This window comes from Pseudomonas sp. R84, from assembly GCF_009834515.1.
Lineage (GTDB): Bacteria > Pseudomonadota > Gammaproteobacteria > Pseudomonadales > Pseudomonadaceae > Aquipseudomonas.
Genome location: NZ_CP019426.1, coordinates 4464420 through 4522090, shown reverse-complemented (window position 1 = coordinate 4522090; position 57671 = coordinate 4464420). Strand labels below are relative to the sequence as shown.

The window sequence follows — 57671 nt, the reverse complement described above, 5'->3', positions numbered from 1 at the left end:
GATGATCACTTCGATCGAGCCGGGCACTTACCGTCCGGGTCGTTGGGGCGTGCGCATCGAGAACCTGGCGATGAACCGCGAGGCGGGCAGCAGCGAATTCGGTGAATTCCTCAAGTTTGAAACCTTGACACTGTGCCCGATCGACACGCGTTGCCTGCTGCCGGCCCTGCTGTCGGAAGAAGATAAACAGTGGTTTAACGACTACCACGCGCAAGTGCGTGAGCGCTTGAGTCCTTTGCTTGAGGGTGCTGCGCTGGAATGGCTGAACACCCGCACTGCGGCCATCTGATCCGTTGCAATTCAGGCGCTGTTATCAGCGCCTGAATGATCGCTTAGCCTTGGCGCAAGGACTCCTCAACGAAGTCGAGCCGATCCTGGCCGAAGAACAGTTGATTGCCGATGAACATACTGGGTGCCCCGAACACGCCGCGTTTAACTGCGGTTTCGGTGTTGTCCTTGAGCTTTGTTTTGACGGATTCGTCATTGGTCAGCGCTAACACTTCCTGCGGATCGAAGCCGTGTTGGCTCAGCACGGTGGCGACGGTAGCGGGTTCGTCGAGGCTGCGTCCGTCAATCCATAGCGCTGTGAACAGGCAATCGATAAACGCCTGAAAGCGTTCTGGCTGACGCAACTGGATGCCGGTAACCGCACGCATCAACATCAGGGTGTTGATCGGGAAATGCGGATTGAATTTCAGCGGCACCCCGTAGCGTTTCGCGTAGCGGTCCAGATCCTCAAACATATACCGACCCTTCGCCGGAATCATCGCCGGTGACGCGTTGCCGGTTGCCTTGAATACACCACCGAGCAACATTGGAACGTAGATCAACTCACTGTTCGTCGCGGCGCAGATCTTTGGTAATTGGGTGTAGGCCAAGTAGGTGGCAGGGCTGCCGAGGTCGAAATAGAACTCCACGGTTTTCGTCATTATCGTTTCTCTCTATTTATTGTTATGGCGTGGGCTTACCAGCGTTCGTTCCAAGGGCGCAGATCCAGCTCGAACGTCCAGGCATCCCGTGGCTGACTGTGCAGATACCAGTAGTTCTCGGCGATGTGCTCGGGATTGAGGATGCCATCCTGATCTTTGGTGGCGTACTTCTCGGGGAAACTGTTGCGAATGAAATCGGTGTCGATTGCACCGTCGACTACTACGTGGGCGACGTGGATGTTCATCGGCCCCAGTTCCCGCGCCATGCTTTGCGCCAGTGCGCGGATGCCGTGTTTGGCACCGGCGAAAGCGGCGAATCCGGATGCGCCGCGAAGTCCGGCGGTGGCACCGGTGAAGAGAATCGTGCCGCGATTGCGCGTGACCATGCGTTTAGCCACTTCTCGGGCATTGAGGAAACCGGAGAAACAGGCCATCTCCCAGATCTTGAAATATTTGCGAGCGGTTTCCTCAAGGATGCTGCACGGCACATTGGCGCCGATATTGAACACAAAGGCTTCGATCGGACCGACGCGGGTTTCAATGTCTTCAATCAGCGCGATGACATCTTCTTCCTTGCGCGCATCGCAGGCAAAGCCATGAGCTTCGCCGCCTTCAGCCTTGATCGCGTCCACCAGCGGTTGCAATTTATCGGCGCTGCGCCGGGTGACGCAGGCGATGAAACCTTCTCTGGCAAAACGCTTGGCAATCGCTCCGCCCGTGGCATCGCCAGCGCCAACTACCAACACGACCTTCTTGTTATTCATGGGTGAGTCCCTTTATTAAACGATCGTTAAGTGAACGAACGTTATGCTAGGATCCAGGCAACGTCAAGGCAGTCGATTCGAGGGCAAACACATGCGTTACTCCGCCAGTCACAAGCTGGAAACCCGGGAAAAGCTACTGCAGAGCAGCGCGCTGTCAGCAAAGCGCTCCGGGTTTTCCACGGTGGGCGTGGATGGTTTGATGAAGGCTATCGGATTGAGTGGTGCGGCGTTCTACAGCCACTTCTCGTCCAAAGATGCGTTGTTCACCGCCATTGTCGAGCGCGAGTTGGGTCAAAGCCTTGAGCGATTGGGCGGCGAGGGCACGCAGGATCGTGAGCGACTGGAGCGCTGTCTCAAACACTATCTGAGCATGGCTCACGTAGAACAACCTGAGGCCGGTTGCGCGTTGCCGGCGCTGGGGGCAGAAATTGCCCGATCGGATGTGCAGGTGCGCGAACAGGCCGAGCTGTGGATTTGTCGCCTTCAGGCGCGTTGGGCGCAGATACTGGAAAGCGAGGCCCTGGCGTGGTCGGTATTGTCACAATGCGTCGGCGCATTGGTGGTGGCGCGCATGTTGGCTACGCCGGACGTTCAGCAAGCGGTGCTGAAGTCCAGTCAGGAAGAGATCGGCCGGCAGATTGCCGGGCAGCGCTGATCTATTTACAGATGACAATCATGCTGCGGCTGGTGTAGCCCGCAGGATTGAGACCGAACGGGTAGTCGCCGGGTTCTTCCACGGCGTCACCGGATTTGGCGATGACCTTGTAGCCTTTCGGCAAGCAGGCACTGGCGGCACTGGCGTAGCACTTGTCCCAGGAGGACGATAGCCCGGAGCAGTTGATGTGCAGCCCTTTTTTTCCGCGTTTTACCTGAGTTTCCGAAGTCGCCGCACAACCCGCAACAGCCAGTATGGCGATCAGTATCAAAATTCGTTTCATTACCGTCCTTATAGCGGCCACGAGTCTGACGCTCGGGTTTGCCTGTGTTCGCTTGCGCTTTAAGCGTTTTGAAATCCCTGTCCGAAAAAATCCATGTCTGGCATTGGGTTACGGGTCTAAACATGGCCTAAATGCGCGCCAATTGCCAGACCTTCGTAAAAACCTCTTTCAATCAGCCGCGATGGCGGGTTTCGCAGCGCTACCCATGGTCATGGTGGCGCCGACGGATGCCAGAATAATGCACAGGATCGCCATCCATTGTGACAGCGTGAGGAATTCATGCAGAAACAGAAGGCCCGATAACGCTCCGAAGGCCGGTTCGATACTCATCAATGTGCCGAAAGTGCGTGCCGGGAGGCGGGTGAGGGCGACCATCTCCAGTGTGTAGGGCAGGGCGGTGGACAGGATGGCGACGCCAATGGCAATCGGGATCAGCGAAGGGGTCAAAAGGGCTGCACCTGCATGCACGATGCCGATAGGGGCGACGAACAGTGCCGCGATCATTACCCCTAGCGCCGCAGTCGTCACACCGTTATCGGCCCCGGCCTTCTGACCGAACAGAATGTATAGCGCCCAGCAGATACCTGCTCCCAGTGCATACCCGGCGCCTACCAGATCGATTCCGGCGCTGGTTGCACCTGTTGGAATCAGCAACATCAAGCCGGCGGCGGCCAGGGCTATCCAGAGAAAGTCGATGGCACGGCGGGAGGCATAGATGGCTACGGCCAGTGGCCCGGTAAATTCGAGGGCGACGGCAATTCCCAATGGCACCGTGCGCAATGACATATAGAAGAGGAAGTTCATGCCGCCCAATGCCATGCCGTAGACGAGGACTGTGCGCAGTGATTTGGCGGTCAGCCTCGCACGCCATGGACGCAGTATTAGCAGCATGATCATGCTGGCGAAGATCAGGCGCAGCGTGGTGGTTCCCTGGGCGCCAACGATGGGGAACATGCTTTTGGCCAGAGAGGCGCCGGACTGGATCGACGCCATGGCTATTAATAGCAGGCCAACCGGGAACAGCATTGAGGCAAGGGAGCGTGGCTGGTCATTCATTACGTGGCATCGTCCAAGGTGAGAGCAAGGCTTTATTGTTGGTGTTGGGCAATATACTGCGCACTCAATCGAGTTGCGTCTATATAGAAGAGGCCTTTTTCAACTGATCGATAGAAAAGCACAATTAACAGTTGACGGCAGATTTCAGATGTCTATAATTCGCCCCACTTCCGGCGCAGTCGAAACGGAAAACTCCTTGAGATTCAATGAGTTATGTAGGTTTCGGCGGCAGGTTGCTTCAGTTCATCGAAGCCAAAAGGAAGTTGAAAAAGAGGTGTTGACAGCAGCGTGTAACGCTGTAGAATTCGCCTCCCGCTGACGAGAGATCGGAGGCGCAAGTGGTTGAAGTTGTTGAAGAAATCTTCGAAAACTTCTGAAAATAATCACTTGACAGCAAATGAGGCTGCTGTAGAATGCGCGCCTCGGTTGAGACGAAAGATCTTAACCAACCGCTCTTTAACAACTGAATCAAGCAATTCGTGTGGGTGCTTGTGGAGTCAGACTGATAGTCAACAAGATTATCAGCATCACAAGTTACTCCGCGAGAAATCAAAGATGTAACCAACGATTGCTGAGCCAAGTTTAGGGTTTCTTAAAAACCCAAAGATGTTTGAACTGAAGAGTTTGATCATGGCTCAGATTGAACGCTGGCGGCAGGCCTAACACATGCAAGTCGAGCGGATGAGAGGAGCTTGCTCCTGGATTCAGCGGCGGACGGGTGAGTAATGCCTAGGAATCTGCCTGGTAGTGGGGGACAACGTTTCGAAAGGAACGCTAATACCGCATACGTCCTACGGGAGAAAGCAGGGGACCTTCGGGCCTTGCGCTATCAGATGAGCCTAGGTCGGATTAGCTAGTTGGTGAGGTAATGGCTCACCAAGGCGACGATCCGTAACTGGTCTGAGAGGATGATCAGTCACACTGGAACTGAGACACGGTCCAGACTCCTACGGGAGGCAGCAGTGGGGAATATTGGACAATGGGCGAAAGCCTGATCCAGCCATGCCGCGTGTGTGAAGAAGGTCTTCGGATTGTAAAGCACTTTAAGTTGGGAGGAAGGGTTGTAGATTAATACTCTGCAATTTTGACGTTACCGACAGAATAAGCACCGGCTAACTCTGTGCCAGCAGCCGCGGTAATACAGAGGGTGCAAGCGTTAATCGGAATTACTGGGCGTAAAGCGCGCGTAGGTGGTTCGTTAAGTTGGATGTGAAATCCCCGGGCTCAACCTGGGAACTGCATTCAAAACTGTCGAGCTAGAGTATGGTAGAGGGTGGTGGAATTTCCTGTGTAGCGGTGAAATGCGTAGATATAGGAAGGAACACCAGTGGCGAAGGCGACCACCTGGACTGATACTGACACTGAGGTGCGAAAGCGTGGGGAGCAAACAGGATTAGATACCCTGGTAGTCCACGCCGTAAACGATGTCAACTAGCCGTTGGGAGCCTTGAGCTCTTAGTGGCGCAGCTAACGCATTAAGTTGACCGCCTGGGGAGTACGGCCGCAAGGTTAAAACTCAAATGAATTGACGGGGGCCCGCACAAGCGGTGGAGCATGTGGTTTAATTCGAAGCAACGCGAAGAACCTTACCAGGCCTTGACATCCAATGAACTTTCCAGAGATGGATTGGTGCCTTCGGGAACATTGAGACAGGTGCTGCATGGCTGTCGTCAGCTCGTGTCGTGAGATGTTGGGTTAAGTCCCGTAACGAGCGCAACCCTTGTCCTTAGTTACCAGCACGTTATGGTGGGCACTCTAAGGAGACTGCCGGTGACAAACCGGAGGAAGGTGGGGATGACGTCAAGTCATCATGGCCCTTACGGCCTGGGCTACACACGTGCTACAATGGTCGGTACAAAGGGTTGCCAAGCCGCGAGGTGGAGCTAATCCCATAAAACCGATCGTAGTCCGGATCGCAGTCTGCAACTCGACTGCGTGAAGTCGGAATCGCTAGTAATCGTGAATCAGAATGTCACGGTGAATACGTTCCCGGGCCTTGTACACACCGCCCGTCACACCATGGGAGTGGGTTGCACCAGAAGTAGCTAGTCTAACCTTCGGGAGGACGGTTACCACGGTGTGATTCATGACTGGGGTGAAGTCGTAACAAGGTAGCCGTAGGGGAACCTGCGGCTGGATCACCTCCTTAATCGACGACATCAGCTGCTCCATAAGTTCCCACACGAATTGCTTGATTCATTGAAGAAGACGAAAGAAGCAGCCCGAAATTGGGTCTGTAGCTCAGTTGGTTAGAGCGCACCCCTGATAAGGGTGAGGTCGGCAGTTCGAATCTGCCCAGACCCACCAATTTTGTGTGGGAAACGCCTGTAGAAATACGGGGCCATAGCTCAGCTGGGAGAGCGCCTGCCTTGCACGCAGGAGGTCAACGGTTCGATCCCGTTTGGCTCCACCACTACTGCTTCTAAAGTTTGAAAGCTTAGAAATGAGCATTCCATCGTTGTGATGATGAATGTTGATTTCTAGTCTTTGACTAGTTCGTTCTTTAAAAATTTGGGTATGTGATAGAAAGATAGACTGAACGTTACTTTCACTGGTAACGGATCAGGCTAAGGTAAAATTTGTGAGTTCTCTTAGTTGAGAAATTCGAATTTTCGGCGAATGTCGTCTTCACAGTATAACCAGATTGCTTGGGGTTATATGGTCAAGTGAAGAAGCGCATACGGTGGATGCCTTGGCAGTCAGAGGCGATGAAAGACGTGGTAGCCTGCGAAAAGCTTCGGGGAGTCGGCAAACAGACTTTGATCCGGAGATGTCTGAATGGGGGAACCCAGCCATCATAAGATGGTTATCTTGTACTGAATACATAGGTGCAAGAGGCGAACCAGGGGAACTGAAACATCTAAGTACCCTGAGGAAAAGAAATCAACCGAGATTCCCTTAGTAGTGGCGAGCGAACGGGGACTAGCCCTTAAGTGGCTTTGAGATTAGCGGAACGCTCTGGAAAGTGCGGCCATAGTGGGTGATAGCCCTGTACGCGAAAATCTCTTAGTCATGAAATCGAGTAGGACGGAGCACGAGAAACTTTGTCTGAATATGGGGGGACCATCCTCCAAGGCTAAATACTACTGACTGACCGATAGTGAACTAGTACCGTGAGGGAAAGGCGAAAAGAACCCCGGAGAGGGGAGTGAAATAGATCCTGAAACCGTATGCGTACAAGCAGTGGGAGCCCACTTTGTTGGGTGACTGCGTACCTTTTGTATAATGGGTCAGCGACTTATTTTCAGTGGCGAGCTTAACCGAATAGGGGAGGCGTAGCGAAAGCGAGTCTTAATAGGGCGTCTAGTCGCTGGGAATAGACCCGAAACCGGGCGATCTATCCATGGGCAGGTTGAAGGTTGGGTAACACTAACTGGAGGACCGAACCGACTACCGTTGAAAAGTTAGCGGATGACCTGTGGATCGGAGTGAAAGGCTAATCAAGCTCGGAGATAGCTGGTTCTCCTCGAAAGCTATTTAGGTAGCGCCTCATGTATCACTGTAGGGGGTAGAGCACTGTTTCGGCTAGGGGGTCATCCCGACTTACCAAACCGATGCAAACTCCGAATACCTACAAGTGCCGAGCATGGGAGACACACGGCGGGTGCTAACGTCCGTCGTGAAAAGGGAAACAACCCAGACCGTCAGCTAAGGTCCCAAAGTTATGGTTAAGTGGGAAACGATGTGGGAAGGCTTAGACAGCTAGGAGGTTGGCTTAGAAGCAGCCACCCTTTAAAGAAAGCGTAATAGCTCACTAGTCGAGTCGGCCTGCGCGGAAGATGTAACGGGGCTCAAACCATACACCGAAGCTACGGGTATCATCTTCGGATGATGCGGTAGAGGAGCGTTCTGTAAGCCTGTGAAGGTGAGTTGAGAAGCTTGCTGGAGGTATCAGAAGTGCGAATGCTGACATGAGTAACGACAATGGGTGTGAAAAACACCCACGCCGAAAGACCAAGGTTTCCTGCGCAACGTTAATCGACGCAGGGTTAGTCGGTCCCTAAGGCGAGGCTGAAAAGCGTAGTCGATGGAAAACAGGTTAATATTCCTGTACTTCTGGTTATTGCGATGGAGGGACGGAGAAGGCTAGGCCAGCTTGGCGTTGGTTGTCCAAGTTTAAGGTGGTAGGCTGAGATCTTAGGTAAATCCGGGATCTTAAGGCCGAGAGCTGATGACGAGTGTTCTTTTAGAACACGAAGTGGTTGATGCCATGCTTCCAAGAAAAGCTTCTAAGCTTCAGGTAACCAGGAACCGTACCCCAAACCGACACAGGTGGTTGGGTAGAGAATACCAAGGCGCTTGAGAGAACTCGGGTGAAGGAACTAGGCAAAATGGCACCGTAACTTCGGGAGAAGGTGCGCCGGTGAGGGTGAAGGACTTGCTCCGTAAGCTCATGCCGGTCGAAGATACCAGGCCGCTGCGACTGTTTATTAAAAACACAGCACTCTGCAAACACGAAAGTGGACGTATAGGGTGTGACGCCTGCCCGGTGCCGGAAGGTTAATTGATGGGGTTAGCTAACGCGAAGCTCTTGATCGAAGCCCCGGTAAACGGCGGCCGTAACTATAACGGTCCTAAGGTAGCGAAATTCCTTGTCGGGTAAGTTCCGACCTGCACGAATGGCGTAACGATGGCGGCGCTGTCTCCACCCGAGACTCAGTGAAATTGAAATCGCTGTGAAGATGCAGTGTATCCGCGGCTAGACGGAAAGACCCCGTGAACCTTTACTATAGCTTTGCACTGGACTTTGAATTTGCTTGTGTAGGATAGGTGGGAGGCTTTGAAGCGTGGACGCCAGTTCGCGTGGAGCCATCCTTGAAATACCACCCTGGCAACTTTGAGGTTCTAACTCAGGTCCGTTATCCGGATCGAGGACAGTGTATGGTGGGTAGTTTGACTGGGGCGGTCTCCTCCTAAAGAGTAACGGAGGAGTACGAAGGTGCGCTCAGACCGGTCGGAAATCGGTCGTAGAGTATAAAGGCAAAAGCGCGCTTGACTGCGAGACAGACACGTCGAGCAGGTACGAAAGTAGGTCTTAGTGATCCGGTGGTTCTGTATGGAAGGGCCATCGCTCAACGGATAAAAGGTACTCCGGGGATAACAGGCTGATACCGCCCAAGAGTTCATATCGACGGCGGTGTTTGGCACCTCGATGTCGGCTCATCACATCCTGGGGCTGAAGCCGGTCCCAAGGGTATGGCTGTTCGCCATTTAAAGTGGTACGCGAGCTGGGTTTAGAACGTCGTGAGACAGTTCGGTCCCTATCTGCCGTGGACGTTTGAGATTTGAGAGGGGCTGCTCCTAGTACGAGAGGACCGGAGTGGACGAACCTCTGGTGTTCCGGTTGTCACGCCAGTGGCATTGCCGGGTAGCTATGTTCGGGAAAGATAACCGCTGAAAGCATCTAAGCGGGAAACTTGCCTCAAGATGAGATCTCACTGGAACCTTGAGTTCCCTGAAGGGCCGTCGAAGACTACGACGTTGATAGGTTGGGTGTGTAAGCGCTGTGAGGCGTTGAGCTAACCAATACTAATTGCCCGTGAGGCTTGACCATATAACACCCAAGCAATTTGCGAACTCGAGAGAGACCAGATTGCGGTGTGTGAAGACGAAACGAACCGAAAGTTTGATGTTCACAAAACACCGAAAGCTGTCACATACCCAATTTGCTGAAGCGAGGCCCTCTGGTCACGACTCAGTACCCGAATTTCTTGACGACCATAGAGCGTTGGAACCACCTGATCCCATGCCGAACTCAGCAGTGAAACGATGCATCGCCGATGGTAGTGTGGGGTTTCCCCATGTGAGAGTAGGTCATCGTCAAGATTAAATTCCGAAACCCCAATTGCGAAAGCAGTTGGGGTTTTGTTTTGCCTGCAGAAAAGTTTTCCAACGCACTGAGCCGCCCCAACCGTCGCAAGAGTGGCCATTGGGGAAATTCCTTCTGAAGTGACCGGACAGTTTTTGGTATGGTGCAGCTCGTTTTTTAACGGACTGATGTCATGCCCACGGATCGGCACTCATTTATGTCAAAGAGTTGCTGTAGAAATGCCTGAACCCATCCCGATCAAGGATCACGAAAAAGAGACGCGCCTGGTCAACAAACGGTTGATCGCCTGCGCCTTGTTTGTCTTTGCCATCAGCTGCGCCTTGGTCGTGCGCCTGTACATTCTGCAAGTGGTGGAGTTCGACTACCACTCGACCATCTCCGAAAACAACCGCGTCCACGTCTTGCCGATCCCGCCGACGCGCGGTTTGATCTACGACCGCAATGGCGTGCTGCTTGCCGATAACCGCCCTAGTTTCAACCTGACCATCACCCGCGAACGCGCCAATGACGTCAATCAAGAACTGGACGAGGTCATCAATCTTCTGCACCTGCCAGCAGAAGATCGCACCGTCTTCGACAAGGCCATGAAGCAGTCCCGCCACCCGTTCACGCCGGTGACGCTGTTCTATGAGCTGACGGAAGAGCAAATTGCCGTACTGGCCGTCAACGAGTTCCGTCTTCCCGGCCTCGATGTCGAGCCGCAGTTTGTCCGCCACTACCCACTCGGCGCACATTTCGCCCACTCGATCGGTTACGTTGGCCGGATCAACGAAAAAGAATCCAAAAGCCTCGACTCGGTTGAATACCGTGGTACCCAATCCATTGGCAAAACGGGTATCGAGCGTTTCTACGAAGCGCAGTTGCACGGCCATGTCGGTTATGAAGAGGTGGAAACCAACGCCCAGGGGCGCGTACTCCGTGTGCTCAAACACACCGACCCGGTTCCCGGCCAGAACATCGTCCTGAGCCTCGACATCAAACTTCAGGAAGCTGCCGAAGCCGCGCTGGGTGATCGTCGTGGTTCCGTGGTAGCGCTCGATCCGTCGACCGGCGAAGTGTTGGCCATGGTCAGCAATCCCAGCTTCGATCCGAATCTGTTCGTCACCGGTATCAGTTCCAAGGAATACTCGGCGCTGCGAGATTCGATCGACCGTCCGCTGTTCAACCGCGTACTGCGCGGGCTCTACGCGCCGGGCTCGACGATCAAGCCAGAGGTGGCCATCGCCGGACTTGACGCTGGTGTTGTGACGCCGCAGACCCGCGTCTTCGACCCCGGTTATTACCAACTCCCGGACTTCGATCACAAGTACCGCAACTGGAACCACAGCGGCGACGGCTGGGTGGACATGGACGCGGCGATCATGCGTTCCAATGACACCTATTTCTACGACCTCGCGCATAAGCTCGGCATCGATCGTCTGCACGATTACATGGCCATGTTCGGCCTCGGTGAGAAAGTCTCGCTGGACATGTTTGAAGAGTCGCCCGGTTTGATGCCGTCGCAGGCCTGGAAGCGCGCGACCCGCCGGCAAGCCTGGTTCCCTGGCGAAACCGTCATCCTTGGCATTGGCCAGGGCTACATGCAGGTGACGCCGCTACAGCTGGCTCAAGCCACGGCGTTGATCGCCAACAAAGGGGTATGGAATCGTCCGCACCTGGCCAAGACCGTCGATGGTGTCGCTCCGGTCGACGAGCATCCGATGCCGAACATCCTGCTAAAGGATCCGCGTGACTGGGAACAGGTCAACCACGGTATGCAGATGGTGATGCATGATGCCCGCGGAATCGCGCGTGCGGCGGCGGCAGGCGCGCAATACCGCATCGCTGGCAAGAGTGGTACGGCGCAAGTGGTGGCTATCAAGCAGGGCGAACGCTACAACCGTGAGAAAACCCTCGAACGCCACCGCGACAACGCCTTGTTCGTTGGCTTCGCCCCGGCCGAGCATCCGAAGATCGCGATTTCGGTGATGATCGAAAACGGCGAGGCCGGTGGTCGTGTCGCAGGCCCTGTAGTGCGGCAGATCATGGACGCCTGGTTACTCGATCAGGACGGCCATCTCAAGCCGCAATACGCCGCGCCGACGAAAGCGCCGGGTGACCCGCACGTTTAACCTTCAACAGCTCACAGCACCGGCTCACGCAAGCTGAGCCGATGTTGTGAGCGTCCCCCTGCAAAGCCTATTTGCAGCGGTAACCCTCGGGCATCGTGACGGTGTAGTTGCGCTGCACACGGTCCTCGAAGTTCAGGTTCTGCAAGCCTTGCTCCACTAGAAAGTCTTCGACCTTGGAGGATTGGCAGTCTTCGTTGTAAGACGAAGCGCGAAGCAGGTAGACCGGTCGCTTACTGACTTCATCGCGTGCGGTGGCAATAAAGGTACTAAGCGTGGTGTAACCGGTGCGCTCAGAAGTACCTATCGGGCCGTAGGTGGTGTTTGGTTTACTCGTGCAGGTCATTCGGTCGTCTTTTTTCTTGCTGTTCTTGCACACGGTAGAGGTGCTGGTCGGCACTTGCCCATAGTCGGTGGCGGTATAGCGGTAAGTCACCTGTCGACTGCCAATATCGAGGCTGACAGTCATTTTTATCGGCGCGTGGTTCTTTGGCAGACTGGCGTCGGTATAGACCTCCTGAAAACCCCTGTCTTTCAGCGCGTTAACCATGTCGCGAAGATAATAGCGGGCATTAAGAGCGTTTTCGTCGCTGCCACTCGCAGACGTCACCAGCACAGTCGCCTTTCGGTCAAAATGATACTCCGGATCAGGTGTGGCATTTAGCGCTACGTCCATTTGCGTGGCGCAGCCGCTGATCAACGCTGTCAGTAAAAACAGCGCGCAAAGTAAAAACCGGATCATGACAAAGCCGCCTTACAAACTAAGGATTGAATAAGAGTTAAACGGTGTGGACTGGCGAAAATTAACTGGCGCGCCTGCGCAAGGCTCAGTCTTTCTGGTATTCCAGCAAGTCGCCTGGCTGGCAATCGAGTGCTGCGCACAGCTTGTCCAGGGTGGCCATCTTCACGCCCTTGACCTTGCCATTCTTCAGTAATGACAGATTGGCCTCGGTGATGCCCAGCAGGCTGGCCAACTCTTTCGAGCGAATTTTTTGCGTGGCCATGACAACGTCAAGGCGGACGATAATGGTCATTGTATTGTTCTATATGTATTGACTTTGCTCATCGCTGAGTACTTTTGCATCGCGCATGATAATTGAAAATAAACAGAGCAATACGCCTTTGACAATCTCATAGGCAGAAGAGGAAGACAGGCCAATCGAGAATTGAAAGATGCGATCCCCAGGAGGCAGATCAATAGACAGTGCCAAACCTTGCAAGGTCTCTATCAGCGGGTAGGCGGCCGGAGAAATGATGCACAGAATCCCCACTCGCCACAGCACCTTGATATTACGCTCGGTCCAGGTTTCGCCGCGGGACAAGCGCAGGAAAAACAACCCTGTCAGCCAGAGCACGTAAGTTGAAAGCAGAACGGGCAGAAAATCCAAAACGACGAGCAGCGCCGTAACCAATGGTGAGAGCCATGTGTCGGGGGCAAGCAACGCACCTTCGACAAATGGATCAAGTAATTGCGGCGAGTTTTCGGCGAAGGCGTAGAGCAAAGCCGCGAGCATTTCATCTGTTTTAAACAACCAGATCGAAGCGTTGCCACCGACCTCGGTCATCCCTAAAACCCAGACAAGAATCGCTGCCAGTAGTCCGACCCAATGCATACGCTGCAGTGCCAATCCGTTGTTACGATTACTCATGAAAAATCCTTGCGGTGTCATTGGGAATGACTAATTCTCGATGTTAAATTATCGAATGGCAATAATAAATTGTTCTTGTTTTGTTAAGAGCGCTTTTGAAACGGGATGCCAGACCACGGCATCATCTTCATTTCATTCGCTTTTGGGGGGATTTCAATGTCGATAGGCTCTCGAATTCGAATCAAGTCGAGAGCAGGGGAGGGACGCGATCCACTCGGTGGCCGCTGGTATCGATGATGGGGGCAGGGATTGATTAGAGCGGGGACACACGCCACAGGCATGCTCAGTCGCCCGCTCCTGTAGCGCTTACTTGATCTCGGTAACGAAGTTTTCCCGCGATCGGCGAACCTTTTTCAAGTTAACCAACCAGTCTCCCTCAGCAGCTCGATGGCCCAACGGCAGAATCACCACACTGCGCAAGTTGCGAGCCGAGAGTCCGAGGATTTCATCGATGGCTGCCGGGTCGAAACCTTCCATCGGTGTCGCGTCGACTTCTTCAAATGCCGCAGCGATCAGAGCCGAGCCAAGACCAATATAAGCCTGCCGTGCGGCCGCTTGATAATTAGCCTCTTTGCCACGTCCAGCAACGATGCCCAAGAGCATCTGGCGGTAATTTTCCCATCCTTCGTTAACGGTCCCGCGAACTTCGTTGGTCAGGTCGAACATCATGTTGACCCGCTCCGCAGTGATGTCGTCCCATGCGGCGAACACCAACAAGTGAGAGCAGTCGGTAACCTGCTGCTGGTTCCAACTGACGGCTTTGATCTTTTCGCGAATCTCTGCATTGGTCACTACGAGCAATTCGAAAGGCTGCAGTCCGCTTGATGTCGGCGTTAAACGCACCGCTTCCAGAATGCGCTCGATTTTTTCATCGGGCACCGTCCGGGAAGGGTCGTACTTTTTCGTTGCATAGCGCCATTTCAGCAGGTCTGTCAGTGTGCTCATCTCAAATTCCATAAAGGTGAAAGATGTTCAGGTCGGTCATAACGACTGGCTGTCGTGCTGAACCTGGGCTTATGCTAACGATTAAAGCCAACTTGAAGGTCAAGCAGTTTTTATGAAGATTGGAGAGGTTTCCAAGCGCACTGGTGTTGCCGCTTCGGCCATTCGCTATTACGAGGAGCAAGGGTTACTGGAGCCTTCTACCCGTGACGCCAATGGATATCGCCACTACGCCGAGGCGGCTGTTGCGCGATTGATACTGGTGCGCGATGCGCAACGGCTTGGTTTTTCTCTTGAGACCATTCGCGGTCTGTTCTTGCAGGATGGCAGTTGTTCGAAATCGCTGACCATCGAGCAAATCGATATCCGTATGGATGAGATACGCCAGATCGAGGCCAGCCTGGCGATGCAACGTGAGGGATTGTTGCGGCTGCGGCATGTGCTTGAGGAAAGTTTGCGCAGTGGTGCTCCTGTCGTGTGCGCGAGTGTGCACAGGGCCGAGTCGTATCGGCCTGAGCAGAACATGATCACGCGCAACGCATTGCACGGGCGTTGACCCACATTTGAAATGCGTTCCAATGTGGGAGCGAGCCTGCTCGCGAAAGATCCCTCAAAACCGCCGGAAAAAAATCAGGCCCCGGGCACCGGGCAGCTCATGTCACCTTCTTCACACTTCAAATACTGTTTCAGCGCCTCAACCCGGACCTTGGTCACGCCGGTCAGGCAACTGCTGTAAACCCACGGATAAACGCTCCCGCCAGTTACCCCGGACGATGAAAACTTGCACTCGGCATCCCGAAACCCGAGCCACGCCCGTTGCGCACTGACCAACAGCTTCTTGCCATCCGGGTTGTCCTTCAAACGCCCGGTGATCTGCTGGTACACCGTGTTCAGTTCTTTGTCCGCCGCTTTGAAGTCCTGCCCGGCGCACTGATTCATCGTCGCCTGATCGCTGGCGTTGGCGCAGTCGACCGCAGCGTGAGCGAGGGGGGTGAACAGGAAGGGCGTCAAGGCCAGAAGCAGGCGTGGGGACATAGTCAAATCTCGCTGTATCAAAGTAAGTGCCGAGCAGTGTAGCGGCTGCGTCGCGCTTATTCAGGTGCGCGCATTCGGGAAGCCGCGAGCAAACGGTCGGCGGTCGCCGCAATCTCTTCACCGTCGTGCAGCTTTTCCAGCCAGTGTTCAGGAATCCCCCGCACGCCGTAATAGGCGCCGGCCAATTGGCCGGTGATCGCGGCAGTGGTATCGGCGTCATCGCCCAGGTTGGCCGCCCGCAAAATGGCCGCTTCGAAGCTGTCCGTGTGGTGAAAGCACCACAACGCCGCTTCCAGCGACTGCACGCTGTAGCCACTACCTTTGATGTCTGCCTCGGACAGACCGAGGAAATCGCCACGCCCAATGGAAGCAACCTTGGGTTGCGAGAAGCTGGCGAGTGGCAGCTGACGCAGTTCGGCTTTGCTCGCGCCTTCAAGCGCGCAGGCGATCAACCCGGCCAGCAATTGGCAGCATTCGATGGCTTCAGGTGCTGCGTGGGTGGTTCGGGAACTGTCGGCGGCGAAGCTCTGGATTTTCCGGGCGTCGGGAAAGTAGAACAGCACCACTGGCACCAGACGCATCAGCGAACCGTTGCCGGCGCTGTACGGGTCGGTCGAGCCGGCGAAGGGATCAGCGGTTTGTTGATATTGCGCCAGCGCCTGACTGACGGTCATGCCTATATCGAAACACTCACCGGTCGAGCTGAGATAGCCCCATTGCCACCAGTTGAGGTAGCGGCCCATCTGATCAGCGGCATTGAATCCATTTTTGTTCAGCAAGCTTTCCGCCAGACACAGCGCCATCGAGGTGTCATCGGTCCATTGCCCGGGCTTGAGGTGGAATGGGCCAGCACCAACCATATCGGTCAACGGTTGGAATGATCCCCGTGGTTTGAACTCAACCGTAGTACCGACAGCGTCGCCGCACGCCAGACCGAGCAGGGCACCGCGGTAACGCTCAGCGAGGGATGGCGGCATGATTCGTCCTTGTAGATTCACATTCGCTGGAAAAGGTAACAGTTTCATTGGGCGGAGGGTGCCTGGATCCATCACAGCGCCGGTCAAAAAGTGCAGCTTGATGTGTCCTTGCTGATGAACGACTGCACTGCCCTGATACAACTTCACATTGGACATGTGGTCATACAAGCCTAGTGTTCAGAACAGGAGGTGACGTATGAAACCAGTACCCAATAGTTTCGAACGCAAAATCACGCTCAAGGCGCCGCGTTCGCATGTCTGGCGTGCCTTGGTCGATGCCGAGGCGTTTGGCCAGTGGTTTGGGGTGGCGCTTGAGGGCCGGCGGTTTATTGCCGGTGAGTGGACGCAAGGGCAGGTCACGTATCCGGGTTATGAACACGTGTTGTGGAATGTGCTGATCGAACGGGTCGAGCCGCAGCAGTTGTTTTCGTTTCGCTGGCATCCGTATGCGGTCAATCCGAAGATCGACTATTCCCAGGAGCCGACAACGCTGGTCAGGTTCGAGCTGGAAGACTTCGAGAGTGGCACGTTGCTGAAAGTGTCCGAATCGGGCTTCGCGCACATTCCCGACATTCGCCAGAAAGAGGCGTATTACATGGACAGCCGTGGCTGGGAGGAGCAGTTGAGCCGCCTCGAACAGTTTCTTGCCGAGAGCGCCAAGGCCCGCGAGCGTGACAGTGGCTGATATTTTCCAACCTTGGCTCAAGCGCTGGGGATTGGTCACGGACGGCGTGCCGATCATCACGCAAGGCAGCCGTTTGTTGCCGGTACGCCTGAACGACATTCCGGCCATGCTCAAGGTAGCGCTGGATGTCGACGAGAAGTACGGCAATCGGCTGATGACCTGGTGGGACGGTGACGGCGCTGCGCAAGTCTTGGCGCATCACGAGGATGGCCTGTTGATGGAGCGCGCCATGGGCAGCCGCTCGCTGATGCACATGGCAATGAATGGCGAAGACGACGAGGCGAGCCGGATTCTCTGTTCGGCGCTGGCGCGATTGCATGCACCGCGTGAAACGCCGTCTCCGCCGCTGGTGGAGTTAGGGCCATGGTTTGCTTCGCTGCGCATCGCGGCTGCACAACATGGCGGGCCCTGAGCCTGCAAACCGCCGAAGCCCTGCTCGCCGACCCACAGGAAGTGGTGGTGCTGCACGGCGACATGCATCACGACAATGTGCTGGATTTCCAATCGCGTGGCTGGCTGGCAATCGATCCGAAACGGGTCAGAGGCGAGCGTGGTTTTGATTACGCCAACCTGATTTGCAACCCGGACTTGCCAACGGCCACCGATCGCCAGCGCTTTCGCCGGCAGCTGGATGTGATTGTCCAAGCTGCCATGCTTGATCGCCGCAGGCTGCTGCAGTGGGTGCTGGCGTTCGCCGGTTTGTCGGCTGCGTGGTTTCTTGAGGATGACGCGTTGGGGCAAGCCTCTGGGCAGCTGAAAGTCGCGCAGATCGCGGCTTCCATGCTTGATGCCTGACACGGCTAGGGGTTTTCGGAAGGGTTGCTATGGCGAATGTCTTACACGCACTGGTAGCTTTTACGACTATTGCTGATTGGATCCACTGCGTAATCTACACACATCAACTGAGACACAGGGAGTGTTTCAGGATCACGGATGATCGACCATTTGCAAGGATCGCTGCCGACAGCGAGTCGATAATGGTCTTGGGAAAAACCCGCTTCGGCGGGTTTTTTTTCGCCTGTATGTAGGAGCTGCCGCAGGCTGCGATCTTTTGACTTTGGCTTTTAAAAGCAAGATCAAAAGATCGCAGCCTGCGGCAGCTCCTACTTTGGTTTGTGCGTTACGAGGCGATCAATTGGCGCAGGACGTAATGCAAAATCCCGCCCGATTTGAAGTATTCCACCTCATTCAACGTATCGATCCGGCACAACACCTCGATCTTCTCTTGGCGCCCGTCCTCACGGGTAATCACCAGCGGCAGATTCATTCGCGGTGTCAGCTCGACGCCGGTGAGGCCCAGAATCTCGAAGGTTTCCTTGCCGGTCAGGTTTAGGCTCTTGCGGTTCTGATCAAGCTTGAACTGCAGCGGCAGCACACCCATGCCCACCAGATTGGAACGGTGGATCCGCTCGAAGCTTTCCGCGATCACCGCTTTCACGCCGAGCAAATTGGTGCCCTTGGCCGCCCAGTCACGGCTGGAACCGGTGCCGTACTCTTGCCCGGCAATCACCACCAGCGGTGTGCCCGAAGCCTGGTACTTCATCGCCGCATCGTAGATCGCCAGTTTCTCGCCGGTCGGAATGTAGATCGTGTTGCCACCTTCTTCACCGCCGAGCATTTCATTGCGAATACGGATGTTGGCGAAGGTGCCGCGCATCATCACTTCATGATTGCCGCGCCGTGAGCCGTAAGAGTTGAAGTCCCGTGGCTCCACGCCTTTTTCGCGCAGATAACGCCCGGCAGGGCTGTCAGCCTTGATGTTGCCGGCGGGGGAAATATGATCGGTGGTTACCGAGTCGCCGAGCAGGGCCAATACTCGTGCACCTTTGACGTCCTTGATGTCCGGCAGTGGGCCGGAGATATCGTCGAAGAAAGGCGGGTGCTGGATGTAGGTCGAATCGTCCTGCCACACGTAAGTCGCCGCTTGCGGAACCTCGATGGCCTGCCACTGCTCATCACCGGCAAACACTTCGGCGTATTCCTTATGGAACATCGCCGTGTTGACCTGATTGACCGCATCGGCGATCTCTTTACTCGATGGCCAGATATCGCGCAGGTACACCGGATTGCCTTGCTGGTCCTCGCCCAGCGGTTCGCTGCTGATATCGCTGCGCACACTGCCGGCCAAGGCATAGGCGACCACCAGCGGTGGCGAGGCCAGCCAGTTGGTTTTTACCAGTGGATGCACGCGGCCTTCGAAGTTGCGGTTACCGGACAGCACGGATGCCACGGTGAGGTCGGCTTTCTGGATGGCATTCTCGATCGGTTCCGGCAGCGGTCCGGAGTTGCCGATGCAGGTGGTGCAGCCATAGCCGACCAGGGAAAACCCGAGCCGGTCGAGATACTGCGTTAGCCCCGCCGCCTTGTAGTAGTCGGTGACCACTTTCGAACCCGGCGCCAGCGAACTCTTCACCCACGGTTTGCGGGTCAGGCCTTTCTCCACGGCTTTCTTCGCCAACAACCCGGCGGCCATCATCACGCTCGGGTTGGAGGTGTTGGTGCAGGAGGTAATTGCGGCGATGACCACCGCACCGTTTTTCAGGCGATAGGTGTGGCCTTCGTATTCGTAATCGGTTTCGCCGACCAGATCTGCATTGCCCACGGCGACGCCACCACCGCCCTCACTCTCCAGACGTCCTTCTTCCTTGCTGGTGGGTTTGAATTGCAGGTCGATGAAGTCGCTGAAGGCTTGCGGTACATTCGGCAGCGAGACGCGATCCTGTGGACGTTTCGGTCCGGCCAGGCTCGCTTCGACGCTGCCCATGTCCAGCGCCAAGCTGTCGGTGAACACCGGCTCCTGACCGGGCAGACGCCACAACCCCTGAGCCTTGGTGTACGCCTCGACCAGTTTCACCGTTTCTGGCGGCCGACCCGACAGGCGCAGGTATTCAAGCGTCACGTCGTCGACAGGGAAAAAACCGCACGTCGCGCCGTATTCCGGGGCCATGTTGGCGATGGTCGCGCGGTCGGCGAGCGGCAGATCAACGAGGCCGTCACCGTAGAACTCGACGAACTTGCCCACTACACCTTTCTTGCGCAGCATCTGCGTCACCGTCAGCACCAGGTCGGTGGCCGTGATGCCTTCCTTGAGTTTGCCGGTCAGTTTGAAACCGATCACTTCCGGAATCAGCATCGACACCGGTTGCCCGAGCATCGCCGCTTCCGCTTCGATCCCGCCGACGCCCCAGCCGAGTACGCCGAGGCCGTTGATCATGGTGGTGTGCGAGTCGGTACCGACCAGCGTGTCGGGGAACGCGTAGGTGCGGCCGTCTTCATCCTTGGTCCACACGGTGCGGCCGAGGTATTCGAGATTGACCTGATGGCAGATGCCGGTGCCCGGCGGCACCACGCTGAAGTTGTCAAAAGCGCTCTGGCCCCAACGCAGGAAGGCATAACGTTCGCCGTTGCGCTGCATTTCGATGTCGACGTTCTGCTCGAACGCGCTAGGCGTGGCGAATTTGTCGACCATCACCGAGTGGTCGATCACCAGATCCACCGGCGACAGCGGATTGATTCGCTGTGGATCGCCACCGGCCTTGGCCATCGCCGCACGCATCGCGGCGAGATCAACCACGGCGGGTACGCCGGTAAAATCCTGCATCAAGACGCGGGCCGGGCGGTACTGGATTTCAAGATCGGAGCGACGCTCCTTGAGCCACGCCGCAATCGCCTTGAGGTCGGCGCCGGTGACAGTTTTTTCATCTTCCCAGCGCAGCAGGTTTTCCAGCAGGACTTTCAGTGACATCGGTAACTTGTCGAGATCGCCCAGGCTTTTGGCGGCATCCGGCAAGCTGAAATAGTGGTAGGTCTTGTCGTCGATTTGCAGTGTTTTAAGGGTCTTCAGGCTATCGAGGGACGGCATTACGATCACTCCTTTGAATCCGCACGGCTACGGATTGAGGGGACGGGCAGAGCTATCAACGTAGCCCTGTTTTCATTAGCTGGCTAATAACTGGACTCTATGAGCGGAACCAAGGTTCCGACATCGGCTATCATGCGCCGGTTTTCGTGACAGGCTTTGCTGCAACGCAAGGTCTGGACATCGCGCAGTGGCCGAATGAACGCCCACTGCCCAGGAGTAAGAATGAACACCCTATTCATGCATTGCCGGCCAGGCTTCGAAGGCGAAGTCTGTTCGGAGATTTCCGACCTCGCCGCGCAACTCAACGTGGCCGGCTACGCTAAGGCCAAAGCGGCCACCGCCTTCGCCGAGTTTGTCTGCACCGAAGAAGACGGCGCCGAGCGCCTGATGCGCGGCCAGCGTTTCGCCGAATTGATCTTCCCGCGCCAATGGGCGCGCGGGGTATTCATCGATCTGCCGGAAACCGACCGCATCAGCGTGATTCTCGCGCACGTGGCCGAATTCCCGGTTTGCGGCAGCCTGTGGCTGGAAGTCGTCGACACCAACGACGGCAAGGAACTGTCGAACTTTTGCAAAAAATTTGAAGGCCCGTTGCGCAAGGCGCTGACCGGCGCCGGCAAACTGGTGGAGGACGCCAGCAAGCCGCGTCTGTTGCTGACCTTCAAGAGCGGTCGTGAAGTGTTTCTGGGGATGGCCGATGCCGGTAACTCGGCGATGTGGCCGATGGGTATTCCGCGCCTGAAGTTCCCGCGTGAGGCGCCAAGCCGTTCGACGCTGAAGCTGGAAGAGGCCTGGCACCACTTCATCCCGCGTGATCAGTGGGAAGATCGTCTGCACAGCGATATGACCGGCGTCGACCTCGGTGCCGCGCCAGGCGGCTGGACCTGGCAACTGGTCAATCGCGGCATGTTGGTGACTGCCATCGACAACGGCCCGATGGCTGAGAGCCTGATGGACACCGGTCTGGTCCAGCATTTGATGGCCGACGGTTTCACCTTCAAGCCCAAGCAACCGGTGGACTGGATGGTCTGCGACATCGTCGAGAAACCGGCGCGCAACGCCGCGATGCTTGAAGAGTGGATCGGCGAAGGGCATTGCCGCGAGGCGGTGGTCAACCTGAAGTTGCCGATGAAGCAGCGTTACGCCGAAGTGAAGCGCTTGCTCGAACGCATTGCCGATGGTTTCAAGGCGCGCGGGATCAAGGTCGATATCGGCTGCAAACAGCTGTATCACGACCGCGAAGAAGTGACCTGCCACCTGCGCAGGCATGACGTGAAGAAAACCAAAGCTCGCTGAAACACCGCAAAACCCCTGTAGGAGCTGCCGCAGGCTGCGATCTTTTGATCTTAAAAAGCAAAGATCGCAGCCTTCGGCAGCGCCTACATAGGGTGTGGCGTAACACCACAGATGACCGAATACCCGGCAATGCGCGACAATGCCGGCCAGTTTCAGGAGTGAATCATGAGTGAAATGATCGATACCCCGGTCGACGGCACCCTTGACGCCACCGGCCTCAATTGCCCGGAACCGGTGATGATGCTGCATCAACACATCCGTGACCTGGTACCTGGCGGCCTGCTCAAGGTGATCGCCACCGATCCGTCAACCAAACGCGATATCCCCAAATTCTGCGTGTTTCTCGACCACGAACTGGTGGGCCAGCACGAAGAGGCCGGTACCTATTTGTACTGGATCCGTAAGAAACACGCCTGAATCCCAGGCGAACGCAAAACCAAATGTGGGAGCGAGCCTGCTCGCGAAAGCGGTATCTCAGTCACTATTAATGGCGACTGATACACCGCATTCGCGAGCAGGCTCGCTCCCACATTTTTGTCTGGCGTAACGGATTTAACCCGCCGAACGACTGATCCGAATCCGCTTGCGCGCGCTACGCGTCAACCGAATCGACAGCATCAAAGCTGCACAGCTCAAGCCAACGATCAAACCTTGCCACAAGCCGCTAGGGCCGCGTGGCTCGCCGAGCCAGTCGGTCAGGCCGAGGGCATAGCCCACCGGCAAGCCAATGCCCCAATAGGCGAACAGGGTCAGGATCATCGTCACCCGCGTGTCCTGATAACCGCGCAGTGCGCCGGCAGCGGTCACCTGGATCGCGTCGGAAAACTGGAACAGCGCCGAATACACAATCAGCATCGCTGCAATGTGAATCACCGTCGGGTCAGCGGTGTAGATCGCCGCAATCGGCTCGCGCAGCAACAGCATCATGCTCGCCGACAGACAGGCGTAGGCCAGCGCGGTGCCCATACCGACGCCGGCAGCAAAACGTGCCTCGCGAGGTTCTTCTCGGCCCAGCGCCTGACCGACACGCACGGTTACAGCCATGCCCAGCGAATACGGAATCATGAACACCAGCGAACTGACGTTCAGCGCAATCTGGTGCCCGGCGACCACGGTGGCACCGAGGCTGCCGATCAACAGCGCAATCACGGCAAAAATGCTCGACTCGGCAAACACCGCGATACCGATCGGCAGACCAATCGCCAGCAGGCGTTTGATCACCACCCATTGCGGCCAGTCGAAACGGCTGAAAATTTCACTGGAACGATAAGCCGGCGCCCAGCGCTCATACCCGGCCAGCCCCAATGCCATCACCCACATCACAATCGCCGTGGCCCAGCCGCAACCAACGCCACCCATGGCCGGCACGCCGAAGTGGCCATAAATGAAGATGTAGTTCAGCGGAATGTTCAACGCCAGACCGCACAGACCCAGCACCATCGCCGGACGGGTACGGCCGATGCCGTCACTGGTGCAACGCAGTACGTGATAGAACGCCACCGCCGGCAGACCGCTGGCGATGCCGTGCAGGTATTGCATGCACGGGCCGATCAACTCGGGATCGACTTTCATCAGGTGCAGTACCGGCTCGGCGGCAACCAGCATCGCGGTCGCGATCAGTCCGACCACCAGCGCCAGCCACAGCGCCTGACGCACGAGCGGGCCGATTTCGCTATGGGTGCCAGCCCCAAAACGCTGGGCGACTTTCGGCGTGGTTGCCAGCAGAGTGCCGGTCATCAGCAGAAACACCGGCACCCAGATCGAGTTGCCCAGCGCCACCGCCGCCAGATCTTTCGGCCCGACGCGCCCGGCCATCACTGCATCGACGAAGCCCATGGCTGTGGTCGCCAGTTGCGCGATGATGATCGGCAACGCGAGGGCGAGAAGGTTCTTGAACTCCAGGCGAATCCGCGCGGGGCGGGTCAGGGAGACGGCGACAGGTTGGTCAGTTACAGAATTCACAGGCAAAGCGTCCACAGGTGTTGATGCGCAAGGCGCCGCATTCTACGCCGCTGACGCCTTGGTCAGGAAAAATCCTCTGTTGCGGATTTGTAAGCGCAAAGCCTGCTGGCCCGGCGACCGATCTGCACCTAAACTGCCGATCCGCCAAAGGAGCCCGCCATGCTGATTGTTGCCGACGAAAATATCCCGCTGCTCGATGCCTTTTTTGCCGGTTTCGGCGAGATCCGCCGGGTGCCGGGCCGTTCCATCGACCGTGCGACGGTCGAGCAGGCCGACGTGTTGCTCGTACGTTCGGTGACCAACGTCAACCGTGCGTTGCTTGAAGGCAGCAAGGTACGTTTTGTCGGCACTTGCACCATCGGTACGGATCATCTGGATCTCGATTACTTCAATGAGGTCGGCATCACCTGGTCGAGTGCGCCTGGCTGCAATGCCCGTGGCGTGGTTGATTACGTGCTGGGTAGCCTGATGACGCTTGCCGAAATCGAAGGCGTCGATCTTGCTCAACGGACCTATGGTGTCGTCGGTGCCGGTGAAGTGGGCGGGCGTCTGATCAAGGTCCTGAAGGGCTTTGGCTGGAATGTCAAAGTCTGCGATCCGCCGCGTCAGGCTGCCGAGGGCGGCGATTACGTCAGCCTTGAAGCGATCATCGAACAGTGCGACGTGATCAGTCTGCACACGCCGTTGACCCGCAGCGGTGACGGCGCGACCTGGCATCTGTTCGATCAGCAACGTTTGCAGCAGCTCAAGCCCGGCGCATGGCTGATCAACGCGGCCCGTGGTCCCGTGGTGGATAACCTTGCCCTGCGCGAAGTGTTGCTGGAGCGTGAAGACCTGCAAGCCGTTCTCGACGTCTGGGAGGCCGAACCGGAGGTTGATGTGGCGTTGGCCGAACTCTGCGTGCTGGCGACCCCGCACATTGCCGGTTACAGCCTCGACGGCAAACAGCGCGGAACGGCGCAGATTTATCAGGCGTATTGCGCATTCAGCGGCCAACCGGCAATTATTCAACTCAGTGATCTTTTGCCCGCACCGTGGTTGTCTGAAGTGACCCTGAATGCTGACAGCGATCCGGCTTGGGCGCTGGCGATGTTATGCCGTGGGGTGTACGACCCGCGCCGCGATGACGCGGATTTTCGCCGCAGCCTGGTAGGCAATGTCGGCGAGCAGCGTGCGGCGTTCGATGTGTTGCGCAAGCAGTATCCGGTGCGGCGCGAGATTGAAGGGCTGAAGGTGCGGATTGAAGGGGTATCGCCGGCGTTGGCGAAGATCGTCGCGGCGCTGGGGGCGGTGGCTGTCTAGAAGCCGAGTCGGCCCTTTCGCGAGCAGGCTCGCTCCCACAGGAGATCTTCAGCGAATAGAGGTCCATGTGGGAGCGAGCCTGCTCGCGAAGGGGGCGCCACAAATGCCGGATCTGCAGACAGAAAAAACCCGGTCAAAAGGACCGGGTCATGAAGACGGTGGCTATATCACTCTTGTTCGGCAGGCTTGACCAATCGCTTGTCCAGTTCGCGGCACGCGTCCTGGATCATGTCTTCAGTGATCGGTACTTCACGCCCATCCTTATCGATAATCGAGCAACCCAGAGTCTGGCCGGGCTTGGTGCGGATCACTTCAATTTTGTCTTCGCTGCTGTGTTGCAAGGACATGGCCTGTCTCCTCATCAGGTTGTGTGCCTAGGGTAAAACCGCCACGTGACCGGGCTGTGACAACTCCCTGCGGTCTGTCAGTGGGGGCATCTCCACTCAAACAGAAACGACCGCTCGTCTCAACCGGGACTTTAGACCAATAGTAACTATGGCCTAGTCTTTGGGGGCATATTTAACCTGACTCATTGTGATTTACAGAGTTCCGCCCCAAGAAGGTTTAGGCTAGCCCTTTCATCAACACGGATGTGTACCTGAATGACCCCGAAGCTTTCTTCCCGGCACCGGCGCGCCCTGCGTCTGACCAGCCGATTTCTGGCCCCTTATCGCTGGCAGGTCATCGGTGCGCTGCTGGCGTTGATCGTTACCGCTGCCGTCACGCTGTCGATGGGGCAGGGAATCAAACTGTTGGTCGACCGCGGCTTCATGACCCAGTCGCCGCATCAGCTCAACCAGAGCATCGGCATCTTCATGCTGATGGTACTGGGGCTGGCTGTCGGCACGTTCGCGCGGTTTTACTGGGTGTCGTGGATCGGCGAGCGTTGCGTGGCCGATATTCGCCGCGAGGTGTTCAACCATCTGGTTTATCTGCACCCCGGCTTCTATGAGAACAACCGCAGTTCGGAGATCCAGTCGCGGCTGACCGCCGATACAACGCTGCTGCAGTCGGTGATCGGCTCATCGCTGTCGATGTTCCTGCGTAACCTGCTGATGGTCATCGGCGGTGTCATTCTGTTGTTCGTGACCAACGCGAAACTCACCAGCATCGTGGTGATTGCCTTGCCGTTCGTGGTGGCACCGATCCTGATCTTCGGCCGGCGCGTGCGCAATCTGTCGCGATTGAGCCAGGACCGGGTGGCCGATATCGGCAGCTATGTGTCGGAAACCCTCGGCCAGATCAAAACCGTGCAGGCCTACAACCATCAGGTGCAGGATGAGCGCCGTTTTGCGACAACCGTCGAGGACGCGTTCGACACGGCGCGCAAACGCATCTTTCAGCGCTCATGGATGATCACCATGGTGATCGTGCTGGTGCTCGGCGCGGTGGCGGTGATGTTGTGGGTCGGCGGCATGGACGTGATTGCCGGGCGCATCACCGGTGGTGAACTGGCGGCGTTTGTTTTCTACAGTCTGATTGTCGGCAGCGCGATCGGCACCCTGAGTGAGGTGATTGGCGAATTGCAACGCGCGGCAGGTGCCGCCGAGCGCATCGCCGAACTGCTGGGGTCAGAAAACATCATCCAGCCGCCCACCACCGGGCTGGTGACCTTGCCGCAGCGCGTGCGCGGCGAGCTGCAATTGCAGGAAGTGCGTTTTTCCTACCCTTCACGTCCTGAAAGCTACGCCGTCAACGGCTTGAATCTGACCATCCGGGCCGGAGAGACACTGGCGCTGGTGGGGCCGTCCGGCGCCGGCAAGTCCACGGTATACGATTTGCTATTGCGCTTTTATGACCCTGTGGAAGGTCGGATCCTGATTGATGGCGTACCGCTGACCAGCCTCGATCCGCTGGACCTGCGCCGCCACTTCGCCTTGGTCTCGCAGTCGCCGGCGCTGTTTTTCGGCAGCGTTGAAGAGAATATTCGTTATGGCAATCCGGGGGCGACGCTGGAGCAGGTGAAGGAAGCGGCGAAAATCGCACACGCCCACGACTTCATCGAGAAAATGCCCAACGGTTACCAGACACATCTCGGCGATGGTGGCCTCGGCCTCTCCGGTGGCCAGCGTCAGCGTCTGGCGATCGCCCGGGCGTTATTGGTCGACGCGCCAATCCTGCTGCTGGACGAAGCCACCAGCGCCCTCGATGCGCAGAGCGAACACCTGATTCAGGAAGCCCTGCCGAGTCTGATGCAGAACCGCACCACGCTGGTGATTGCGCATCGACTGGCCACGGTGAAAAACGCTGACCGGATTGCAGTGATGGATCAGGGCAAACTTGTGGCTATTGGTACTCATCAGGAGCTGATTGCCAGCAATCCGCTGTATGCGCGGTTGGCAGCGTTGCAGTTCAATGATGGCAAGAGCGCGTCAACGAATCCTGTCACCGATCCTGCCATTCACTAAATAGCCGCTCAGGTTGTGCCCATAAAAAATGCCCGTATCTCGCGATACGGGCATTTTTCGTTAGTCGGCGTCAGTCAGGTGATCACTGATCGTCGAAGTAGCGCTCATGCCAATCCACCAGCGGCTGCGGTGAGTTGAGCTTCTGGCCGTAGATCACCGAGTACGACAGCACGTTCTGCACGTATTGACGGGTTTCGTCGAACGGGATGCTTTCGACCCAGACGTCGAAACTCAAGTGATCGGCGCCGCGCAGCCATTGGCGTACGCGACCCGGTCCGGCGTTGTAGGCGGCGGAGGCGAGGACGCGGTTGCCGTTGAACTGGCTGTGCACCTGGCTCAGGTAAGCGGCGCCGAGCTGGATGTTTTTGTCCGGATCCAGCACCTGCTGCGGAGAGGCCAGCGGGATGCTGAACTTGCGCGCGGTTTCCTTGGCGGTGCCGGGCATCAGTTGCATCAGGCCGCTGGCGCCGACGCCGGAGCGCGCGTCGTCCATGAAGGCGCTTTCCTGGCGGGTGATGGCAAACACCCAGCTCGAATGCAGACCACGCACCTTGGCTTCACGCACGAGCGTTTCGCGGTGGGCCATCGGGAAGCGGATATCCAGATCGTCCCAGTACTGCGCCTGACTGATGGTGCGGATCGCCGGAAAGTACCATTTCAGGTCGTAAGCCAGTTTCGCTTGGGCAACCATCTCATCGCGGTTGAAATGGCGGCTGACGTGATACCACTCGCGACGACCGTCGACGATCTGACCACGAGCATGGAATTCCAGCGCGCGGCGTACGCCCGGGGTGTTGCGCACCTTGTTGATCAGCGCCTGGCTAAGCACCAGTGGCTTGTTGTTCAGCGAGTAGGGCGATTGCGAGCGGTCGGCGGCGAGGAAACCATAAAAGTCACGTTCGCGCGCAAGGTTTTTGTACAGCGTTTGCGCTTCCGGGTTCTGCGGCTGGGCCAGTTCCAGACTGCGCGCCTGCCAGTAGCGCCAGCGGTTGGTGGTGGCCAGATCCTGCGGCAGACGGCGGGTCAACTGATAGGCGTCGTCCCAACGAGCCAGACGCAACAGCAGGCGCAAACGCCATTCGGAAACGGTGTTGTCGCGCAGTTCGGGGTCGTACTTGGTCATCACATCCAGCGCGCGGCTGTCGAAACGTCGAGCGAGGGTCAGGCCGATTTCCCGGGCGATCGCGACTTTTTCATCGCGGGAGAAATGCATGCTGCTGGCGTAGCCGTCGAGCAGGGCCATGGCCTTGTCTGGATCCTGACGCGCCAAGCGGCGCAGACCGAGGCTGACCACATCGGACATCGGCTCATCGGCCGGGGTGAAACGCGAAGTCTGATTGAGCAGCTCGGGTTTCTGCGCGACGTCGACCAGTAATCGGCCGCGCGGGGCGAGGGTGGTCAGGCCGTTGACCAGGCTGTTGGCCAGCGGATAGTTGCGAGCCTGAGCGGCGAGCTTGGTGCGCTCCCAGCGCTTCTGCTCGGTGAGCTGGCCGTCGGCAGCCCAGATGCCGAACAGTCCGTCACAGGCGGCAGGCTGCGATTTGCCGGTCAGCCACAGTTTGTCGGCGTTGGCATAGCCTTCGGCTTTTTTGTCGTGGGTGATCTGGTACTGCGCGTTGAGGCAGTCCAGTTCGGTGAAGTTGAGTTTCGGATCGTAATACTTGACGAAGGTCGCCCAGTCGCCACGGTCGGCGAGCCAGCGCAACCAGCGCAGTTTCATCCAGTTGGCCTGGGGCAGATCGCCGTGTTCGGCGAGGAATTTTTCGATTTCCGCATTGCTCGCGGTTTTCAGGCGCGCGGTCAGTTCGTCGTAGGCCAGGTACGGTTCCAGCGGGTAATCGGCCAGTGCCTGGCTGTAACGGAAATACGGGCCGGTATCGCCCTTGGCCAAAGCGCGCTTGGCTTCATCGTAATACTGGCGTTGGGTGGACAGGTCCACCGCCTGGGCGGATTGAGCGGCAGCGGCGGTAAGTAGCAAGCAGGACAAGACACTGAAAAGGCGACTGCGCATGAGACATCCGGGCAGAGAAATCATGACAAGTGCCGACACGAATCAGCACTGAATTGTCTGTAGCTTAGCCTTTTGCCAGCAAGCGGCGAAAGCTTTGCGGGCCTCGCAGCACAAGTTCGCAACAAATGTTGTGCAGAGTGCTTCGACAGACAAATTGCCGGCCTGCTGAGGTCCTAACTCAGGTAGAATGCGCGCCCGGTTTTTGGAGAAGCTCATGACCCTGCTCAAATTCAGCGATGTGTCCCTTGCGTTCGGCGCTATGCCGTTGTTGGACAAGGTGTCCTGGCAGATCGCCCGTGGTGAGCGGGTGTGCATCATCGGCCGCAACGGCACTGGCAAGTCCAGCATGATGAAACTGGTCAAGGGCGACCAGAAGCCCGATGAAGGCTCGGTGTGGCGTGCCCCCGGTCTGAAAATCGGCGAATTGCCGCAAGAACTTCCGGTGGCCGACGATCGGACGGTGTTCGACGTGGTCGCTGAAGGCCTTGATGGCGTGGGTGCGTTGCTCGCCGAGTACCATCACCTCGCGCAGAACTGCGTCACTGAAGATGACCTGAACAAGCTGATGCACGTTCAGCAGGACCTCGAAGCCCGTGATGGCTGGCGTTTGCAGACTCTGGTCGAAAGCACCTTGAGCCGTCTGCAACTGCCGGCCGACAAGACCCTCGCCCAGTTGTCCGGCGGCTGGCGTCGTCGCGTGCTGCTGGCGCAGGCGCTGGTGTCCGAGCCGGATCTGCTGCTGCTCGACGAACCGACCAACCACCTGGACATCGGTGCTATTGCCTGGCTCGAAGAAGCGCTGAAAGATTTCCAGGGCGCCGTGCTGTTCATCACGCACGACCGTTCCTTCCTGCAAAACCTCGCCACGCGCATCCTCGAACTGGATCGCGGCGGCCTGATCGACTGGAACGGCGACTACGCCAGTTTCCTCGTGCACAAAGAAGCCGCGCTGGCCGCTGAAGAGACCGCCAACGCGCTGTTCGACAAGAAACTGGCCCAGGAAGAGGTCTGGATCCGTCAGGGCATCAAGGCGCGCCGCACCCGTAACGAAGGCCGCGTCCGCGCCCTGAAAGCCCTGCGCGTTGAGCGCAGCGAGCGTCGCGAGCGCACTGGCAAGGCCAACATTCAGCTGGACACTGCCGACAAGTCCGGCAAGCAGGTGATGGTCCTCGAGAACGTGAGTTTCGCTCACCCGGGCGGCCCGTTCCTGATCAAGGACTTCTCGATGGTGCTGACGCGCGGCGACCGTATCGGTCTGCTCGGCGCCAACGGTACCGGCAAGACCACTCTGCTGAAACTGATGCTCAGTGGTCTGCAGCCGACCAGCGGCAAAGTGGAAGAGGGCACGCGGATCGACGTGGCCTACTTCGACCAGTTGCGTCATCAGCTGGATCTGGAAAAGACCGTGATCGACAACGTCGCCGAAGGTCGCGACTTCATCGATATCGACGGCCAGAGCCGTCACGTGCTGAGCTACCTCGGCGACTTCCTGTTCAGCCCGCAGCGTGCCCGCACGCCGGTCAAGGCGTTGTCGGGTGGTGAGCGTGCGCGTCTGTTGCTGGCCAAACTGTTCAGTAAACCGGCGAACCTGCTGGTGCTCGACGAACCGACCAACGACCTTGATGTGGAAACCCTCGAGCTGCTCGAAGAAGTGCTGCTGACTTTCAACGGCACCGTGCTGATGGTCAGCCACGACCGGGCATTCCTCGACAACGTGGTCACCAGTACCTTGGTCTTCGAAGGTGAAGGCAAGGTGCGTGAATACGTCGGCGGCTATCAGGACTGGATCCGTCAGGGTGGTTCGCCGCGTCTGTTGGGCGTGACTGAAAGCAAGTCGGGTAAGGCTGATCTGAATTCGGCGGTGGTTACTGCAGAGCCCGCAGTGGTCGCAGCGCCTGCGGCAGCTGCTCCGGCGGCGAAGAAAAAGCTGAGCTACAAACTGCAGCGTGAGCTGGAAGCGTTGCCGGGCGATATCGACGCCAAGGAACAGCAGATTGCCGCAGTGGAGGCCGAGATGGCTGACGGCGGTTTCTATCAGCGTCCACCGGCTGAAACAGCCAAGGTGATTGCTTCGCTGGAGCAGTTGCAGGCTGAGCTGGATGCGTTGATGGAACGTTGGGCCGAGCTGGATGCCTGATTGATCCGGATGTGAAAAAGCCCGGCGTTCAGTGATGAACGCCGGGCTTTTCATATTCGGGTGGAGACCCAATGTGGGAGCGAGCCTGCTCGCGAATGCGGTGTGTCAGGCGGCATTAATGCTGTGTGCCGACGCCTTCGCGAGCAGGCTCGCTCCCACAATGATCAGTGTTTCAGCGTTTGACCAGGTGGACGGCGAGGACGTCGCATGGCGCGCCGTGCAGCACGTCATTCGCGGTCGAGCCGAGCAACAGCGCCAGACCATGTCGGCCATGGCTGCCGACCACGATCAGATCGCACGTTTGTTCTTTGGCGAAATGATGGATTTCCTGGCGTGGCTGGCCGTAGGTCAGGTGGCAGTTTGCGCCTTCAAGCTCAGTGTACTTTTGTTTCAAACGCTCAAGGCGTTCCTTGGCCTGATCGAACTGCTGTTGTTGCAGTTGTGACAGATCCATCGGTACGTCGCCGCCGAACGCCATGGCCATAGGTTCGACGATATGCACCAGCGAAAGCTTGGCGCCATTGCTCACCGACAGCTCTCGGGCGCGGTGAATCACAGGGTCGCACTCTTCGGTCAGATCTACGGCGACCAGGATATGGTGGTAGGGCATGAGGTGCTCCTCGTGAGGTTTCAATATTGTTAAGTATGGCTGGTTTCAAGCGCATTGGTTCCAAAGTGACACAATGCGCTCACCGAGAATTGAGAATAGAGATATGACGGTCTGGTTGGTGGTGTCAATCCTGCTGGTGGTTTTAAGTCCGCTGGCGTGGTTGCGCCCATCGCGCGCGCAAAGCGGTCGCATCGCCCTGCGCATGGAGGCGCGGCGCATTGGCCTGGCCATGCAACTGGCGCCTCAGGAATGGCCGCACTGGCTGGCGCAAGAGCCACCAAACCCGTGCGCGCAGTATCATCGGCCGCGCCGTGGCAAGTCGCCTGCCTGCTGGACTTACTGGCAGAAAACGCCGGGTATCTGGGTTAATCAGTGGCAGGAAGTCTGCGAAGATCGCGCGCTGCTCAATCATTTCGAAAAGTTGCCGGGCAATGTTTTCAAAGTCGAGGCAGACAAGCAGATGATCGCCTTGTATTGGGGCGAGAAGGGCGACGCCACGGTTTTGCTGGATATCGATGCCACTCTGAAAGCGCTGGCGTGACGCGCGGACTTTTCCCACTGCAACGGTGGGGAGCGTCCGGCAGACGAGCAATAAAAAGCCCGACATGATTCATCGGGCGGGGTTGGCCAGGCAGGCCGGAAACTCTTTTGATGTTGACTCGGTCAGCGACATCTCCGTGCAGTCACTCCAGCGTAGCCCTTTAAACAATGGCTGCGGCGAATTAGGGCGACTTTTCTAACTATTGATTCTATGAATGACTTCACATGCAGATGCGTGTTGCGGGTCTTCGTCTTACAGAAATGACCGCAAAGTCGCTTTTCAACCCGTATTTTGGGCGATTGACAATTGTCGGAAATTCCGTGAAGGTGACGTACCCAAATCAAACGGGCGTATGAATTGAGCGTTTGTCTTACAGACTGCTCCTACAGAATCCCGACTATCGCGTTGGCGGGTGTGCCGGGTGGATTGGCGTTAGCATCGACGAAAAAGCGTCCTGCCGAGCCATTCGCCTGCGTCCGACGTGTACTGTTCAGCTTCCATATCGTGGAGATCAGTTGATGATTTACGAAGGTAAAGCCATCACGGTTAAAGCTCTTGAAAGTGGCATCGTCGAATTGAAATTCGACCTCAAGGGTGAGTCCGTCAACAAGTTCAACCGTCTAACCCTGAACGAACTGCGTCAGGCGGTGGACACCATCAAGGCAGATGCTTCGATCAAGGGCGTGATCGTCAGCAGTGGCAAGGACGTGTTCATCGTCGGCGCCGACATCACCGAATTTGTCGACAACTTCAAGCTGCCGGATGCCGAGCTGGTTGCTGGCAATCTCGAAGCCAACAAGATCTTCAGCGATTTCGAAGACCTCAACGTCCCAACCGTAGTGGCCATTAATGGCATCGCACTGGGCGGCGGTCTGGAAATGTGCCTGGCGGCTGACTATCGCGTCATGTCGACCAAGGCCAAGATCGGTCTGCCGGAAGTCAAGCTGGGCATCTACCCGGGCTTCGGCGGTACCGTGCGTCTGCCGCGCCTGATCGGTGTCGACAACGCCATCGAATGGATTGCCTCCGGTAAGGAAAACCGTCCTGAAGACGCCCTGAAAGTCAGCGCCGTCGACGCCGTGGTTGCACCGGAGAAGCTGCAGGAAGCGGCTCTTGAACTGATCAAGCGCGCCATTTCCGGCGAGTTCGACTTCAAGGCCAAGCGTCAGCCGAAACTTGAAAAACTCAAGCTGAACGCCATTGAACAAATGATGGCTTTCGAAACCGCCAAGGGTTTCGTGGCAGGCCAGGCTGGCCCGAACTACCCGGCGCCGGTTGAAGCAATCAAAACCATCCAGAAAGCCGCGAACTTCGGTCGTGACAAAGCGCTGGAAGTCGAAGCCGCCGGTTTCGTCAAACTGGCCAAGACCTCTGCCGCGCAGAGCTTGATCGGTCTGTTCCTGAACGATCAGGAACTCAAGAAAAAGGCCAAGGCCTACGACGAAATCGCCAAAGACGTGAAGCAGGCCGCTGTACTCGGCGCCGGCATCATGGGTGGCGGTATCGCTTATCAATCGGCCTCCAAAGGTACGCCGATCCTGATGAAGGACATCAACGAGCACGGCATCGAGCAAGGTCTGGCTGAAGCCGCCAAGCTGCTGGTTGGCCGCGTTGATAAAGGTCGCATGACGGCTGCGAAAATGGCTGAAGTGCTCAACGCCATTCGTCCGACCCTGTCCTACGGCGACTTCGGTCATGTCGATCTGGTCGTCGAAGCTGTGGTCGAGAACCCGAAGGTCAAGCAAGCCGTACTGGCTGAAGTCGAAGGCCAGGTCAAAGAGGACACCATCCTCGCGTCCAACACCTCGACCATTTCCATCAGCCTGCTGGCCAAGGCCCTCAAGCGTCCGGAAAACTTCGTCGGCATGCACTTCTTCAACCCGGTGCACATGATGCCGCTAGTGGAAGTCATCCGTGGCGAGAAGTCGAGTGAGCTGGCGGTTGCCACCACCGTTGCCTACGCCAAGAAAATGGGCAAGAACCCGATCGTCGTCAACGACTGCCCGGGCTTCCTGGTCAACCGCGTGCTGTTCCCGTACTTCGGCGGTTTCGCCAAGCTGGTCAGTGCCGGTGTGGACTTCGTCCGTATCGACAAGGTCATGGAAAAATTCGGCTGGCCGATGGGCCCGGCGTACCTGATGGACGTGGTCGGCATCGACACCGGTCACCACGGTCGTGACGTCATGGCTGAAGGTTTCCCGGATCGCATGAAGGATGACCGTCGTTCGGCCATCGACGTGCTGTACGAAGCCAAGCGCCTGGGTCAGAAAAACGGCAAGGGCTTCTACGCCTACGAGGCCGACAAGAAAGGCAAGCAGAAGAAAGTCGCCGATCCATCGGTACTGGAAGTGCTCAAGCCGATCGTTTACGAGCAGCGCGAAGTCACTGACGAAGACATCATCAACTGGATGATGATCCCGCTTTGCCTGGAAACCGTGCGTTGCCTGGAAGACGGCATCGTTGAAACTGCCGCCGAAGCCGACATGGGTCTGGTCTACGGTATCGGTTTCCCTCCATTCCGTGGCGGTGCGCTGCGCTACATCGATTCGATCGGTGTTGCCGAGTTCGTTGCCCTGGCTGACCAGTACGCTGATTTGGGCGCGCTGTACCACCCGACCGCGAAACTGCGTGAAATGGCCAAAACCGGCCAACGGTTCTTCGGTTAAGCGTCCCAACTTTTGAGCGAGAGTGAAATTTTATGAGCTTGAATCCAAGAGACGTCGTGATTGTCGACTTCGGTCGTACTCCGATGGGCCGCTCCAAGGGCGGCATGCACCGCAACACCCGCGCCGAAGACATGTCGGCGCACCTGATCAGCAAACTGCTGGAACGCAACGCCAAGGTCGATCCTGCTGAAGTCGAGGACGTGATCTGGGGCTGCGTCAACCAGACCCTGGAGCAGGGCTGGAACATCGCGCGCATGGCGTCGCTGATGACCCAGATCCCGCACACCTCGGCCGGCCAGACTGTCAGCCGTCTGTGTGGCTCGTCGATGAGCGCGCTGCACACCGCTGCGCAAGCGATCATGACCGGCAACGGTGACGTGTTCGTGGTTGGCGGCGTCGAGCATATGGGCCACGTGAGCATGATGCACGGTGTCGATCCGAACCCGCACATGTCGCTGTACGCGGCGAAAGCCTCGGGCATGATGGGCCTGACCGCGGAAATGCTCGGCAAAATGCACGGCATCACTCGCGAGCAGCAAGACGCCTTCGGCGTGCGTTCCCACCAGTTGGCCCACAAGGCAACCGTGGAAGGCAAGTTCAAAGACGAAATCATCCCGATGCAGGGCTACGACGAGAACGGTTTCCTGAAGCTGTTCGACTATGACGAAACCATTCGTCCGGAAACCACCCTGGAAAGTCTGGCGGCCCTCAAGCCTGCCTTCAATCCAAAGGGCGGCACCGTGACTGCCGGTACTTCGTCGCAGATCACCGATGGTGCTTCGTGCATGATCGTGATGTCGGCGCAACGTGCACAGGACCTGGGTATCCAGCCAATGGCGGTTATCCGTTCGATGGCAGTGGCGGGTGTGGATCCGGCAATCATGGGCTATGGTCCAGTTCCGGCGACACAAAAAGCCTTGAAGCGCGCGGGCCTTGGCATCAACGATATCGACTTCTTCGAGCTCAACGAAGCTTTCGCCGCACAGGCCTTGCCAGTGCTGAAAGATCTGAAAGTGCTCGACAAGATGAACGAGAAGGTTAACCTGCACGGCGGCGCGATCGCCTTGGGTCACCCGTTCGGTTGCTCCGGTGCCCGTATTTCCGGCACCTTGCTGAACGTGATGAAGCAGAATAGCGGCACCTTCGGGGTGGCCACTATGTGCATTGGTCTCGGCCAAGGCATCTCCACCGTCTTCGAACGCGTTTAAGCGTCTCGTCGATGGAAGCCGGGGCCAAGTGCCCCGGTTTTTGTTTTTGTGGATTTATTTTGTTTTTATTTTGAAAAAATTTGAGTGAGGGCCAAACCATGCCGATACAACCTGGGCTCTACCAACATTACAAAGGTCCGCAGTACCGCGTATTCAGTGTTGCGCGGCATTCCGAGACCGAAGAAGAAGTGGTCTTTTACCAAGCCCTGTATGGCGATTACGGCTTTTGGGTGCGCCCTCTGAGCATGTTTCTCGAGTCAGTCGAGGTTGACGGCGAGCAGGTGCCACGCTTTGCTTTGGTGCAAGCCGAACCGAGCCTTTTTTCCAAGGCATGAGGCGAGTGCGCACAGAACCCTGTGCTTGACCTCACCTTGTATCAACTATATATAGCGGTGCCGCGTCAGGCGCCAACCGCCTTTCACTTCTAGAATTCAGGAATTTTCTGATCCATGGGCAAATCGCTGGTCATTGTGGAATCCCCGGCTAAGGCCAAGACCATCAACAAGTATCTGGGTAACCAATACGTGGTGAAGTCGAGTATCGGCCATATCCGAGACCTGCCCACCAGCGGTTCGGCTAGCGCCAGCAAAGAGCCAGCCGCCAAGCGCGGCAAGGCTGCTGCGGGCGAAGGTCCGGTGCTCTCGCCGAAAGAGAAAGCGCGCAAGCAGCTGGTCTCGCGTATGGGTGTCGATCCCGATCATGGCTGGAAAGCCAAGTACGAGATCCTCCCGGGTAAAGAGAAGGTCATCGAAGAGCTGCGCCGGCTCGCCAAAGATGCTGACACCATCTATCTCGCAACCGACTTGGATCGCGAGGGGGAAGCCATTGCCTGGCACCTGCGCGAAGCCATCGGTGGTGACGACAGCCGCTACAAACGCGTGGTGTTCAACGAAATCACCAAGAAGGCGATTCAGGAAGCCTTCTCGGAACCGGGCGAGCTGGACATCGATCGTGTCAACGCTCAGCAGGCGCGTCGTTTCCTCGACCGCGTTGTCGGCTACATGGTTTCGCCGCTGCTGTGGGCAAAGATTGCCCGTGGCCTGTCCGCTGGCCGTGTGCAATCGGTTGCCGTGAAGCTGGTGGTCGAGCGTGAGCGCGAAATTCGTGCGTTCAACCCGGAAGAGTACTGGGAAGTGCATGCCGACCTCGGCACCGCCAAAGGCTCGACCGTGCGTTTCGAAGTAGCTCGCGAGAAAGGCGAAGCCTTCAAGCCGCTCAACGAAGCTCAGGCCATGACCGCGCTGGAGAAACTCAAGTCTTCCAGCTACAGCATCGTCAAACGCGAAGACAAGCCGACCAGCAGCAAGCCTTCGGCGCCATTCATCACGTCCACTTTGCAACAGGCTGCGAGTAACCGTCTGGGCTTCGGCGTGAAGAAAACCATGATGATGGCCCAGCGTCTGTACGAAGCTGGCTACATCACTTACATGCGTACCGACTCGACCAACCTCTCGGCCGATGCCGTGGCCATGGCGCGCACTTACATTGAAGACGAGTTCGGCAAGAAGTACCTGCCGGAAACGCCAAACGTCTACAGCAGCAAAGAAGGCGCGCAAGAGGCTCACGAAGCGATCCGTCCTTCCGACGCAAACACCACGCCGAGCAAGCTCGCAGGCATGGAGCGTGACGCTGAACGCCTCTACGAGCTGATCTGGCGCCAGTTCCTCGCTTGCCAGATGCTGCCAGCGCAATACCTGTCGACCACTGTCAGCGTCGGCGCTGGCGATTTCGAGCTGCGCGCCAAGGGCCGTATCCTCAAGTTCGACGGTTACACCCGCGTCATGCCGCAGATTGCCAAGCCAGGCGACGATGACGTTCTGCCTGATATGGCGCAGGGCGACGTTATGAAGCTGATCAAGCTTGATCCATCGCAGCACTTCACCAAGCCGCCGGCGCGTTACTCGGAAGCCAGCCTGGTTAAAGAAATGGAAAAACGTGGCATCGGTCGTCCTTCGACTTACGCTGCGATCATTTCGACCATTCAGGATCGCGGCTACGTGACCCTGCACAACCGTCGTTTCTACTCGGAAAAGATGGGCGACATCGTCACCGAGCGTCTGTCGGAAAGCTTCTCCAACCTCATGGACTACGGCTTCACTGCCGGCATGGAAGAGAACCTCGATGACGTGGCGCAGGGCGAGCGTGACTGGAAAAGCGTGCTGGACGAGTTCTACGGCGATTTCAAAAAGAAACTCGAAGTAGCCGAAAACCCTGAAAGCGGCATGCGCGCCAACCAGCCGGTCATGACCGACATCCCGTGCACGACCTGTGGTCGTCCGATGCAGATTCGTACTGCGTCCACCGGCGTGTTCCTCGGTTGCTCGGGCTACAGCCTGCCGCCGAAAGAACGCTGCAAGGCCACCGTCAACCTGGTGCCGGGCGACGAGATCGCTGCGGACGACGAAGGTGAGTCGGAATCGCTGGTTCTGCGCGGCAAGCATCGGTGCCCGATTTGCAGCACGGCGATGGACGCTTATCTGCTCGACGAGAAGCGCAAGCTGCACATCTGCGGTAACAACCCGGATTGCGCCGGCTACGAAATCGAAGAGGGCAGCTATCGCATCAAGGGCTACGAAGGTCCGAGCCTGGAATGCGACAAGTGCGGCAGCGAGATGCAGCTCAAGACTGGCCGTTTCGGCAAGTTCTTCGGTTGCACCAACCCTGAGTGCAAGAACACCCGCAAACTGTTGAAAAGCGGTGATGCAGCGCCGCCGAAGATGGATCCGGTGAAGATGCCTGAGCTGAAATGCGAAAAGGTCAACGACACCTACATCCTCCGTGACGGTGCCTCTGGTCTGTTCCTGGCCGCCAGCCAGTTCCCGAAAAACCGTGAGACCCGAGCTCCGCTGGTGATCGAGATTGTGCCGCACAAGGACGAAATCGATCCGAAGTACCACTTCCTCTGCGACGCGCCAAAGAAGGATCCTGACGGTCTGCCAGCGGTCATCCGCTACAGCCGTAAGACCAAGGAGCAATACGTGCAGACCGAAGTCGACGGCAAGCCTACCGGTTGGAAGGCGTACTTCGACGGCGGCAAGTGGACGGTTGAAGACAAGCGTACGAAGGCCAAAGCTGAATAAGCATTAGCCTGATACTGAAAGGCCGCATGAGAACCCTTGGGTTTTCAGGCGGCCTTTTTGTTTTGTGCTTGCGGTGGGATCGGCTGATCCACGACACTGTCCGGCCTGTGTGAAGCAATTATTTCGTTGTGGAGAGCGCCGTCATGGCTCACGAACTCTATACCCGCACCAATCAGAAGATCTATTTCGCCGGCCTGTCGCTCGAAGCCTTGGCTCGTGCTGAAGAAGGGCGTGCGATGAATTCTCTGGCGCTGATTCAGGCTGGGCGTGAATCGGCGCTGTTTCACCTGTACGGCGCCTTGCTGGGGCTTTGTCATGAGATCGCGGGCTTCTATCGTCTGCCGCAGGCCAATGCGCCGCGGGCCGAGATGCTGCTGACGCGTGAAGTGCTGGAGTCGATCGCAATTCCCGAACTGGCCGAAATGGTTGAGTTGGCGGGCAATTCGGAAACCTGGTTGGCAAAACTGCTGGCAGCGCATTCGGCGCTGTTTCAACCGCCACGAGTGCCGCACAAGCCGAAGGGTGATGTGACGCAACCGTTGATTCAGGCGATTAATCTGGACGAAGAAGAAGCGCCAGAAGAGTTGAGTCGAGAGGAGCTGGAGAGCTGGCGGCAGAACTTGAAAGGTCTGGCGATACGTTTCCGCGAAGGCTTGAACGAGTGCTGAGGGCGATTGACACGGTGGCAATCTGAAACATGCTGCTGGTCAAGATCCCGAGCGAAGCCTGAATGATGTCTATATAATCCCTGCCTTTCGTGGAGAACAGACCTATATGCCAACGTCCTTTCTAGAAATTGTCGAGTTACCCGACGGCCGAATCGAGCTGCGCAGGGCCGAGGACGAGGGTTCTCTGGTGACGCTGGATTTCTCCGAGGATGCCAAGGCGTTCCTGCAAGGTCAGCATGTGGAGATCGCCAAGGCGATGTTAAGCGTCGGCGTGCAAATGGCCGGTCGAATGGTCGAAGGCGAATTTGATAAGGAAGAAGGGCCGCGGGTTCTTCATTGATCCCCGTCTTTTTACTTTTTGACGTTACCGCTTCAGATCGGCTTCTCTGTCCCTGGAGAAGCCCTGCGCTTCACACAGCGCGTATAACCACCAATCAACCCAAACGAATATTCAGGCTCTGAGCATCGCCCGTGCGTGCGGCGTTGATCAGTTGTTGCCGTGAATTTGCGTTCAGCGGGTTGAGCCAAGTGACTACGGTGTGACTGCGACCCAGCTTCAGAGCTTCGCACGCCAGTTGTTGAGCGCTTTGAGCGCCCCTTGGTTGCAGCAGCAGAATGCGTTCGCGATTCAGCCCGGCATCCCGCAGCCAGGTTTGGGTAAGGCTGGCAGGTGGTGCGATCAGTGTCAGCCAGCGCGCGTCCTGATCTTCACTGAGTTCGCGAAGGATCGGGGCAAGCAGGTTCAGGCAGTTCCCGGTAGCACCGCGCAGTGACAGCTCGCTGAATACTTCAGGTTCGGCAATCCACGGGCGCTCGACGACCTCTTTGAGGATCGGCGCCATCGGTTGTGCCAGAAACGCTTCGAATAAAGGCAGTTGTGTTTGCTGAGGGGTGTGTGGGAACTGCATAAAGCCTCCTTTAGCGGCGAATCACGCCGACACTCAAGCCTTCGATCACCAGTTCCTGATCTTTCAGGTCGACTTCGATAGGGGCGAACTCAGGGTTTTCGGCAATCAGCCAGACCTTGCTGCCTTCACGCTTGAAGCGTTTGACGGTCACTTCATCGCCGATGCGGGCGACGACAACCTGGCCATTACGCGCCTCGCGGGTGGTGTGCACGGCGAGGAGGTCACCGTCGAAAATGCCGATGTCCTTCATGCTCATGCCGTGCACGCGCAACAAATAGTCGGCGCGTGGATGGAAGAAGGCCGGATTGATGTTGCAGGATTCTTCGATGTGCTGCTGGGCGAGGATCGGCGCGCCGGCAGCGACCCGGCCAATGATCGGCAGGGTAGAGTCGTCGGCCTTGGCTTCGAAGCCGGGAATGCGAATACCGCGAGAAGCGCCGGGAGTCATCTCGATGGCGCCTTTTCGGGCCAGTGCCTTGAGATGCTCTTCAGCCGCGTTTGGCGACTTGAAGCCCAGTTCCTGAGCGATTTCCGCGCGGGTTGGCGGGTAGCCGTTGTCTTCGAGGCAGCGTTTGATAAAGGCCAGAATCTCGGCTTGGCGTGGCGTCAGCTTTAGCATATTGATCGCTCTGTCTTTTTATACAGTGACTGGGATTATATACAGTGAAGCGTCCTTGGCAATGCCCGTTTTTTTGCAGGCCGCCAGACGGTCGGCATTCGTGCTTATTAATGAGTTGGGCTTGTGTGGTTAAATAACTGACCGACCATTCCCAAAACGAACCGGCAGGCTTGACAAGGCACAGGCTGAAACGTATGTTTCAAACAAGTGTTTGTCAGGCGGAGTAGCCATGGCCCAGTCGGAAACCGTTGAACGCATTCTTGATGCTGCCGAGCAGTTGTTCGCGGAGAAAGGTTTCGCTGAAACCTCATTGCGTTTGATCACCAGCAAGGCTGGCGTCAATCTGGCAGCGGTGAACTATCACTTCGGTTCGAAAAAAGCCCTGATCCAGGCGGTTTTTTCGCGCTTCCTCGGGCCGTTCTGCATCAGCCTCGATAAAGAGCTGGAGCGGCGTCAGGCCAAGCCTGAAAACAAGCCGACGCTCGAAGAACTGCTGGAAATCCTCGTCGAGCAAGCCCTCGTGGTTCAGCCGCGCAGCGGCAACGACCTGTCGATCTTCATGCGTTTGCTCGGCCTGGCATTCAGCCAAAGCCAAGGCCACTTGCGCCGTTATCTGGAAGACATGTACGGCAAGGTGTTCCGCCGCTACATGATGCTGGTCAACGAAGCAGCGCCACGCATTCCGCCGATTGAGCTGTTCTGGCGCGTGCACTTCATGCTCGGTGCTGCCGCGTTCAGCATGTCCGGCATCAAGGCTTTGCGCGCGATCGCCGAGACTGATTTCGGCGTCAATACCTCCATTGAGCAAGTCATGCGCCTGATGGTGCCGTTCCTCGCAGCAGGCATGCGTGCCGAAACCGGTGTCACCGACGCGGCAATGGCCACTGCACAGCTGCGTCCACGCAGCAAATCAACGCCGGTCGCCGCCAAGGTTTAACCGCGCACGGGTGGGCGCGGCAGCTTGTATCCGCTAAGCTAGCCGCCCATGCCGACTCTCGTTCTGAACCCGATCCTCATAGAAATTGCCGACCTGCCGAGCATTGCTCACGGTAGCGATTTCCTGCAGATCGGGTTTTTCGTTTTCAAGGAATCTCTATGACTGCTGGCCTGCAAGGCTCGTTGATGGTGGACGTCGCCGGTACCTGGCTGACGGCTGAAGATCGCCAATTGTTGCGTCAGCCCGAAGTGGGCGGCCTGATCATTTTCGCGCGCAACATCGAGCATCCACGCCAGGTGCGTGAACTCAGCGCATCGATTCGCGCGATTCGTCCGGATCTGCTGCTGGCGGTGGATCAAGAGGGCGGTCGCGTGCAGCGTCTGCGTCAGGGCTTCGTGCGTCTGCCGGCCATGCGTGCCATCGCCGACAACCCGAATGCTGAATACCTGGCCGAGCAATGCGGCTGGATCATGGCCACCGAAGTGCTGGCGGTCGGGCTCGACCTGAGCTTCGCCCCGGTGCTCGATCTGGATTACCAGCGCAGCGCCGTCGTTGGCACCCGTTCGTTCGAAGGTGATCCCGAGCGCGCGGCACTACTCGCCGGTGCATTCATTCGTGGCATGAACAGCGCAGGCATGGCCGCCACCGGCAAGCATTTCCCCGGTCACGGCTGGGCCGAAGCCGACTCTCATGTCGCGATCCCGAACGACGAGCGCAGCCTCGACGAGATCCGCGCCAACGATCTCGTACCCTTCGCAAAACTCAGCAAACAATTGGCCGCGATCATGCCGGCGCACGTCATCTATCCGCAAGTCGATTCGCAGCCTGCCGGCTTCTCCCGCCGCTGGTTACAGGACATCCTGCGCGGCGAATTGCAGTTTGACGGCGTGATCTTCAGCGATGACCTGTCGATGGCCGGTGCTCACGTGGTTGGCGATGCCGCCAGCCGCATCGAAGCCGCTTTGACAGCCGGTTGCGACATGGGCCTGGTGTGCAACGACCGCGCCGCTGCCGAACTGGCCCTGAGCGCCGCACAACGCATGAAGGTCAAGCCGTCTGCGCGCATCGCCCGCATGCGCGGTCAGGCATTCGCCAGCACCGATTACCGTCAGGATCCGCGCTGGCTCACCGCCATCGGCGCGCTCAAAGACGCTCAACTGATCGATTAAGGATTTTTCGCTATGACGGTTTACGCAATCATCGGTGGCACCGGCCTGACCCAACTGGAAGGCCTGACCATTCGCCAATCGCTGGCGGTAGACACGCCCTACGGCGCGCCATCGGCCGACGTGCAAATTGGCGAATACGCTGGCAAGGAAGTGTTGTTCCTCGCCCGTCATGGCCACCCGCATCGCTTCCCGCCGCACAAGGTCAACTACCGCGCCAACCTGTGGGCGTTGAAGCAGGCCGGTGCCGAAGCGATCATTGCCGTTAACGCGGTGGGTGGTATTCATCCAGCGATGGGCACGGGTCATTTCTGCGTGCCCCATCAGATCGTCGACTACACCAGCGGCCGCGAGCACACCTTTTTCGCCGATGATCTGGAGCACGTCACCCACATCGACTTCAGCTTTCCCTACAGCGAGCCGTTGCGTCAGCAATTGATCGCCGCCGTGGCTGCCGAAGGTTGCGAATACAGTGATCAAGGCGTTTACGCCTGCACCCAGGGCCCGCGTCTGGAAACGGTCGCCGAGATCGTGCGTCTTGAGCGCGATGGCTGCGACATCGTCGGCATGACCGGCATGCCGGAAGCTGCACTGGCCCGCGAGCTGGATCTGGATTACGCCTGTCTGGCGCTGGTGGTTAACCCGGCAGCGGGAAAAACCACCGAAGTAATCACCATGGCCGAGATCGAGCAGGCCTTGCATGACGGCATGGGCAAGGTTAAGTCGGCATTGGCGCGGGTGTTGGCCGGCTAAGGGCTGTTCATGAGTATTCTCATCGAACGGCTCAAGTCGTTGGCCTGGACTCAGGCATTCAGTAGCAAGGCGCTGGCCAAGGCTCGCGCTTATGCTGCCGATGACCGGGTAGAGATCATCGAGATCAATGACAAAAAGATCGAGGCGTTCTGCGTCGGTTCGGAAAGTCAGGCGTATGAACAAAGCATTTACTTGTCCGAAGATCGGCTGGGTTCCGTCAACTTGCGTTGTCTGTGCAGCTGTCCTGTCGTAATCGACTGCAAGCACTGCGCTGCGGTGCTCTATCACCTGCAGGGCAGTGCAGATGATGCGTCTGAAAGTGACGCACAGATCCCTTTGGGGCGGGCGCTGGAGCATTGGCTTTCGACCATTCCCGTGCCGGCCAAGCCCGCCGAAGAAGGCGCGCAAACCGCAGGCGCGCGCCTGTTTTACAAGCTCAAGCCAACGTCAGTGAGCGGCAAGTGGCTGCTCGATATTTTCAAGGTTTCCCAGCTCAAGAGCGGCGAGTTACGCGAAGTCAAACCGATGTATTCGCTGGCGGAAATGCTCATGCGTCAGCCCGGCTACCTGTCCGAGCTGGATCTGCGCGTCGCCAGGCTGCTGGTTGCCATGCACTCCCACCACGCCTATTACAGCGGTTATCCGCTGGAAGGCAGCAGCGGCGCCGAATTGCTGGAAATGCTCCTGCGCACCTCGCGGCTGTTCCTCGATTTCGAGGATCTGCAACCGTTGGAGTCTGGCGCGAAACGCATCGGCCAGTTCGCCTGGGCCGAGCAGGCCGACGGCGGTTTCCGTGCGCAGTGGAGCAGTGCCGAGGCTGCGCAGGAAACTGTGCTGGCGCTGGAGCCGCTTTATTACCTGGATCGTGAACAGCGGCAGATTGGCCCTCTGTTCAATGAACTGGAAGAAAAGCTGGCCAGTCATTTGACTCTGGCGCCGGACATTCCGGCGCGTCAGGCCATGCAGTTCAGCCATCGCATGAGCGCCGCGACGAGAATCCCGCCGCCCCACCAACTGACCGAACGAGTCATCGACGACGTACTTCCGCAGCCGCAACTCACCCTCGTCAGCGGTCGGGAGCGCTCGCGCTGGGAATACATTCTTGAGCACCGCGCCGCTCTGGTGTTTACCTACAACGGCCAGCCGACGGTGGATCGCAACCCGGAAGTGATGATCCTCAACGGTACCGAAACCCAGCGCATCCAACGCCAGCCTGCGGTGGAAAAGAAACTGCGCCAGATCCTGCAAAGGCTCGGCTTCAAGAAAGCCACGCGCAAGAGCTCGCTGGATCGTCCCGGCGAGATGTTCACGTTGCCGGATGATTCCGCCTGGCTCGGGTTTATGCACGAAGGGCTTGCCACGTTGCGCGCCTCGAACTGGGAAGTGGAGATGAGTCCCGGCTTTCATTTCAATGTGCATCCGGTTGAGCATTGGTACGCCGAGGTCGAAGAAGAGGCTGGGCATCAGTGGTTTGATTTGCAGTTGGGTATCGTCGTCAATGGCCAGCGCTATAGTTTGCTACCAATCCTTCTGCACTTGTTGCGCACCCAGCCGCGCTTGCTTGACCCGGTCAATCTGGCACAACGCAGCGATGACGAAAAACTCCTGATCGAACTGAAACCCAGCGGTTTTGGCGACCCTTCAGGCGCCAAGGTCGCGCTGCCGCTGAGTCGCGTCAAGCCGCTGATGGCCACGCTGGGCGAGTTGTACCTGGGCGGTCATCAGGGCGATGCACTGCGCTTGAGTGTTCCGGATGCCGCGCGCTTGAGTATGCTCGATGGCGTACCGCTGGATTGGCAGGGTGGCGAGCGGCTGCGCACCTTCGCCAAGCTCTTGCAGAATTCCAGTCACACCCAGGTCGCTGCACCGGCCGGCCTTAACGCGCAACTGCGCCCCTATCAGCTCGAAGGCCTGAACTGGATGCAGACCCTGCGCGAGCTTGAGGTCGGCGGCATTCTGGGCGATGACATGGGGCTGGGCAAAACGCTGCAAACCTTGGCGCATCTGCTCACGGAAAAACACGCCGGTCGTCTTGATTGTCCGGCTCTGGCGGTGATGCCGACCAGCCTGATTCCCAACTGGCTCGACGAGGCCGAGCGTTTCACCCCCCAGTTGAAAGTATTGGCGCTGCACGGCACGGGGCGGCAAAAGGATTTCGCTAATCTGGCTGAGTACGATCTGGTGCTGACCACTTACGCGTTGCTGCCAAGGGATTTGGAGACCTTGCAGCCGCAGCTGTGGAGCGTACTGATTCTCGACGAAGCACAGAACATCAAGAACCCGCTCAGCAAAGCCGCGCAGGCCGCACGCGACTTGCAGGCCCGCCAGCGCTTGTGCCTGAGCGGCACGCCATTGGAAAACCACTTGGGTGAGCTTTGGTCGCAGTTTCATTTCCTCATGCCCGGTTGGCTCGGCGACAGCAAGTCCTTCAATCGCGATTACCGCACGCCAATCGAGAAGCACGGCAATGTTCAGCGCATGCAGCACCTGACATCGCGCATCAAGCCGTTTTTGCTGCGCCGCAAAAAAGATCAGGTCGCCACCGAGTTGCCGCCGAAAACCGAGATTGTTCATTGGGTGGATCTCAGCGACGGCCAGCGTGATGTCTATGAAACGGTTCGCGTGGCTATGGACAAAAAAGTGCGCGACGAAATTGCCCGCAGTGGCGTGGCGCGCAGTCAGATCATCATTCTTGATGCATTGCTCAAGCTGCGGCAGGTCTGTTGCGACTTGCGCCTGATCAACATGCCGATAACAGCAAAGGCACTGCGCTCCGGCAGTGGCAAGCTGGTCAGCTTGATGGAGATGCTCGAAGAGCTGCTCGGTGAAGGTCGCAGAATCCTGCTCTTTTCGCAGTTCACCTCGATGCTCGCCTTGATCGAGGAAGAATTGCAGCAACGTGACATTGCCTATTCGCTACTGACCGGTGACACCACGGATCGGCGCACGTCGGTGAAGGACTTTCAGGGCGGCAAGGTGCCGTTGTTTCTGATCAGTCTGAAGGCCGGGGGGACCGGTTTGAACCTGACCGCTGCGGACACGGTGATCCACTTCGACCCTTGGTGGAACCCGGCGGTGGAGAATCAGGCAACCGATCGTGCCTATCGAATCGGGCAAAATAATCCGGTGTTTGTTTACAAGCTGATCGCTCGCGGCACTGTAGAGGAAAAAATACAGGCGTTGCAGCAGGAGAAAGCCGCGTTGGCCGGGGCGGTGCTTGAAGGTGGAACGACGGGTGGCTGGAAGCTGGAGCAGAGTGACATTGAGGCGCTGTTTGCGCCGTTGCCCGATTCCAAGCAGTGAGCTTCGGTTTTAACCTTAAACCGAGGTGACCCGTTCGCGAGCAGGCTCGCTCCCACAAGGTAGATGCGTTCCAACAGTGGGAGCGAGCCTGCTCGCGAAAGCTATTTAACCAGCACTGCAGATATCAACGCTTGTCGGCCTTATCCGGCAACGGCGCAAACAGCGCTTCGATATCATCACTCTGCAACTTCCAGTCCCCGGCCTTGCGCCCATCCAGCACGCCTGCCGCCAAGTCGGATTTTTCCTTTTGCAGGTGCTGAATCTTCTCTTCCACAGTGCCCCGGGCAATCATCTTGTAAACGAACACCGGTTTCTCCTGACCAATCCGGTACGCCCGATCCGTCGCCTGATTTTCGGTCGCCGGGTTCCACCACGGGTCGTAGTGAATCACCGTATCCGCTTCCGTCAGGTTCAAGCCCACGCCACCAGCCTTCAGACTGATCAGAAAAATCTGACGCTTACCGCTCTGGAATTCTTTCACCGGCGTACGTCGATCACGGGTCTGGCCGGTCAGTAGCGCGTAGGACACGTTGCGTTTTTTCAGCTCTTCCTCGATCAAGGACAGCATCGAGGTGAATTGCGAGAACAGTAGAATCCGCCGTCCTTCTTCGAACAACTCATCGAGCATTTCCATCAGGCTGTCGAGCTTGCCCGAGGTGCTGCCGCGAGCGGGCAGGGTGGCGTCGTTGACCAGACGCAGATCACAGCAGACCTGGCGCAATTTGAGCAGCGCCTCAAGAATGATGATCTGGCTGCGCGCCACGCCTTTGCGGGTGATCTCGTCGCGGACTTTCTTGTCCATCGCCAGGCGCATGGTTTCATACACATCGCGTTGCGCTTCGTTGAGGTCGACCCAATGGATGATCTCGGTTTTCGGCGGTAACTCGGTGGCAACCTGTTCCTTGGTCCGGCGCAGCAGAAACGGTTTTATCCTACCGTTCAAGTGCTGAAGTCTGACTTCGCTACCGCGCTTTTCAATCGGCACGCGGTAATCGGCGTTGAAGCTTTTCACGTCGCCGAGCCAGCCCGGCAGCAGGAAATGGAACAGTGACCACAACTCGCCCAAGTGGTTTTCCAACGGCGTACCGCTCAGGCACAGGCGCTGGCGTGCGTTCAGCTCTCGGGCGGCCTGTGCGGCTTTGCTGTTGGGATTCTTGATGTACTGCGCTTCATCCAGCACCAACACATGCAGCGGCTGCCTGGCCAGACGTTCGACGTCTTTGGGCAGTAGTGCGTAAGTGGTGAGGATCAGGTCAAAATCGCCCAGATTGTCGAAGTGCTTCTTGCGCGTGGCGCCGTACAGCGCGATCACTTTCAGTTGTGGCGTAAAGTGCGCCGCCTCATCGAGCCAGTTCGGAATCAGGCTGGTTGGCATCACCACCATGCACGGCCGATCCAGACGCCCGGCGTTTTTCTCGCTGAGAATATGCGCCAGGGTCTGTAGGGTTTTACCCAACCCCATATCATCCGCAAGAATCCCGCCGACCTCCAGTTGCCGCAGCGACTGCATCCAGCTCAAGCCTTCAAGTTGATACGGGCGCAGTGTCGCATTCAGGCCTTGCGGCGCTTCAACGCTGAAATCACGAATATCGCGCAGGCGTTGCGCGAACGTGCGGATCTGCTCGCCACCCTCCCACAGCAGCGGCAGGCCTTCCAGAGAGTTGAGGCGAGTGGCGTCGGCCTTGCTCAGGCGCAGGGTAGTTTCGCCCGGCTCCTGCAAATAAAACTCGCCGAGCGTCATCAGCACTGGTTTCAACCGGCCCAGCGGCAACGCCACCTGCAGTGGCCCGTGCTCAATGTTGCGTTGCGGAATGTTGACCAGAATCAGCTCGTCATCGCGACGGCGCGCGAGGCGTTCCGGGTTGAGGATTTCCGCGTGCGAGCGCATCAGGTTGAGCAAAATCGGCAGCAGGCTCAGGCGCTCACCGTTGACGATGATCCCCAGTTCCAGATCAAACCAGTCGCGATCCGGCACCTGCTCTACGGTGGCATACCAATCATCCACGGCGGTCAGATCGAAGCCGAATTCCTCATCGATCTGCAGCTCCCAACCTTGGCTGCGCAGTTTCGGCAGGTCGTTGAGGGTGAAGGTCAACCAGGCGCTGTCGTTGACCATCTCGTATAGCTCGCCGGCGCTTTCCGGCAGGGCTTTACTCTGGCGGGTGGCGATGCGAAAGCCGAGGATGCGCAACTGTTCGCGGTAGGACTGCTCGACATCCGGGTGACGTTTGACACGTAGCGTCTGACTTTCCTGACGAATCAGGATATCGCTGTTCTTTTGTCCGCTGACATATTCATCCAGATAGCTGAATGACAGCGCCGCGCGATGCTGAATGTAGCGCTGCATCTTGCCGTTGCGCGGTTCGAAAGCGCTGAACTCGACACTGGCCAGCCACAGGCGTGGCAACGGCTGCACGTTATCGACCAGCACTTGCGGCGGCGCTTTCGGGCCACGGTTTTCCAGCACGGCTTGAAGTTTCTCCAACAGCTCGGCGTCTTTGGCTGCGGCGGGGTAATCGAGTGTTTCCTGCACTTTCAGCAGCACCGCTGCGCAATGTTTGCAGTTGCTGCGAACCGGGCAGGTACAGCCGGCATCGACCAGCAGCAAGGTGCCTTTGGCTGACTCGCGCAGGTGAATGGTCTGACGGTACACGTTACCGCCAGAGCCTTCGCAACTGGCGGTGATCGTTGCATCGCCGACTTGGGCGATGCGTACCCGGTTTTCCAGGGCGTAGCGACGGCCACGCTCCAGGCTCTGTTCCTTGAATCGGCTGACCCAGGAGGGCGCCAACGGTTTACTCAGCGGCGGGTTCATAAGGACTTCGATCAGTCCGGAATCGCTTCAGGTGCTTCCCGTGGCGCAGGCGCGGTCAGAGAAGTGATCTTGATCAGCAGGGCCAGATGGCCGTTGTCGAGATAGTTGAGCTGGCCATTCTTGGTGTGGCTGTCCTGTTTCAGGCGCTCGCTGGCAGTGACCAGGCCATTGGCGTCGATCTGATTGACCCAGAAGTCGGCAGTCACGTCGGTGAAGCGCCCGAGCTTCATCTCCAGCGTGCCTTCGATCGGGAACTGGCCGAACTGCTCCTGGCCGTCGCTGACCGCGACTTTCGCCGGCGCTTCGCCGAGGGTTTGCTGCCAGGCCTTGTGCATCAGCACGCTGTAATCGCCGCTGGCGGTGAGTTTGGTCACCACGTCATTCAGCGCAGGTGTGCGTTTGCTGTCCTCACCCAGGCGCAGAGCGCCAGCGGCCCAGTCTTCCGGCGCGGCACGGCTGACGATGGCCGGCACAGCGTTCTGGCGCACCAGAATCATTTCGACCTGATACAGGTCATCGGCAAACGCCATAGGTGCTACGAAGGTCAGTAGCAAAGTCAGCGAACGAAACAGGCGCATTGGGCGTCCTTCAAACAGATTTCGGGAGGAGGCGCTCAAACAGCGCCTCTACAGTATTAAAGCGCTCTTCCGGGCGTTCCATTGGTACCTGGAACTTGAACATCGTCGCGCCTTCGAATTTGTAGCGTTTTGGCTGGCTCTGGATCAGTTTGATCAGCGTCATCGGATCGACCGGCGTCTGCGCTTCGAACTCGATGCGCCCACCTTGCGGCCCGCCGTCGACCTTCTTGATGCCCAACTGCTCGGCCTGCAACTTCAGCGCCGTGATGCGCACCAGATTTTTCGTCGGTTCCGGCAACAAGCCGAAACGGTCGATCATCTCGACTTGCAAGTCCTTCAGGCCTTCCTCGTCGGTGGCCGAAGCGATGCGCTTGTACAGGATCAGCCGCGCGTGAACGTCCGGCAGATAGTCTTCCGGAATCAGCGCCGGCACCCGCAGGTTGACTTCCGGGCCACCGCCCAGCGGTTGATCGAGGTTAGGTTGCTCGCCTTTGCGGATCGACTTGACCGCGCGCTCGAGCATTTCCATATACAGCGTGAAGCCCACGGCCTGAATCTGTCCGCTCTGACCATCGCCGAGCAGTTCGCCAGCGCCACGGATTTCCAGGTCGTTGGTCGCCAGGACGAAACCGGCGCCGAGGTCCTGAGTATTGGCAATCGCCTCCAGACGCTTTTCCGCGTCCGAAGTGATTTGCTGGCGCGGCGGCGTCAGCAGGTAAGCGTAAGCCTGGTGGTGACTACGGCCAACGCGACCGCGCAACTGGTGCAGTTGCGCCAGGCCGAATTTGTCGGCGCGCTCGATGATGATGGTGTTGGCGCTCGGCACGTCGATACCGGTCTCGATGATGGTCGAGGCGATCAGCACGTTGAAACGCTTGTGATAGAAGTCGCTCATCACCTGTTCGAGTTCGCGCTCGCGCATCTGCCCGTGACCGATGCCGATGCGGGCTTCCGGTACCAGCTCGGCGAGGTCGGCGGCGCACTTCTCGATGGTTTTCACATCGTTGTGCAGGTAGTACACCTGGCCGCCGCGTAGCAGTTCGCGGAGCAACGCCTCTTTGACCGTGCTCTTGTTCTGCTCCATGACGAAGGTGCGCACGGACAAGCGTCGTGCCGGCGGCGTGGCGATGATCGACAGGTCGCGCATGCCCGACACCGCCATGTTCAGCGTGCGCGGAATCGGCGTGGCGGTCAGCGTGAGAATGTCGACTTCACTGCGCAGGGCCTTGAGCTGTTCTTTCTGACGGACACCGAAACGGTGCTCCTCGTCGATGATCACCAGCCCGAGGTTTTTGATTTTGACGTCGTCGGACAGCAGCTTGTGCGTGCCGATGACGATGTCGATCTTGCCTTCGGCCAGATCGGCGATCGCCGCGTTCACTTCCTTGGCCGACTTGAAGCGGCTCATCACTTCGACGGTCACCGGCCAATCGGCGAAGCGGTCGCGGAAGCTGTTGTAATGCTGCTGGGCGAGGAGGGTGGTCGGCACCAGAATCGCCACTTGACGGCCACCGTGTACGGCGATGAACGCTGCACGCATGGCCACTTCGGTCTTGCCGAAACCGACGTCGCCGCAGACCAGTCGATCCATCGGTTTCGGCGCGAGCATGTCCTCGCGCACGGCTTCGATGGTCGACTGTTGATCCGGGGTTTCTTCGAACGGGAAACCGGCGCTGAACGTCGCGTAATCGGCTTTCGGGTCGGCAAATGCGTAGCCTTCGCGAGCAGCGCGGCGGGCATAGATGTCGAGCAATTCAGCGGCAACGTCGCGCACCTGTTCGGCGGCTTTGCGTTTGGCTTTCTGCCAAACCTCGGAGCCGAGGCGGTGCAGCGGGGCCAGGGCATCGTCGCTGCCGGTGTAGCGCGCAATCAAATGCAGGTTGGCCACCGGCACGTAAAGCTTGGCGTTCTCGGCGTATTCGAGGGTGAGGAATTCGGCCGCCTGATTGTCGATTTCCAGAATCGTCAGGCCCAGATAGCGGCCGACGCCGTGGTCGATGTGCACCACCGGCGCACCTTCGCGCAGCTCGGTGAGGTTCTTGATCACCGCATCATTGCTGACGTCGCTGCGTTTCTCGCGGCGACGGCGTTGCATCACCCGTTGGCCGAACAGCGGACTTTCCGCGACCAGTGCCAGCGCCGGGTCATCGAGCATCAGGCCTTCGTCGAGCGGGGCAATGGTGATCGCCAGACGATCCTTGCTCGCGACAAAGTCCGGCCAGCTATCGACGGTTTTCGGGCGCAGCTTCAGGCGTTCAAGCAACTCCAGCAGCACTTCGCGACGGCCGGCGGATTCGGCGGTGAACAGCACGCGTCCGGGGAATTCATCGAGAAATGCCGACAGTGCCGCCAGCGGTTGCGTGGCTTTAGCTTCGATCGCCAGATTCGGCAGAGCCTGCGCGGGGAAGCGCTCGCGGCCGACGCCGCTTTCCACGTCTTGCTGACTGGCAACCACACGCGGCCAGCTCTTCAAGCGAGCAAAGCAGTCTTCTACCGGCAGGAACAATTCAGCGGGTGGCAATAAAGGACGTGAAGGATCGACGCGACGTTCTTCGTAACGATTGCGCACGTCGTTCCAGAAATTCTCCGCCGCTTGCTCGATACCCGGCAACGAGAACACCTGGGTGTCTTGCGGCAGGTAATCGAACAGCGTCGAGGTTTCGTCGAAGAACAGCGGCAGGTAATACTCGATCCCTGCAGGGGTGATGCCGCTGCTCAGATCCTGAAAGATCGGGCAGCGACGGAAGTCGACGTCGAAACGCTCGCGAAAACGCGCCTTGAAGCGAGTGACCGCGTCTTTTTGCAGCGGGAATTCACGGGCCGGCAGCAGCTTGACTGAATCGACCTTGTCGATGGAGCGCTGGTTTTCCGGGTCGAAGGTGCGCAGGGTCTCGATTTCGTCATCGAACAGGTCGATGCGGTAGGGCAGTTTACTGCCCATCGGGAACAGATCGATCAGCGCGCCGCGTACGGTGAACTCGCCGTGCTCATAAACGGTGTCGACGTAGCGATAGCCACTGGCTTCGAGGCGCGCACGCATCTGTTCAACGTCGAGCTTCTGGCCGACATCCAGTACCAGACTGCTGCCGAGCAGGAACTTGGTCGGCGCCAAGCGGTGCAACGCCGTGGTAATCGGCACCACCAGTACGCCATGCGCCAGCTCCGGCAGCCTGTATAAGCTGGCGATGCGCTGGGAAATGATGTCCTGGTGCGGCGAGAACAGGTCGTACGGCAGGGTTTCCCAGTCGGGGAAATGCAGCACGGGCAAATCCGGGGCGAAGAAACTCAGCTCCTGTTCCAGTCGTTCAGCACTCTGGCTGTCGGCGGTCAGTAGCAGGGTGAAGCGCTTGGCAGCGCTGGCAGCCTCGGCAATCGCCAGGCTGAGGGCAGCACCGGGCAGATTGCCCCAATGCTGTTTACCTGCCTCGGCAGGGAGTAGCGGTAGACGCAGAACGGGCACGGAAGGTTGAGCTCCAGGCTTTGCGACAAAGTCGGTAATTGTAGCGGCGTCCGGTGCCGCCTGTCAGTTGCAGACTACGTCTATCTTCGTTGTTTGGACGAAATGTAGTGGTAACCATAAAAACCAGCCGTTTTTTAGCGATTATGTAGTGCCGAAACCGGGTGGTGTTACGGAGGGTTACAGACATCGTCTAACAGTCGTCGAAAAATTGACTGCGCTGGAAGCCCCGGTTTTACTGGGCTTTAGAGGGGCGTAATTTTTTTGAACGGAATTTTGTTACCGATTTCGCGACAAGCGCGCATTGCTACAGGAGGTTGTCGGCGGCATAATGTAGCCCCTTTTTTCTGCCCCTACATGTGGAAGGTTACCGTGACTCAGAAGCCCGACCAGTGTCTTGGTGAATGGATCGACCGTGAAGCACTCGCAGAAGCGATGATTCCGCTTATCGGTCAGCTCTACCGCAATAACAACGTGGTGAGCTCGATCTATGGCCGCAGCCTGATCAACCAGTCTGTCATCGCGATTCTCAAAGCTCACCGCTTTGCGCGCCACCGTTCTTCCGACGACAGCGAACTCTCCGTCCACGAAACATTCCCGCTGCTCAAAGCCATGAGCGAGCTCAAGCTCGGCGCGGCTTCGGTAGATCTGGGCAAGTTGGCGTTCAAATTCCGTAACGAAGGCAATGGCCGCAGCGCCGAGCAATTCGTTCGTGAAGAGATGGCTGACGTGGTTGGCCAGCAAAACGCTTCCGCACGTAAAGGCACCGACGTTGTGCTGTACGGCTTCGGTCGTATCGGCCGTCTGCTGGCGCGCATCCTGATCGAAAAAACCGGTGGTGGCGACGGCCTGCGTCTGCGTGCCATCGTCGTGCGCAAAGGCGCCGAAAACGATCTGACCAAACGCGCCAGCCTGCTGCGTCGCGACTCGGTACACGGTTCGTTCAACGGCACCATTACCATCGACGAAGAAAACAACACCATCACCGCCAACGGTAACCTGATCCAAGTGATCTACGCGAAGAACCCGACCGAGGTGGATTACACCCAGTACGGCATCAAAGACGCGCTGCTGGTGGACAACACCGGTGTATGGCGTGACGCTGATGGCCTGGGCCAGCACTTGCAGTGCCCGGGTATCGACCGCGTTGTTCTGACCGCGCCTGGCAAAGGCAAGCTGAAGAACATCGTTCACGGCATCAACCACGGTGAAATCACCGCTGATGACAAGATCGTGTCCGCCGCTTCCTGCACCACCAACGCCATCGTGCCGGTGCTGAAAGCAGTAAACGACAAGTTCGGCATCATCAACGGTCACGTCGAAACCGTTCACTCGTACACCAACGACCAGAACCTGATCGACAACTTCCACAAGGGCGATCGCCGTGGTCGTAGCGCCGCGCTGAACATGGTCATCACCGAAACCGGTGCTGCCACCGCTGCTGCCAAGGCCCTGCCTGAGCTGGCCGGCAAGCTGACCGGTAACGCGATCCGTGTTCCGACGCCAAACGTGTCGATGGCCATTCTCAACCTCAACCTTGAGAAAGCCGCCACCCGTGAAGAGATGAACGAGTACCTGCGCTACATGGCGCTGCACTCCGATCTGCACAAGCAAATCGACTTCGTCAATTCGCAGGAAGTGGTTTCGACCGACTTCGTGGGCTCGCGCCACGCCGGTGTAGTCGATGCTGAAGCGACCATCGTGCAGGACAACCGCGTTGTTCTGTACGTCTGGTACGACAACGAGTTCGGTTACAGCTGCCAGGTTATCCGCGTGATGGAAGACATGGCTGATGTGAATCCGCCAGCGTTCCCGCGCTAAGCGATAGCTGCACATGAAAACGCCCCGACTTTGGTCGGGGCGTTTTTGTTTGTGTGCCTTTTAGAAGTGTGTTGTCAGTACCGGCCTCATCGCGAGCAGGCTCACTCCTACATGGGGATTTGTGAACGACACAGATCCAATGTAGGAGTGAGCCTGCTCGCGATAGCTATTTAACGAGCGCCGCCGGGTATGGCCGCTTGCGCGGTGCGTAACTCATGCTTATTGCCACGAAACAACACCAGCGTCGCAATCAACCCCAACACCGCCGCGCCACTGAGCCAGATCCCCGGCGCAGCCTTGTTATCCAGCACATGAATCAGATACGTACACGCCGCCGGCGTAAACCCGCCGAACGTCGCCGTTGCCAGGCTGTAAGCCAGCGAGAACCCGGTCGTACGCACTTCCACCGGCATGATCTCTGTCAGCGCCACCACCATCGCGCCGTTGTACGAGCCGTACAGGAACGACAACCACAACTCGACGATCAGCAAATGGCTGAAGCTCGGGTTCGCCACCAGCCACGACAGGGCAGGGTAGGCCGTCAGAATTGCCAGAATCGTCGCCGCCAGCAGTAGGGGTTTACGTCCGATCCTGTCGGACACTGAACCCATCACCGGCAACCAGAAGAAGTTCGACAGACCGATACATAC

The 57671-nt window shown here is 57.9% G+C and carries 43 protein-coding genes, 2 tRNA genes, 3 rRNA genes and 1 pseudogene (2 of these 49 cut by a window edge); 28 read left to right on the top strand and 21 right to left on the bottom strand.

Going from position 1 to position 57671, the window contains the following annotated elements; all coding sequences use genetic code 11:
* Positions 1-289: the final stretch of an aminopeptidase P family protein gene (locus PspR84_RS19915; protein WP_160058843.1), read on the top strand. It extends 1520 nt beyond the left edge of the window; the window shows 289 of its 1809 coding nt (coding positions 1521-1809); its start codon lies off the left edge, out of view; the stop codon is at positions 287-289.
* 43 nt (positions 290-332) lie between these two features.
* On the opposite strand, the gene PspR84_RS19910 is transcribed toward PspR84_RS19915, so the two are convergent.
* On the bottom strand, positions 333-929 hold the full coding sequence (locus tag PspR84_RS19910; RefSeq protein WP_160058842.1) for a 2-hydroxychromene-2-carboxylate isomerase: 597 nt from the start codon (positions 927-929) through the stop codon (positions 333-335).
* A gap of 35 nt (positions 930-964) precedes the next feature.
* Entirely contained in the window at positions 965-1693 is a 729-nt protein-coding gene (locus PspR84_RS19905; protein ID WP_160058841.1) for an SDR family oxidoreductase, read from the bottom strand.
* 91 nt (positions 1694-1784) lie between these two features.
* On the opposite strand from PspR84_RS19905, the gene PspR84_RS19900 reads away from it, so the two are divergent.
* The gene (locus tag PspR84_RS19900; RefSeq protein ID WP_160058840.1) at positions 1785-2348 is read left to right on the top strand and encodes a TetR/AcrR family transcriptional regulator; all 564 of its coding nucleotides are present in this window, start codon (positions 1785-1787) and stop codon (positions 2346-2348) included.
* Position 2349: 1 nt separating this feature from the next.
* Here PspR84_RS19900 and PspR84_RS19895 read toward each other — a convergent pair whose 3' ends face one another.
* Both PspR84_RS19895 and rhtA read right to left on the bottom strand, forming a co-directional pair.
* The gene (locus tag PspR84_RS19895) at positions 2350-2631 is read right to left on the bottom strand and encodes a hypothetical protein (RefSeq protein WP_095120409.1); all 282 of its coding nucleotides are present in this window, start codon (positions 2629-2631) and stop codon (positions 2350-2352) included.
* 168 nt (positions 2632-2799) lie between these two features.
* Complete coding sequence (gene rhtA, locus PspR84_RS19890; RefSeq protein WP_160058839.1) at positions 2800-3687, bottom strand: threonine/homoserine exporter RhtA; 888 nt, start codon at positions 3685-3687, stop codon at positions 2800-2802.
* A 612-nt stretch (positions 3688-4299) separates the two neighbouring features.
* Between rhtA and PspR84_RS19885 the strand changes: the two genes are divergently transcribed.
* The 6 genes from PspR84_RS19885 (at position 4300) to mrdA (ending at position 11628) form a co-directional block, all read left to right on the top strand.
* Positions 4300-5836: ribosomal RNA gene (locus PspR84_RS19885) — 16S ribosomal RNA — on the top strand.
* A gap of 81 nt (positions 5837-5917) precedes the next feature.
* A tRNA-Ile gene (locus PspR84_RS19880) sits at positions 5918-5994 on the top strand.
* A 30-nt stretch (positions 5995-6024) separates the two neighbouring features.
* A tRNA-Ala gene (locus tag PspR84_RS19875) sits at positions 6025-6100 on the top strand.
* Between the two features lie 247 nt (positions 6101-6347).
* Positions 6348-9241 (top strand): 23S ribosomal RNA (locus tag PspR84_RS19870).
* Between the two features lie 156 nt (positions 9242-9397).
* Positions 9398-9513 (top strand): 5S ribosomal RNA (gene rrf, locus PspR84_RS19865).
* Together the 16S, 23S and 5S rRNA genes with 2 tRNA genes alongside form the textbook arrangement of a ribosomal RNA operon.
* 222 nt (positions 9514-9735) lie before the next feature.
* Positions 9736-11628 (top strand): penicillin-binding protein 2, encoded by a 1893-nt coding sequence (gene mrdA, locus PspR84_RS19860; protein ID WP_160058838.1) that lies wholly within the window; start codon positions 9736-9738, stop codon positions 11626-11628.
* Between the two features lie 67 nt (positions 11629-11695).
* Here mrdA and PspR84_RS19855 read toward each other — a convergent pair whose 3' ends face one another.
* From PspR84_RS19855 to PspR84_RS19840, 4 genes are all read right to left on the bottom strand, one after another.
* A complete protein-coding gene (locus PspR84_RS19855; RefSeq protein WP_160058837.1) occupies positions 11696-12367 on the bottom strand; it encodes a hypothetical protein in 672 nt (223 codons plus the stop codon).
* Positions 12368-12452: 85 nt separating this feature from the next.
* On the bottom strand, positions 12453-12659 hold the full coding sequence (locus PspR84_RS19850) for a helix-turn-helix transcriptional regulator (protein WP_007910409.1): 207 nt from the start codon (positions 12657-12659) through the stop codon (positions 12453-12455).
* Between the two features lie 9 nt (positions 12660-12668).
* Complete coding sequence (locus tag PspR84_RS19845) at positions 12669-13274, bottom strand: hypothetical protein (protein WP_160058836.1); 606 nt, start codon at positions 13272-13274, stop codon at positions 12669-12671.
* 306 nt (positions 13275-13580) lie between these two features.
* Entirely contained in the window at positions 13581-14219 is a 639-nt protein-coding gene (locus PspR84_RS19840; protein ID WP_160058835.1) for an NAD(P)H-dependent oxidoreductase, read from the bottom strand.
* Between the two features lie 112 nt (positions 14220-14331).
* Here PspR84_RS19840 and PspR84_RS19835 point away from each other — a divergent pair, with 112 nt between their 5' ends.
* Positions 14332-14772: a MerR family transcriptional regulator gene (locus tag PspR84_RS19835; RefSeq protein WP_160058834.1), complete on the top strand. Its 441-nt coding sequence runs from the start codon at positions 14332-14334 to the stop codon at positions 14770-14772.
* 74 nt (positions 14773-14846) lie between these two features.
* Here the strand turns inward: PspR84_RS19835 and PspR84_RS19830 are convergent, their stop codons facing one another.
* Together PspR84_RS19830 and PspR84_RS19825 are read right to left on the bottom strand one after the other, a co-directional pair.
* The gene (locus PspR84_RS19830) at positions 14847-15251 is read right to left on the bottom strand and encodes a lysozyme inhibitor LprI family protein (RefSeq protein WP_160058833.1); all 405 of its coding nucleotides are present in this window, start codon (positions 15249-15251) and stop codon (positions 14847-14849) included.
* A gap of 56 nt (positions 15252-15307) precedes the next feature.
* Positions 15308-16228, bottom strand: a complete 921-nt coding sequence (locus PspR84_RS19825; protein ID WP_160058832.1) for an ADP-ribosylglycohydrolase family protein — start codon at positions 16226-16228, stop codon at positions 15308-15310.
* A gap of 196 nt (positions 16229-16424) precedes the next feature.
* On the opposite strand from PspR84_RS19825, the gene PspR84_RS19820 reads away from it, so the two are divergent.
* Both PspR84_RS19820 and PspR84_RS19815 read left to right on the top strand, forming a co-directional pair.
* The gene (locus PspR84_RS19820) at positions 16425-16913 is read left to right on the top strand and encodes an SRPBCC family protein (protein ID WP_160058831.1); all 489 of its coding nucleotides are present in this window, start codon (positions 16425-16427) and stop codon (positions 16911-16913) included.
* Positions 16900-17708, top strand: a pseudogene (locus tag PspR84_RS19815) (aminoglycoside phosphotransferase family protein). The gene PspR84_RS19820 and the pseudogene PspR84_RS19815 overlap by 14 nt, the downstream one beginning before the upstream one ends.
* A gap of 325 nt (positions 17709-18033) precedes the next feature.
* On the opposite strand, the gene acnA reads toward PspR84_RS19815, so the two are convergent.
* Positions 18034-20775 carry an aconitate hydratase AcnA gene (gene acnA, locus PspR84_RS19810; protein WP_160058830.1) on the bottom strand — a complete coding sequence of 914 codons (2742 nt, stop codon included), beginning with the start codon at positions 20773-20775 and terminating at the stop codon, positions 18034-18036.
* A 222-nt stretch (positions 20776-20997) separates the two neighbouring features.
* On the opposite strand from acnA, the gene rlmM reads away from it, so the two are divergent.
* Both rlmM and tusA read left to right on the top strand, forming a co-directional pair.
* The gene (rlmM, locus tag PspR84_RS19805) at positions 20998-22071 is read left to right on the top strand and encodes a 23S rRNA (cytidine(2498)-2'-O)-methyltransferase RlmM (RefSeq protein WP_160058829.1); all 1074 of its coding nucleotides are present in this window, start codon (positions 20998-21000) and stop codon (positions 22069-22071) included.
* A 165-nt stretch (positions 22072-22236) separates the two neighbouring features.
* Positions 22237-22488, top strand: coding sequence for a sulfurtransferase TusA (gene tusA / locus PspR84_RS19800; RefSeq protein ID WP_160058828.1), 252 nt, complete (start codon positions 22237-22239; stop codon positions 22486-22488).
* Between the two features lie 135 nt (positions 22489-22623).
* On the opposite strand, the gene PspR84_RS19795 is transcribed toward tusA, so the two are convergent.
* Positions 22624-24033 (bottom strand): MATE family efflux transporter, encoded by a 1410-nt coding sequence (locus tag PspR84_RS19795; RefSeq protein ID WP_108225807.1) that lies wholly within the window; start codon positions 24031-24033, stop codon positions 22624-22626.
* A gap of 159 nt (positions 24034-24192) precedes the next feature.
* On the opposite strand from PspR84_RS19795, the gene pdxB reads away from it, so the two are divergent.
* Positions 24193-25335, top strand: a complete 1143-nt coding sequence (gene pdxB / locus PspR84_RS19790) for a 4-phosphoerythronate dehydrogenase PdxB (protein WP_160058827.1) — start codon at positions 24193-24195, stop codon at positions 25333-25335.
* A 167-nt stretch (positions 25336-25502) separates the two neighbouring features.
* On the opposite strand, the gene PspR84_RS19785 is transcribed toward pdxB, so the two are convergent.
* Positions 25503-25682, bottom strand: coding sequence for a PA1571 family protein (locus tag PspR84_RS19785; protein WP_160058826.1), 180 nt, complete (start codon positions 25680-25682; stop codon positions 25503-25505).
* A gap of 255 nt (positions 25683-25937) precedes the next feature.
* Between PspR84_RS19785 and PspR84_RS19780 the strand changes: the two genes are divergently transcribed.
* Complete coding sequence (locus PspR84_RS19780; protein ID WP_160058825.1) at positions 25938-27743, top strand: ABC transporter transmembrane domain-containing protein; 1806 nt, start codon at positions 25938-25940, stop codon at positions 27741-27743.
* A gap of 82 nt (positions 27744-27825) precedes the next feature.
* Here the strand turns inward: PspR84_RS19780 and PspR84_RS19775 are convergent, their stop codons facing one another.
* A complete protein-coding gene (locus tag PspR84_RS19775) occupies positions 27826-29754 on the bottom strand; it encodes a transglycosylase SLT domain-containing protein (protein ID WP_160058824.1) in 1929 nt (642 codons plus the stop codon).
* Between the two features lie 214 nt (positions 29755-29968).
* On the opposite strand from PspR84_RS19775, the gene PspR84_RS19770 reads away from it, so the two are divergent.
* Complete coding sequence (locus tag PspR84_RS19770) at positions 29969-31891, top strand: ATP-binding cassette domain-containing protein (RefSeq protein WP_160058823.1); 1923 nt, start codon at positions 29969-29971, stop codon at positions 31889-31891.
* Between the two features lie 172 nt (positions 31892-32063).
* On the opposite strand, the gene PspR84_RS19765 is transcribed toward PspR84_RS19770, so the two are convergent.
* Positions 32064-32501 (bottom strand): universal stress protein, encoded by a 438-nt coding sequence (locus PspR84_RS19765; RefSeq protein ID WP_150708091.1) that lies wholly within the window; start codon positions 32499-32501, stop codon positions 32064-32066.
* A gap of 103 nt (positions 32502-32604) precedes the next feature.
* Between PspR84_RS19765 and PspR84_RS19760 the strand changes: the two genes are divergently transcribed.
* From PspR84_RS19760 to PspR84_RS19730, 7 genes are all read left to right on the top strand, one after another.
* A complete protein-coding gene (locus PspR84_RS19760; RefSeq protein WP_077573838.1) occupies positions 32605-33042 on the top strand; it encodes a hypothetical protein in 438 nt (145 codons plus the stop codon).
* Between the two features lie 518 nt (positions 33043-33560).
* Positions 33561-35708 (top strand): fatty acid oxidation complex subunit alpha FadB, encoded by a 2148-nt coding sequence (gene fadB, locus PspR84_RS19755; protein ID WP_034156439.1) that lies wholly within the window; start codon positions 33561-33563, stop codon positions 35706-35708.
* A gap of 32 nt (positions 35709-35740) precedes the next feature.
* Positions 35741-36916 (top strand): acetyl-CoA C-acyltransferase FadA, encoded by a 1176-nt coding sequence (fadA, locus tag PspR84_RS19750; RefSeq protein WP_007910465.1) that lies wholly within the window; start codon positions 35741-35743, stop codon positions 36914-36916.
* A gap of 98 nt (positions 36917-37014) precedes the next feature.
* A complete protein-coding gene (locus PspR84_RS19745; RefSeq protein ID WP_007910467.1) occupies positions 37015-37251 on the top strand; it encodes a DUF1653 domain-containing protein in 237 nt (78 codons plus the stop codon).
* Between the two features lie 114 nt (positions 37252-37365).
* Positions 37366-39996, top strand: coding sequence for a type I DNA topoisomerase (gene topA / locus PspR84_RS19740; RefSeq protein WP_160058822.1), 2631 nt, complete (start codon positions 37366-37368; stop codon positions 39994-39996).
* Positions 39997-40139: 143 nt separating this feature from the next.
* Positions 40140-40664 carry a DUF6586 family protein gene (locus tag PspR84_RS19735; RefSeq protein ID WP_007910470.1) on the top strand — a complete coding sequence of 175 codons (525 nt, stop codon included), beginning with the start codon at positions 40140-40142 and terminating at the stop codon, positions 40662-40664.
* Between the two features lie 106 nt (positions 40665-40770).
* Positions 40771-41004 carry a hypothetical protein gene (locus PspR84_RS19730; protein WP_003226592.1) on the top strand — a complete coding sequence of 78 codons (234 nt, stop codon included), beginning with the start codon at positions 40771-40773 and terminating at the stop codon, positions 41002-41004.
* Positions 41005-41098: 94 nt separating this feature from the next.
* On the opposite strand, the gene sulA is transcribed toward PspR84_RS19730, so the two are convergent.
* Together sulA and lexA are read right to left on the bottom strand one after the other, a co-directional pair.
* Positions 41099-41572 carry an SOS-induced cell division inhibitor SulA gene (gene sulA / locus PspR84_RS19725; RefSeq protein ID WP_116030904.1) on the bottom strand — a complete coding sequence of 158 codons (474 nt, stop codon included), beginning with the start codon at positions 41570-41572 and terminating at the stop codon, positions 41099-41101.
* 10 nt (positions 41573-41582) lie between these two features.
* Positions 41583-42191: a transcriptional repressor LexA gene (lexA, locus tag PspR84_RS19720; RefSeq protein WP_003226590.1), complete on the bottom strand. Its 609-nt coding sequence runs from the start codon at positions 42189-42191 to the stop codon at positions 41583-41585.
* 229 nt (positions 42192-42420) lie between these two features.
* Here lexA and PspR84_RS19715 point away from each other — a divergent pair, with 229 nt between their 5' ends.
* From PspR84_RS19715 to PspR84_RS19700, 4 genes are all read left to right on the top strand, one after another.
* Positions 42421-43128: a TetR/AcrR family transcriptional regulator gene (locus PspR84_RS19715; protein WP_160058821.1), complete on the top strand. Its 708-nt coding sequence runs from the start codon at positions 42421-42423 to the stop codon at positions 43126-43128.
* Between the two features lie 158 nt (positions 43129-43286).
* On the top strand, positions 43287-44297 hold the full coding sequence (gene nagZ / locus PspR84_RS19710) for a beta-N-acetylhexosaminidase (RefSeq protein ID WP_007910482.1): 1011 nt from the start codon (positions 43287-43289) through the stop codon (positions 44295-44297).
* Between the two features lie 12 nt (positions 44298-44309).
* Positions 44310-45047, top strand: a complete 738-nt coding sequence (locus PspR84_RS19705) for an S-methyl-5'-thioinosine phosphorylase (RefSeq protein ID WP_016986745.1) — start codon at positions 44310-44312, stop codon at positions 45045-45047.
* A gap of 9 nt (positions 45048-45056) precedes the next feature.
* Complete coding sequence (locus PspR84_RS19700; protein WP_160058820.1) at positions 45057-48350, top strand: DEAD/DEAH box helicase; 3294 nt, start codon at positions 45057-45059, stop codon at positions 48348-48350.
* A 124-nt stretch (positions 48351-48474) separates the two neighbouring features.
* Here PspR84_RS19700 and PspR84_RS19695 read toward each other — a convergent pair whose 3' ends face one another.
* From PspR84_RS19695 to mfd, 3 genes are read right to left on the bottom strand one after another with little or no spacing between them, the layout of a single operon-like run.
* Positions 48475-51165, bottom strand: coding sequence for a DEAD/DEAH box helicase (locus PspR84_RS19695; RefSeq protein WP_160058819.1), 2691 nt, complete (start codon positions 51163-51165; stop codon positions 48475-48477).
* An 11-nt stretch (positions 51166-51176) separates the two neighbouring features.
* Positions 51177-51743: a CsiV family protein gene (locus PspR84_RS19690; RefSeq protein ID WP_160058818.1), complete on the bottom strand. Its 567-nt coding sequence runs from the start codon at positions 51741-51743 to the stop codon at positions 51177-51179.
* A 10-nt stretch (positions 51744-51753) separates the two neighbouring features.
* Positions 51754-55203, bottom strand: a complete 3450-nt coding sequence (mfd, locus tag PspR84_RS19685; RefSeq protein ID WP_160058817.1) for a transcription-repair coupling factor — start codon at positions 55201-55203, stop codon at positions 51754-51756.
* Positions 55204-55557: 354 nt separating this feature from the next.
* On the opposite strand from mfd, the gene PspR84_RS19680 reads away from it, so the two are divergent.
* A complete protein-coding gene (locus PspR84_RS19680; RefSeq protein WP_016986741.1) occupies positions 55558-57021 on the top strand; it encodes a glyceraldehyde-3-phosphate dehydrogenase in 1464 nt (487 codons plus the stop codon).
* Positions 57022-57191: 170 nt separating this feature from the next.
* On the opposite strand, the gene PspR84_RS19675 is transcribed toward PspR84_RS19680, so the two are convergent.
* Positions 57192-57671, bottom strand: partial view of an MFS transporter gene (locus tag PspR84_RS19675; protein WP_102902244.1) — the 3' end only. Its footprint extends 822 nt past the window's final position; only the last 480 of its 1302 coding nucleotides appear in the window; its start codon lies beyond the right edge, outside the window; the stop codon is at positions 57192-57194.

Excerpts from the sequence above, each read along its gene's own strand:
- pdxB (WP_160058827.1), top strand. The coding sequence starts at position 24,193 with ATGCTGATTGTTGCCGACGAAAATATCCCGCTGCTCGATGCCTTTTTT.
- PspR84_RS19705 (WP_016986745.1), top strand. The coding sequence starts at position 44,310 with ATGACGGTTTACGCAATCATCGGTGGCACCGGCCTGACCCAACTGGAA.
- PspR84_RS19700 (WP_160058820.1), top strand. The coding sequence starts at position 45,057 with ATGAGTATTCTCATCGAACGGCTCAAGTCGTTGGCCTGGACTCAGGCA.
- topA (WP_160058822.1), top strand. The coding sequence starts at position 37,366 with ATGGGCAAATCGCTGGTCATTGTGGAATCCCCGGCTAAGGCCAAGACC.
- PspR84_RS19730 (WP_003226592.1), top strand. The coding sequence starts at position 40,771 with ATGCCAACGTCCTTTCTAGAAATTGTCGAGTTACCCGACGGCCGAATC.
- PspR84_RS19735 (WP_007910470.1), top strand. The coding sequence starts at position 40,140 with ATGGCTCACGAACTCTATACCCGCACCAATCAGAAGATCTATTTCGCC.
- PspR84_RS19845 (WP_160058836.1), bottom strand. The coding sequence starts at position 13,274 with ATGAGTAATCGTAACAACGGATTGGCACTGCAGCGTATGCATTGGGTC.
- PspR84_RS19850 (WP_007910409.1), bottom strand. The coding sequence starts at position 12,659 with ATGACCATTATCGTCCGCCTTGACGTTGTCATGGCCACGCAAAAAATT.
- PspR84_RS19855 (WP_160058837.1), bottom strand. The coding sequence starts at position 12,367 with ATGATCCGGTTTTTACTTTGCGCGCTGTTTTTACTGACAGCGTTGATC.
- PspR84_RS19715 (WP_160058821.1), top strand. The coding sequence starts at position 42,421 with ATGGCCCAGTCGGAAACCGTTGAACGCATTCTTGATGCTGCCGAGCAG.
- PspR84_RS19775 (WP_160058824.1), bottom strand. The coding sequence starts at position 29,754 with ATGCGCAGTCGCCTTTTCAGTGTCTTGTCCTGCTTGCTACTTACCGCC.
- PspR84_RS19765 (WP_150708091.1), bottom strand. The coding sequence starts at position 32,501 with ATGCCCTACCACCATATCCTGGTCGCCGTAGATCTGACCGAAGAGTGC.
- sulA (WP_116030904.1), bottom strand. The coding sequence starts at position 41,572 with ATGCAGTTCCCACACACCCCTCAGCAAACACAACTGCCTTTATTCGAA.
- PspR84_RS19820 (WP_160058831.1), top strand. The coding sequence starts at position 16,425 with ATGAAACCAGTACCCAATAGTTTCGAACGCAAAATCACGCTCAAGGCG.
- rhtA (WP_160058839.1), bottom strand. The coding sequence starts at position 3,687 with ATGAATGACCAGCCACGCTCCCTTGCCTCAATGCTGTTCCCGGTTGGC.
- PspR84_RS19825 (WP_160058832.1), bottom strand. The coding sequence starts at position 16,228 with ATGCCGCCATCCCTCGCTGAGCGTTACCGCGGTGCCCTGCTCGGTCTG.
- PspR84_RS19910 (WP_160058842.1), bottom strand. The coding sequence starts at position 929 with ATGACGAAAACCGTGGAGTTCTATTTCGACCTCGGCAGCCCTGCCACC.
- PspR84_RS19835 (WP_160058834.1), top strand. The coding sequence starts at position 14,332 with ATGAAGATTGGAGAGGTTTCCAAGCGCACTGGTGTTGCCGCTTCGGCC.
- rlmM (WP_160058829.1), top strand. The coding sequence starts at position 20,998 with ATGAACACCCTATTCATGCATTGCCGGCCAGGCTTCGAAGGCGAAGTC.
- PspR84_RS19695 (WP_160058819.1), bottom strand. The coding sequence starts at position 51,165 with ATGAACCCGCCGCTGAGTAAACCGTTGGCGCCCTCCTGGGTCAGCCGA.
- mrdA (WP_160058838.1), top strand. The coding sequence starts at position 9,736 with ATGCCTGAACCCATCCCGATCAAGGATCACGAAAAAGAGACGCGCCTG.
- PspR84_RS19760 (WP_077573838.1), top strand. The coding sequence starts at position 32,605 with ATGACGGTCTGGTTGGTGGTGTCAATCCTGCTGGTGGTTTTAAGTCCG.
- PspR84_RS19895 (WP_095120409.1), bottom strand. The coding sequence starts at position 2,631 with ATGAAACGAATTTTGATACTGATCGCCATACTGGCTGTTGCGGGTTGT.
- PspR84_RS19745 (WP_007910467.1), top strand. The coding sequence starts at position 37,015 with ATGCCGATACAACCTGGGCTCTACCAACATTACAAAGGTCCGCAGTAC.
- fadA (WP_007910465.1), top strand. The coding sequence starts at position 35,741 with ATGAGCTTGAATCCAAGAGACGTCGTGATTGTCGACTTCGGTCGTACT.
- PspR84_RS19785 (WP_160058826.1), bottom strand. The coding sequence starts at position 25,682 with ATGTCCTTGCAACACAGCAGCGAAGACAAAATTGAAGTGATCCGCACC.
- tusA (WP_160058828.1), top strand. The coding sequence starts at position 22,237 with ATGAGTGAAATGATCGATACCCCGGTCGACGGCACCCTTGACGCCACC.
- PspR84_RS19690 (WP_160058818.1), bottom strand. The coding sequence starts at position 51,743 with ATGCGCCTGTTTCGTTCGCTGACTTTGCTACTGACCTTCGTAGCACCT.
- nagZ (WP_007910482.1), top strand. The coding sequence starts at position 43,287 with ATGACTGCTGGCCTGCAAGGCTCGTTGATGGTGGACGTCGCCGGTACC.
- PspR84_RS19770 (WP_160058823.1), top strand. The coding sequence starts at position 29,969 with ATGACCCTGCTCAAATTCAGCGATGTGTCCCTTGCGTTCGGCGCTATG.
- PspR84_RS19905 (WP_160058841.1), bottom strand. The coding sequence starts at position 1,693 with ATGAATAACAAGAAGGTCGTGTTGGTAGTTGGCGCTGGCGATGCCACG.
- PspR84_RS19900 (WP_160058840.1), top strand. The coding sequence starts at position 1,785 with ATGCGTTACTCCGCCAGTCACAAGCTGGAAACCCGGGAAAAGCTACTG.
- PspR84_RS19680 (WP_016986741.1), top strand. The coding sequence starts at position 55,558 with ATGTGGAAGGTTACCGTGACTCAGAAGCCCGACCAGTGTCTTGGTGAA.
- acnA (WP_160058830.1), bottom strand. The coding sequence starts at position 20,775 with ATGCCGTCCCTCGATAGCCTGAAGACCCTTAAAACACTGCAAATCGAC.
- fadB (WP_034156439.1), top strand. The coding sequence starts at position 33,561 with ATGATTTACGAAGGTAAAGCCATCACGGTTAAAGCTCTTGAAAGTGGC.
- lexA (WP_003226590.1), bottom strand. The coding sequence starts at position 42,191 with ATGCTAAAGCTGACGCCACGCCAAGCCGAGATTCTGGCCTTTATCAAA.
- PspR84_RS19830 (WP_160058833.1), bottom strand. The coding sequence starts at position 15,251 with ATGTCCCCACGCCTGCTTCTGGCCTTGACGCCCTTCCTGTTCACCCCC.
- PspR84_RS19840 (WP_160058835.1), bottom strand. The coding sequence starts at position 14,219 with ATGAGCACACTGACAGACCTGCTGAAATGGCGCTATGCAACGAAAAAG.
- PspR84_RS19780 (WP_160058825.1), top strand. The coding sequence starts at position 25,938 with ATGACCCCGAAGCTTTCTTCCCGGCACCGGCGCGCCCTGCGTCTGACC.